This window comes from Fontibacillus forbon (assembly GCF_046559655.1).
Lineage (GTDB): Bacteria > Bacillota > Bacilli > Paenibacillales > Paenibacillaceae > Fontibacillus.
Genome location: NZ_JBKGFV010000003.1, coordinates 344,669 through 402,339 on the forward strand (window position 1 = coordinate 344,669; position 57,671 = coordinate 402,339).

Here is a 57,671-nt window from a genome sequence, read left to right on the forward strand (position 1 = left end):
GCACTTGGATGCTTTATTTTGACGGGTACAATGTAATTCCTATGGCGATCGGAGGCGCGATCATCGGCTTTATCCTGGCCCTGGTTGTCAGCTTTTCGCCTAAAGCCGCGCCTTATCTGGTTCCGATTTACGCCATTGCGGAAGGGATGTTCCTGGGGGCTATTTCCGCGCAATATGAATCGCTTCTGAATGGCATCACCCTGCAAGCCGCCTTATTGACGATGGGCGTATTCCTGGCTTTGCTGATCGCATACAAGACGAGACTGATTAAAGCTACGGAGAATTTCAAGCTTGGCGTCATTGCCGCCACCGGGGGCATTGCGCTCGTTTACTTGCTGAGCTTTATTTTAGGATTGTTCGGCATTCGCATGCCGTACCTGCATGACAGTTCGCTGATCGGCATAGGTATTTCGGTCGTGATCGTCATCGTGGCTGCGCTGAACCTGGTGCTCGATTTCGACTTCATCGAGAGCGGAGCTGAACAGGGCGCCCCGAAATACATGGAATGGTATGGCGCGTTCGGGCTGATGGTTACGCTGGTATGGCTGTACCTGGAAATGGTCCGGTTGCTTGCCAAAATCGCAAGCCGCGACTGATCCGGTAACCGTACCCTGCAACCGCAAGGGAACAACAAGTAAAGGCTGACGGGAATGAAACTTCCCGCCAGCCTTTTTGTATCTGTCTTAGCGTATTTCTTTTACCGAAGCCACTTCGTAAGTTATGATCTCGCTGCCCAGAATCGGGGATTCCTTCTTCGCTTCCTCCGGTGAACCGGATTCGGGACGCTGGTGTGCGGCCTTGAAAGCATCGCTGTTTTTCCACGAGCTAAAGTCCTCCATCGATTCCCAGTAGGTGTTGACGTTCAGTTCATCGTAATCGCTCAGGTTCTGGGTGAGCAGTACCTCCACTTTAATGATGCCTTTTGACGAGTCTAACGGGCCCGGCGCGGTAAAGCGGGGAGCCATGGCTGCAGCCATTCCTTTTTTGACCTTGATCCGGTTGGTTACTACGATCATCATGAACAACTCCTTTCAATGGGGCGTTAATATGCCTTAATATCGGCTTGAACGGCCTATATCCTGATTCATGACTAGTATAGTGCTTTTGCGGAGGGAATAAAAGTTTGCCGGTCGGTTCGGTTCACGCCGATGAGCATAATATGGTATCCATTACTTGCTTGTGTTCATATTAAAAATTTGGGACAATAGAGCAGATTGGTTGAATTTAAGGGCAGTATGCAATTTACTTTTTATAGTTTTTCAAAAGAAAGAGGCAGGAACATGAATAAACCATCCATTTATGGATTGACCTTAGATCAGCTTGGAGCTTGGCTGGATGACCACGGCCACAAGAAATCGCGCGCCTTGCAGGTGTGGGACGGCTTGTACCGCCAGCGGGTAACCGAATTTGGAGCCATGAGCGAAGTGAAGCCGGAGGTTGCGGCTTTGCTGGAGGAGCATTTTTCCATACAAACGCTGGCGGTGCATACGAAGCAGGAATCGGCTGACGGTACCGTTAAGTTTTTGTTTAAGCTGGAAGACGGCAATCTGATCGAGACCGTATTGATGCGGCATAAGTTTGGCTTGTCGGTTTGCGTGACGACGCAGGTGGGCTGCAATATCGGCTGCAGCTTCTGCGCCAGCGGACTGCTAAAGAAGAGCCGGGATTTGACGTCCGGAGAAATTACGGAGCAGATTATGAAAGTCCAACTTTTCCTGGACGAGGCTGGTCAAGGAGATTTGGTCAGCCATATCGTGGTTATGGGCATCGGCGAGCCGTTTGACAATTTCACGCATCTGATAAGCTTCTTGCGGACCGTCATGGATGCGAAGGGGCTTGCGATCGGGCCAAGGCATATCACCGTATCGACCAGCGGACTGGCCGACAAGATCCGGGAATTCGCGGATCTCAATCTCCGTGTCAATCTGGCCGTATCGCTGCACGCGCCGAATGATGAGCTGCGCACGCGGATTATGATGATTAACCGCGGCATTCCGATTGAGAAGTTGATGGAGGCCATCGACTACTATCTGGACAAGACGAACCAGCGGATCACGCTGGAGTATATTTTGCTGCGGGAAGTCAATGACCAGCGGGAGCATGCGCTGGAGCTTTCCGAGTTAATCGGAGACCGGAGACCGTACGTGAATGTGAACCTGATTCCGTACAATCCCGTCGACGAACACAGTCAATACCAACGGAGCGATCAGGAGGCCGTGCTGGCATTCTACGATACGCTCAAAAAACAAAACGTCAGCGTCAGCGTCCGGCTGGAGCACGGAACCGACATTGACGCCGCTTGCGGCCAACTCAGAAGCAAGCAAATCAAACGGATGGAGAAAACGCCATCGTAATCGCAATAGCACCCAGGCTGCCTCGGAAATGAACGTTTCCGAGGCAGTTTTTTGTGGCCGGGCTCTATTTGAGGCTGGTGGGAGTTCAATTAACTGTAAAACCTACAGTTAATTTTTGGGATTTGCGGGGATGCGTGATAATTAACTGGAAAACCTCCATCTAATTCCCGGGTTATAGCATAAATCGTCTCGATTTCGCGAAATTAACTGTAGTTTTTCCAGCTAAATAGTGCAAATGAGCCGGATTGGCTAAATTAACTGGAGGTTATACAGTTAATTACGCTGTTCAAGTAACTTGTACACCAGCAGGAGTAACTTTAGAGCACTCAACAGATTGAACGAGTTGATATTGTAACTGTATCGTTGAAACGTAAATAACTAGAATATCGGCAAGAGTAACTATAGAATACCGGCAAGAGTAACTTGTACACCAGCAGGAGTAACTTTGAGGATCCGGCAACTGAATGAGTATATAGCAACTTTGTCGTTGAGGTAACTATGCAACTAGAGCTTCTAGCACCCGAGAGGTAGAAGGATAGAGGATGGCCTAAGAGCGGGAACAGGCATGGGTTACATGGGCGTTCTATCATCTTCGTCTACTAGGTGTAGGGGCATTAGACAGGGCAAAATTAGGCTCAACAATCCATCTGGAATGTGAAATGATGTACGTACATCAAAAATATCTAAAATTCAATCATGAAAGCGTTGACACTTCCGTTTCGGGTTGTTATTATAAAACCATCAAAGAGGTGTTAGGCGAGCCGGGACTTCACTTCGTGCACGGAGAGCGGCCCGCGAGCAATCTCTTAATAGCCAAGAAAAATAGAATGGCAGAGGATAGAGTATGGAACAAGAGAGACGATTGACGATTAAAGAATTGGCCAAGCAAATCGGGGTTTCCGTCGCCACGCTGGACCGGGTATTGAACAACCGGGGAAACGTGAAGCGGCAAACCTACGAGAAGGTCATGGAAAAGATCAAAGAATTGAACTATATGCCCAACAAATCGGCGAGCTTCTTGTCGCGGATGAATGATTACTCCATGGCGATTGTGTTCCCGGAACTTCCGGAATATTTCTGGAAGCAGGTTGAGAAAGGCGTTCAGATCGCAATCGATGAATTCCGCGACTACGGTCTCAACGTCAGTATCATCCGCTCCGAGAAATACGATCTGGATCTCCAAAAGAAGATCGTGCAGCAGTTGATCGACTCGGGGAAGTTTGACGCGATTGCGCTATCGCCGAACGATCCGCAGGAAATGGCCGATCTGATCGACCGCGGCGTGGATCAAGGCATTACCTTCTGTACCTTCAACAGCGACTCGCCGCTCAGCAAGAGATTGTTCTATGTAGGTTGCGACTACCGGATTGCCGGCCGCCTTGCGGCGGATGCGTTGTGCAAGTTTCTCGGAGGCAAGACCAGGGTCGGCCTCGTGATGTCCTACACCAATTTTCAGATGCAGCAGAAGGTGACGGGGTTCCGCGAGGTGGTTGCGGAATACGATCAGATTGAAATGATCGGCCCGCTCAAGTTAAGCCAGGAGGATTATGAATCTCCCGAGGCTTTTGCCGATTATTTCCGGCAAGTGGACGGTATTTACGTGTCCAGCGCCCGGCTCGACGTCGTCGCCAAACACTTGGAGGAGCTCAAGCCGGAGAATCGTCCGGTCCTGATCGGTCACGATATGACGGAAGAAACCTATCAATATATGAAGAAAGGGATCGTCACCGCGACGATCTGCCAGGACCCGGTGAATCAAGGGTATCTGACGGTCAAGTCGATGTTTGACCATCTCGTTACCGGCGACAAGGTCGGGTTGAAAGAAAACATCACCAAGCTGGAACTGGTGACCAGGGAAAACGCGCGTTATTACATCTAAACGGCTAATTCGTAATAACGCTGTTTTTTATCCCAAAAATGATGTACGTACATCATTTTATGATTGGTAAGATGAGTGGATTTGATGTCGGCATAACTGCCTACCGTTTTTTACAGGCATCAGGACAAAACGGCAGTGCATGCAAATAAACAACTCAGTAGGGGGAAAGGTCATGTTCAAAAATGTAAGGGCTCTCATGATGGCAATGGTGGCATTGGTTGTATTGTTATCGGCATGTGCTCCAAAAACGGAGTCGGGTTCCGGCAATTCGGGCAATTCCGGCAAAGATGGAGACAAGGTTGTCATTCAATGGTGGGATTCGATGACCAGTGAAGCCACCCAAGGCGCATTGAAAGAGATCATCGCCGATTACGAGGCTGCTCACCCGAACGTAAAAATCGAACGCACGTATATTTCTTTTGCGGATATAAAAAACAAATTGCTGCTCGGATCGGTCGGCAATCAAATGCCGGACATCGTCTGGCTGGACAACCCCGATCATCAGGCTTTTGCCGCTGCGGGCATTCTGGCGGACTTGACCGAACCGATCAAGGAATGGGGACAAGCGGATAAATATTACGAAGGTCCTTGGTCCTCGACTATGTATGAAGGCAAGAACTATGGCGTACCGATCGGAAGCAACAACTTGGCGCTTTATTACAACAAAGATATGTTTGAAGCCAAAGGCTTGACGCCTCCAACGAACTGGGAAGAACTGAAAGAAGCCGCCAAACAACTGACTACGAATGATGTGTACGGCTTTTCGATGACCGCGGTGAAAACCGAAGAAGGCACTTTTCAGTTCCTTCCTCTGATGTACCAATCCGGTTCCGATATTACGAACTTCAACAGCGAGGGTACGATCGAGGCGGCTACGCTGCTCCAGGATATGGTGAAGAACGGCTATATGTCCAAGGAAGTCATCAACCAGAAACAATCCGATACCGTAGTGCAGTTCTCTACAGGCAAAGTGGCAATGATGATCAACGGTACCTGGCAGATTCCGCTCCTGAAAAAAGAAGGCAAAGTAAACTGGGGCGTTGTCCAATTGCCGGAGAACAAGCAAGGCGGCACCATTCTTGGCGGGGAAAACTGGGCGATTACGAACGCATCCAAAAACAAGGATATCGCATTCGATATTATCAAATTCGCCAATGAGCCTGAACGTTTGAAAGCGTTTGATCAGGCGGCCGGGCGTCTCCCAAGCCGTTCCGACCTGCTGCAGGACCCGTTCTGGCAGGATGACAAAGATCTGAAAGTGTTTGCCGATGCGATGGAAGTCGCCAAAGCGAGAGCCTACGGACCGGAATATCCGAAAATGTCCGAGGCGATTCAAATCATGATTCAACAAGTTATTACCGGAAGCAAGACGCCGGAGCAAGCGGTGAAAGAAGCCGGCGACAAAATTGAGCCGCTCCTGAAAAAATAACAGCATTTGAATAGTTCCGCGGGATACGCGGGATAGAGATGGAATCTTATCCCTGCGTATCCCTCATACCAACAGAAATAGGGGGAGAGGTTATGTCCCACAAGTCAGGAGCAAGCGGGAGTTATACGCTGTCCCGTAAAGCGAAATGGTTTTCATCGTGGAACAGTTATTTGTTTGTATTGCCGGCACTAGTGTTTATGGTTGTCTTCATTGGGTTTCCGTTAATTTACAACCTGATTATGAGCTTTCAAAACGTCAATGTGTACAACTTGAGCGGAAAACACGATTTTATCGGTTTCTCCAATTACATTAAATCCTTGAAAGATCCCGTATTCTATACAGCATTGCAAAACTCCGTAGTATTTACGGTGTTGAGCTTGTTCTTTCAATTTACGATCGGCTTTGCGCTCGCACTGTTCTTTAATTTGAAATTTCCGGGACGCAATTTGTTCCGTTCCTTAATGCTGCTGGCCTGGATGCTGCCGGTGGTGATTAGCGGCACCGTGTTTCAGTGGATGATGTCCGGGGATTTCGGGGTCATCAATTATTTTCTGCAAACGTTAGGGATCATCGATCAGCCCGTAAACTGGTTGAGTGAAGGAAGCACCGCTTTGCTGGGTACGGTTGTAGCGAACATCTGGATCGGGATTCCGTTCAACATGATCATTCTGTTATCCGGCCTGCAAGGCTTGCCCGATCACCTGTACGAAGCGGCCAAGCTGGACGGGGCTAACCGGCTGGTACAATTCCGGCATATTACCCTCCCGCTGATGCGCCCGACGATTCTCGTTCTGCTGATTCTGGGCATTATCAACACGTTCAAAGTGTTCGACCTGATTTTCATCATGACCTCGGGCGGACCGGTGACATCTTCGACCGTGCTGCCGATTTACGCGTATCAGATGTCCTTCACGACGCTTGAATTCAGCCAGGGCGCTTCGGTGTCGATGATCATGTTCTTGATCCTGATCGTTATTTCCATCGTGTACCTGAGAATGTCCAGCAAAGAGGAGGTCCACTAAATGACTAAGACAAAATGGCGTTCCGCCGGTGGAACCTTGATCGGCATTCTGATTATGATCGTCTTTCTTTTCCCGGTGTATTGGATGGTTAAAACCTCGGTTACGCCGGTTACGGAGCTTTATCACAATCCGCCTCATATTTTGCCGGTCGCGGCTACGTTCGAATCGTATATCAACAACTTTGTCCGCAACCAGGACATGATCGGCTATATCGGAAACAGCTTTATTATCGCCGCGGGAACCATGATTCTGTCGCTGCTCCTGTCGGTTCCGGCAGCCTACGCTTTGGCACGGCTCTCTATCAAGGGGAAAGCGCTGATTATGATTTCGGTGCTGTCGATTCAGATGCTGCCGGGAATTATGATGGCGATGCCGCTGTATATCATGTTTTCCAAGGTCCAGCTGATCGACAATTTTGCCGGACTGATCTTCGCGGACCTGATCCACTCGCTGCCGTTTGCCATCATTACGCTCCGTCCGTTTTTCCTGGCTTTGCCGGGCGGCTTGGAGGAAGCGGCGAAAATCGACGGCTGCAACAAGTTCACCTCCTTCACCAAAATCATCCTGCCGCTGGTAAAACCGGGCCTGATGACGGTCGGGGCCTTCTGCTTCCTGTTCGGCTGGGGAGATTTTATTTTCGCCCTGACGCTGACCTCCAGCAACGAAGTTCGCCCGCTGACGCTCGGGTTGTACCGCTTTATCGGGCAGTACGGCACCGAATGGAACAACCTGATGGCAGTGGCTACGCTGGCGGCTTTGCCGATCATCATCATCTTTGTATCCATGCAAAAATACGTGGTCGGCGGGGTTACGGCCGGGGCCATGAAGGATTAAAGGTGGAATTGCACCGCCTGCCTATGAAAGGGGAGAGAGCATGAAGCCTTTGGTATATATTGCGCGGGATTTGCCTGAGCAAGCGGCGGAGTTCCTGGAACAACATTGCGAGTGCCGTTATTGGCAAGGTCCGGGAGACATTACCGGCGCCAAGCTGGCGGAGGAAGTCGGAGATGCCGAGGGGCTGCTGGTGACGGGAACGCCAATTGATGAAAAGGTGCTCGCCGCAGGCTCGAAGCTAAGAGTAGTCGCCAATTTGTCGGCGGGATACAACAACCTGGATTTACAGGCTTTAAAAGAGCGGGGAATCGTGGCCACCCATACTCCTTATGTTTTGGATGATACGGTAGCCGACCTTGCGATGGCGTTAATCCTGTCGTCCGCTCGCAGAGTGACCGAGCTCGACCGCTTGGTGAAAGCAGGACAATGGAAAAAAGGCATGGACGCGGAACTGTACGGGCTGGACGTGCATCACAAACGGCTCGGTATCATCGGCATGGGCCGGATCGGCGAGGCGGTAGCCCGCCGGGCGAGCCTCGGTTTTGAGATGGATGTGGCTTATTACAACCGTCGGCGCAAGCCGGAAGCCGAGGAGCGGCTTGGCTTGACCTACTGCGGGCTGGAGGAATTGCTAGGTACATCGGACTTCGTGCTTTTATTGACCCCGTTGACGCCGGAAACCCGGCATTTGATGGACGAGGCGCTGTTCAGGCTCATGAAGCGAAATGCCATCTTTATTAATGTATCCCGTGGGGAAACGGTTCGGGAAGAAGCGCTCGCTAAAGCGTTGGAGGAAAAATGGATCGCAGGCGCAGGTCTGGATGTCTATGAGCAGGAGCCGGTGTCGCCGGGTCATCCGCTCCTTCGGATGGACAATGTGGTGACCCTGCCGCATATCGGGTCGGCCACGGCCGAAACCCGGATCAATATGGCGATGTCCGCGGCCAAAAATCTGGTGAACGCGTTGACCGGCCAATCGCCGCTCGATATCGTGCCGGAGCTTAGGCAGTATTTTTTATAAATATATATAGACAGGTGGAGGAACAGGGATGAAATTTACTGATGGGTATTGGCACGTAAGACCGGGAGTCACGCTCAACTATCCGGTGGAGGTTCGGAGCGTCCGTACGTCGCCGGAGCAACTGACGGTACTGGCTTCCTGCAAAAAAATCATCACGCGGGGCGATACGCTGAATACCGCGATCCTGACCGTCAACTACACTTCCCCCATGCCGGACGTTATCGCGGTGGAACTGGTCCATCACAGCGGCAAGCTGCCGAAAGGGCCGGTATTCGAGAAGCATGTCGACGAAGGGGCACAGGTATCGGTCGAAAACGGTGAGGAGATCGCTACTCTGACCAGCGGAAGGCTCAGTGTTCAAGTCAACAAAAACGAAGGCTGGAGCACGCATTTCATTTACGACGGCAAGCGGTTGACGGGCAGCGGCTACAAAAGCCCGGGACATATGAAAATGCCCGATCAATCCACCTACATCCGGGAACAGCTGGATTTGGGTGTAGGCGAATATATTTACGGGCTCGGCGAACGGTTTACGCCGTTCGTAAAAAACGGGCAGGTCGTCGATCTGTGGAACGAAGACGGCGGAACGTGCAGCGAGCAGGCTTACAAGAACGTACCGTTCTATCTCTCCAACTATGGCTATGGCGTATTCGTCGACCATCCGGAGCGCGTCTCCTATGAAGTAGCTTCGGAAGTCGTGTCCAAGGTGCAGTTCAGCGTACCTGGCGAAACGTTAAAATATTATATCATCGGCGGTTCCAACCTGAAGGAAGTGCTGAACAACTATACCAAGCTGACCGGAAAACCGGCGCTGCCGCCGGCCTGGTCCTATGGCCTTTGGCTGACGACCTCGTTTACGACCAGCTATGACGAGGGCACGGTAAACAGCTTCATCGACGGCATGATCGAGCGCGACATTCCGCTGCACGTGTTCCACTTCGACTGCTTCTGGATGAAAGAGTTCCATTGGTGCGATTTTCAGTGGGACAAGGATGTATTCCCGGATCCTCAAGAAATGTTGAACCGCTTGAAAAGCAAGGGCCTGAACATCTCCGTTTGGATCAACTCCTACATCGCGCAGCAGTCGTACTTGTTCGATGAAGGCAAGGAAAACGGCTACCTGGTGAAAACGAAGGACGGCGACGTCTGGCAATGGGACCGCTGGCAGGGCGGCATGGGCCTTGTCGACTTTACGAATCCGGCGGCGGTGCGCTGGTATCAGGACAAGCTGAGAGCGCTCATCGATATGGGCGTCGATTGCTTCAAGACCGATTTCGGAGAGCGCATTCCGACGGACGTGGTTTATTTCGACGGCTCGGACCCGGTCAAGATGCACAACTATTACACGCATTTGTACAACAAAGCGGTGTTTGAAGTGCTGGAAGAGACGAAGGGGAAAAATGAAGCGATGGTATTCGCCCGCTCGGCGACGGCGGGAGGCCAGCAGTACCCGGTCCATTGGGGCGGCGATTGCTCGGCCACTTACAACTCGATGGCCGAAACGCTGCGCGGCGGTCTGTCGCTAGGTCTGTCGGGCTTCAGCTTCTGGAGCCACGACATCGGCGGCTTCGAGAGCACGGCCACCCCGGACCTGTACAAGCGCTGGTCCGCCTTCGGCCTGCTGTCCTCGCACAGCCGCCTGCACGGCAGCCAGTCCTACCGGGTGCCATGGCTATTCGACGATGAAGCGAGCGACGTGCTGCGCCACTTCACGAAGCTGAAATCCACGCTGATGCCGTATCTGTACGGCACCAGCGTGGAGGCGACCCGGACGGGCGTGCCGGTCATGCGCGCCATGGTCCTGGAGTTTCCGGGCGACGCAGCCTGCGAAACGCTGGACCGCCAGTACATGCTGGGCGACTCGCTTCTCGTCGCTCCGATCTTCAACGACGAAGGCACGGCCAAGTATTATTTGCCGGAAGGCCGGTGGGCCAACTTCTTGAGCGGTGAAGTCGCAGAAGGCGGCCGCTGGGTACAGGAGCGCCATGATTACTTCAGCCTGCCGCTGATGGTCCGCCCGGGCAGCCTGATCGCGGTGGGCGCGAACGATCTGCGGCCGGACTACGATTACGCCGACGGCGTGGCCTTGCATCTGTTCGAGCTCGGCGACGGACAGGCGGCATCCGCTTCCGTATGCAACGCCAAAGGCGAGCATGAATTGGAAGTGAAGGTAGCCCGTCAGGGAGGCAAGCTGACGGTCACCGCCGAAGGAGCGGATAAGCCATGGAAGCTGGTGCTGCGCGGCATCGCTCAAGTTTCGTCGGCCGACGGCGGGACGGCCTCGGAAGGAGCGATGGGCGTGACGATCGCCGCGGATCGTGGCGTCCGTGAGCTGAGCATCGAGCTGTAAGCTTGGCTGATTAAGGGTGCGAATAGGATAGCGTAAATAAAGACAGGGTTGCTTTGCAGGTTAAAAGCACCCTGTCTTTTTGGATTAAGTCGCTCCAGCAGCTAAAATAACTGGAAAACCTACATCTATTTTTCGGCCAGACGGCCAAAATCTTAGATTAACTGGAAAACCTCCATCTATTTTCAGGGTTTTAGCAGCTATCAGGCCAATTTCGCGAAATTAACTGGAGGTTTTCCAGCTAAATGCTGCAGAAGAGACGGATCGTCTGAATTAACTGGAGGTTTTCCAGTTAATTGCGCAGTCTCAAGTAACTTTGAACCCGGAAGGAGTAACTTTGAGCACCAAGCAGATTGAACGATAAAAAAGTGACTGTGCCGCGAGGTAAGTGGCATTCTAAGCGACTTAAGTGGTGGTAAGTTAGGAATGAGGAGCGGGGGGAATAAGGCATAAGGCAGGAGCAGTAGCAGAAGCAAGAGGTAGCAAGAAGAAGCAAGAAGAAGCAAGAAGAAGCAAGAAGAAGCAAGAAGAAGCAAGAAGGCCGGACTGAAGACGGCCGAAATAGACAGAATTACGCCCCGATAAGCGGATTTTTTCCCTACCCAGATTGGCGGGGGGAAGGTACAATCTTTGTAAACGCTTTACGTAAAGGGAGGAAGAACGAATGAAGCTGCATTTTACCGGAATTGCTGCCGAGGCGGGACTATTGCCCGGAATCGGGGAGTTAGCGAAGGAGCTGTCGTTCATCGAAGCCGCAGACGGGCAGCCGGTGCAGGTGGGGCTGTCGGACGGAGGGCTGGAAGTCGGGCTGGAGGACGGAGCAGCGTACATACATTATGAGCGGAAGCATCAGTTTTATCGCGGTCTAGGACTGCTCGTGCAGTATGGCCGGAACGGGAGAGCTTTTCATATCAAGGAAGAGCAGCAGTTCGATACGATCGGGCCGATGTTTGATCTGTCCCGCAACGGCGTGTTGACGGTGGACAGCTTCAAATTCATGCTGCGAAAAATGGCCCTGATGGGGTTGAATTCGGTCATGCTCTATATGGAGGATACTTACGAGATCGAGGGCGAACCTTACTTCGGATATATGCGGGGACGCTATTCGCCGGCCGAGCTGCGGGAGATCGACGATTATGCGGATCAGTTCGGCATCGAGGCGTTTCCGAGCATTCAGACACTGGCGCATCTGGAGGAATTCCTTAAATGGGAGCCGGTATCGGGATATAAAGATACGAAGGGGGCCCTCCTGGTTGGCGATGAAGCGGTGGAGGCGCTGATCGGAAACATGCTGGAGGCGGTCAGTGCCCCGTTCCGGAGCCGCAAGATTCATATCGGGATGGACGAGGCGGAGGAACTGGGCCGGGGCAAATATTTGGACCGGAACGGTTACCGGAGCCGGTTCGATATTATGACGGGTCATCTGGAAAGGGTGCTTGAGGCCGCGCGAAACCTCGGGTTAAAGCCAATGATGTGGAGCGATATGTTCCTCAAATTCGCCTCCGCCGACGGCAGCGAGCATTATGACGCCGACACGCCGATTCCGGAGGAGATGGCCCGTCGCATTCCGAAGGATGTCGACATGGTGTACTGGGATTATGCCCATCAGGAGCAGGAGGATTATGAAAAGCTGATCGCCAAGCATCGCCCGCTCGGCTGTAACCTTGTTTTTGCGGGCGCGGTGTGGGTGTTTAATACGTTCGGCGTTAATTACGGCCTTTCGCTGAATGCGACCGATGCCGCCCTCCAGGTTTGCAAACGGGAAGGCATCAAGGAAGTATACGCGACGATGTGGGGCGATGACGGAATGGAGAGCAGCCCGTTCGGGGCGTTGTTGGGTCTGCAGTTTTATGCGGAATACGCCTACACGGCGGGCAAACCGGCTTGGGAACAGGTGGCCGAGCGCGTTAAGTTCTGCACCGGGATTGAGGCGGAAACGTTCTTGAAGCTGAAGGACCTGGACGAGACGCCGGGGGCGGAGCCGGACAACCGGAAGCAGAGCAATCCTTCGAAATTCCTGCTGTACCAGGACGTGCTGCTGGGCCTTTTCGATAAACAGATCGAAGGGCTGGAGATGTCCGCCCACTATGCGAAGCTGGAGCAGGACATCCAAAGCCGCCGCACGAAGGACGCGGAGCTGGATTACATCTTTGAGGTGCCGGAGAAGCTGTGCGCGGTGTTGAAGATAAAAAGCGAGATCGGTATCGACCTGAAGCGGGCTTATGATGCGGGGGATTGTGCGGCACTGAGAGCGATCGCCGGGGACGTGCTGCCGTCAATCGCCGAGGCCGTAAAGGCGCTACGGGCCGCGCACCGGAGTCAGTGGCTGCGCATGTTCAAACCATTCGGCTGGGAGGTGCTCGACATCCGCTACGGCGGGGTCTTGACCCGGCTGGATACGGCTTCTCTCCGGCTGCTTGATTACGTGGAAGGGCGTATTAGCGTGATTGAGGAACTGGAGCAGGAGCGGCTGGTGTACAGCTCGGTCAATCGCTTCAATCACAAAGGAGCCGGCTGGTGCAGCTACTATTACCGCATGGCTTCACCGAACGTGTTTTTTCATGTTTTGAACCCTTTTTGAGAAGCGAAAGACCGGGCCGTTCAGTGAACGGGCCCGGTCTTCTTCTTTCATTGAATAATCGGAAATTATGTATTAAGCTGCGTAACCGTTCGGAGGGAATGGATTGTTGAGCTGATAAGTAGTCGAACTGGAGTATCCCCATACCAGCCACTGAATGGCATATACCGGAGGAAGAAAAATATTAAACAGGACATAGGCTCCGTTCTTTCCGAAAGCGTTCAACAATTTGACTTGCCAGATAATCGAGAATACGATATTGGCGACCGGCACGCAGTACATAAGCACCCACCAGCCGCTTTCTTTGATCAGTCGAAGCTGCAGGATGTTCATCAGGATCGGAACGAAAGCAAACCAGGCAATATGGTCCAGTCCGGCCTTCTTCGCCAGCGAAAAATAGGCGCCCGCAAACAAGACATACATCGCGATTACGAGCAAAAATGCAAACCACATACAATTAACCTCCCTCAAATGGATAAAATAAGTTCCTTATACAATTCTATATAAATAACAAAGCTCCTTTCTTCAAGTACAACTTTTATCCGGTACCTTTATTTTTCTGCGGATACCGAGGCCCGATTCTAGAGAAGTTCCTTCCGCTTCTTCAAATACAGGTACAAGACCAGGCTGGCCAATGAGCAAATCACGGCACAAAAGCCGATAAAGGCATAGCCTGCCTGCAGTCCCCGAAGCAATCCGATCTCCGGGCCTTGGCTCGTTATAAAGAGCTGCTTGATGCCGCCGGTGATTGCCCCGATTAAGTAATTACCGAGGACGCTACCTACCCCTATCATCGTGACAATGAAGCTGATGGCGGTATCGCTATTTCCGCGGTAGCGGTCGGCGATCAAGGCCATAACGGTCGGGTAGACGGGGGCGATGCCGACGCCGGCAATGGCGAATAAGGCCGCGCCCGGTTCCCCCGCCAGGATGGCCGCAAAGGTGCAGATCCCGGTAAATCCGGCAAATATAATCAGGGAAAGCGTATATCCGATCTTATCCGTAATGGGCCCTGCGACAAGCCGGGCAAAGGTGAAACAGAGAAAGAATGCGGATAGCATTCCGGACGCCGTGCCGGTGTCCCAGCGGTAAGCTTTTTCCAGGAAGTTGACCAGCCAGCCGCCGACCGCCATTTCCGAGATGACTCCGAACGAGAGAATAGCCACCAACAGCCAGATTACCGGGTCGCGCATGAAGGATTTGACCGGGATCCGGTCTTCTTCGGCTACGCTTTTAACAGGAAACCGTCCCAGCAGGGCCGGGATCATAGGAATGAGCGATAGCAGCAAAATGACCAAGTACATGCCTCTCCAATCCAGCGTATGTTCTCCGATGGTTAGCGTCATCAGTCCGGTGGCCAGCATGGGCGCGACGATGGAGCTGAGTCCGTAGAAAAAATGGGCGAGATTCATCATGGTTCCCATGTTTTTTACGAAAATCTGCGCCGCCAGCACCGCGAGGGCGATTTCCAGCATGCCGTTGCCGATGTACATAAGGAAATAGGAACCGGACAAAGCCGGATACGTGCTGGAGAAAAACATCAATACTCCCGTAAAAGCCATGAGGCCGAAGGAGAGGACGCTGACCCATCTGACGCCCCATTTTCGCACGAGAAAAGCGGTAAAAGAGCAGGCGAGCAAATAACCGAGCGAATTCAGCGACAGCAGGGTTCCGATTTGCATCTCATCCAAATGAAAATCGGTCTGGATGCGCGGAATGGCGGGACCTTTTACATTTTCGGAAAATCCGAAGATAAAGAAGCCGATAAATACGGTCAGCATCGGGAAAAGAACTCGGATACTGCGTTTGGTTTTTGCCTGAACAGGCTGCGAATTTGTCATGTGTCCTCCATGAAGCGGATTGATTTTCGGTTCGGGGTCCGGGGTTCCTACACGGTGCCGAACAGGGAAAATCGTAACACAAACTTTAGGAAAGCGGCCATATAACTTTTAGACAAAAATGATGCCCAAAAAAGGGAGAACCCCCTTTTCCGGCGGTCCGGCAAAGAGGGTCCGGCTGGTTGCGGGCGGTTAGGCCCGCTCCAACATCTAGCGGTTAATATCGCACTTGTTCATAATGAACGAAATTTGATTTTCCAACCGGTGGATGCGTTCCTGTGTTTCTTGATCCCCGGCGCCTTGTCCCCGCAATTCGGCAAGCTCCTGTTTAAGCTGATGGAGATCGTCTCCGGCACTTGCGCAGTCGTAGTCGCTTTCCAGATTGTCAAGCATGGTCGGTCCTCCTTGTTTGTCATGTTGCCCTTTCCTATTATGGAGGATTATTCCGGAGTTATTCATCTCTTCAGGACCGGATTAGACCAGCTTTTTACGGATAGCTCCCGAGATCAGGTCGATGACCGTGATCATGACGATAATACCGAGCAGGATGATGCCGACGCGGTCCCAGTTGCGGGAACTGAGAGCGAAAATAAGCGGAGTGCCGATGCCGCCGGCTCCAATGACGCCAAGAATGGTGGCGGACCGGAGGTTGATTTCAAACCGGTAAAGCGTGTAGGACATAAATCCGGGCAGCACTTGGGGCAGCACGGCGAACCTTAAAATCTGGAGCCGGGTCGCTCCGGCGGCGATCAGCGCTTCGGAAGGCCCCGGGTCGATCTGCTCAACCTCGTCGGCAAACAGCTTGCCGAGCATGCCGACGGAGTGCAGGCCGAGCGCCAGCACGCCGGCAAAAGATCCGGGCCCGACCGCTTTGATGAACAGCAGCGCCATCACGATTTCGGGGAAGGTCCGGATCAGGCTGAGCAGCATTTTTCCGGAACCGGAGGTCAAGCGGGAACGGCTCATATTGGCTGCCGACCAGAACGCGAAGGGAAAGCACAGAATCGTGGAGATCAGCGTTCCCAAAATAGAGATGGCCAGCGTATCAAGCAGTCCCCGCAGCAGATCTTCTCCGTCCGGCAAATAGACATAGTCCCAATCCGGCGAGAACAGGCCCGAAGCAATCGCCTTCGTCACTTGCCCGGCCGTCTCCTTGATCCCGCCGAAGGGAATGCCGGCAAAGGCCCAGACATAAACAGCGGCCAGCGCGATATAGATGAACCAGCGGAGCGGACTTTTTTTCGGCTTGGGTGCGATTTCGTTCCATGACTTCGTCATAACAGTCTCTCCCGCAGTTTTGTGCTGATATAGTCGATGATCAAGACGACGGCGAGGGTGAATAGGATAATCATGCACGTCTTGTCATATTCAAAAAATCCGAGCGTCACTTCGTAATAATGGCCTATGCCGCCGGCTCCGACGAGCCCGAGCACCGCTGCCGCACGCACGTTGATTTCGAACGTGTACAAGGTGAACGAAGCGAAATGAGCCTGGATTTGCGGGACTACGCCATAAACGATGATCTGTACGAGATTTGCCCCGGCGGCGGTCATCGCTTCCAACGGACCGGGGTCGATGGCCTCAAGCGCTTCATAAGTAAGCTTGGTGATTAGCCCTAACGAAAAGACGGACAAAGCGAAGATCCCCGGCAACGGGCCGAGTCCGAAGATGGCGACGAAAAGCGCGGCCAGCAGCAGGTCGGGAATCGTCCGGATCAGATTCAACAGAAAGCGGACCGGATAATAGATCCATCTGCTTTTGATGAGATTGGCGGCGCAAAGGAGCGCCACCGGAATCGCCAATAGCGCTCCGATCGTCGTGCCGACGAGAGCCATGCGGATCGTCTCCAGCATCGCTTCCAGAATATTGTCGAGATAGGTCCATCTCGGCGGAAACATATCCCAAAGCAGATCGCGCATATCGGGAAAGCCCCGAACCAGTTCGCTCAGCGTGGAATCCGTCTGCACGGCGCTTCCCCAAATCAGCAGCAGGATAAAAGCCGCGGTCAGATAATGCTTTGTTTTGCCCGGGGGCTTGGGCCGGATCGGCGCACGCCGTCCCTGTTGTTCCGCTTCCGGATTAGCATTCATACGGCGGCATCCTCCAACATTTCTTCCTTGCCGAGCGGCCGTCCGTAAATCTCGGCGAATTTCTCGTCCGTAGCTTCCGACACCGGGCCGTCAAAGACGACTTCTCCGGCTCTTAGGCCGATGATCCGGGTAGCATACTGCCGGGCGAGATCGATGAAGTGCAAATTCACGATCGTCGTAATTCCGGATTCCAGATTGATCCGTTTCAAATCGTCCATGACTTGCTTGGTCGTCAGCGGATCCAGGGAAGCCACCGGTTCATCGGCCAATATGATTTTTGCCTCCTGCGCCAGCACCCGGGCTATGGCGACCCGCTGCTGCTGCCCGCCGGACAATTCGTCGGCGCGGGAGTAAGCCTTCTCGGCAATATTCACCCGGTCCAGCGCCTGGAAGGCCAGTTCTACATCCTGTTTGGGGAACCGGCCCACAACCGTGCGCAGGGTGGAGTGATAGCCGACGCGTCCGGCCAGCACGTTGCGGAGCACGGACGTACGCTTCACAAGATTGAAGCTCTGAAAGATCATGCCGATGTCCCGGCGGATCATGCGCAATTTTTTGCCTTTGGCTGCTGTAATCGATTTGCCGCCGATGATGATTTCGCCTTCGGTAATATCATGAAGCCGGTTCATCGACCGTAAAAGGGTCGACTTGCCGGCACCGGACAATCCGACGATCGCCACGAATTCCCCCTGGCCGATCGTCAGGTTGATATGGTTCAGTCCTTTGGTTCCATTAGCGTATGTTTTGGATACGTTGCGGATTTCGATCACGAGGCATTCCTTCTTTCCAGTGCTGAAAACCCGGCCTTTTGAACGTGTGCTCTGTTAGGAGTTCGTCCAAAAAGCCGGATTTCGGGTCGTTTTTTAAATTGTGTATATACTACTCGGTCTTTACCTTTTCGCCGTATTCACGGACGATATCGAAAAGGCTGTCTTCGGATTTAACATATCCTTCGTGCGTGTAAATTTCGGAAATGATCTTGTGTCCTTCTTCGTCCTTACCGATCTCGATGAAGGCGTTCTGCAGCTTCTCGATCCATTCTTGGCTCATGTCGGAACGGACGCTGATCGTATCGTTCGGAATTTTTTCCGTATAAGTCAGGACTCTTGTATCTTCAAACACGGTCGGATAATCGTTCTTTACGACGTTACGGGCATCCTGGAAAATCGCGGCGGCGTCAACATCGCCGTTCAACACGGCAAGCACGCCTTGGTCATGCCCTTTTACCGTAATCGGTTCTACATCCTTCAGCGGATCGATTCCCGCTTCCAGCAGCTTGCCTGCCGGCCATACATACCCCGCCGAGGAGGTTACGTTTTGATAAGCGATCTTTTTCCCTTTAAGGTCTTCGACTTTTTGAATCGGGGAATCTTTTTTGACGATAATCATCGCTTTATAGAAGTCGACCAGTTCGTCGGTCGGTTCGCCGGTTTCGTCCTTAACGCCAAAACGTTGCGCTTGGAGGATTACTTCGGCGGCGCCTTTCTCTTTGGCGAGTACATAAGCGGTTGGAGGCAGGAAGCCTACGTCGACTTTTTTGGAAGCCATCGCTTCAACAATTACGTTATAGTCGGTTGACACGCTGACTTCTACCGGAATGCCGATCTTGTCGGACAGCAGCTTTTCCAGCGGCTTGGCTTTGGCTTCGAGTGTATCCGCATTTTGGGAAGGGACGAATTGTACAGTCAATTTCTCCGGAGCATATCCGGTATCTTCGGAAGCCTTGTTGTTGCTGGCGTTCTCGGCTTTCGAATTTTCCTGGCCGGCGTTAGCCGCCGCTTTGCCGCCGGTGTTCGATGCGGCTTCATTGGCACCGCAGCCGCTGATTACGGCGATGGATAAGAACAGGGGCATGATCAATTTCGTGATTTTTCTCAAAGGATATGACCTCCACTTTTTTTATTGGACAATTCCAAGCCTTTCTTGTTCCACTATACGAAGCAACTATTAACGTGCCGTCAGCGGAATGAAAAATTTGTGTAAAGTCATGAAATTTAATATAAAACTGCATGTCGGATGCTAGAATTCTAGAATAATGCTTGGAGAAGGAGAGGTTGCTATGGATTCTGGACAAACAAAAACAATTACGGTGCTGGCGACCAGCGATATCCACGGACATCTTCATCCAACCGATTACCGGAGCCAAGGCGAGTGTGACCTCGGTTTTGGAAAGCTGGCGGCACTGATCCGCAAAGAACGGATGCACAGCCCCGAATTGCTGCTGTTGGATAATGGAGATTTGATTCAGGGGTCTCCGCTGTCTTCTTTTGCGATAAAAAACAAAACGGGGGTCCATCCCGCCGTGGCTGCGCTCAACGAACTGAACTATGACGCCGCCGTGCCGGGCAATCATGAATTCAATTACGGGTTCGGGACGCTGCGCAATGTCATGAGGGATTCTGCGTTTCCCTGGTTATCGGCGGGAATAACGGCACAGCGAAGCGGAGAGCCCGCTTTTGGCCAGCCGTATCTTATAAAAATGATAGATGGGGTTAAGGTAGCGGTGTTGGGCTTGACTACGCACTACATTCCAAACTGGGAGAACCCCGCCCATATCCAGGGTTTGCAATTTCACGATGCTCTGGAGACGGCGAAAGCGTGGGTGCCCCGTATCCGGAAGGAAGAGGCGCCGGACGTGCTGGTCGTGTCCTATCACGGCGGATTTGAGGCGGATTTGCAGACCGGCGCTCCAAGCGAAAAACCGACCGGTGAGAATCAGGCCTATACCATCTGTACGGAGATAGCGGGCATCGATGTGCTAGTTACCGGGCACCAGCACCGGCTTCTGGCCGGGGAAGTGCATGGGGTGACGATCATTCAGCCCGGTTGCAACGGCCAGGCGCTGGGAAAAATCAGCATAGATCTCGTTTCGGAGCAAGGCCGTTGGGTCATTACGGAAAAACGGGCGGAATTGCTGAAGCCCGATCGGCTTGTGAAGCCTGATGCGGCCGTGTTGAACCTCAGCCGGGAGTTGGAAGACCGGACACAGGCATGGCTGGATGAGCAAATCGGGCAAAGCGAGGCCGGGATGACGTTAGCCAGCCCTTTAGCGTGCCGGATCGAAGAGCATCCCTTCATCGAATTCACCAATCGTGTACAGATGGATAGCGCGGGGGTGTCGGTGTCCTGCACGGCTTTGCTCAGCGAAGCGTCGAAGGGCTTCGGCGAGGCCATTACTCGGCGGGATGTGCTCACGAATTTTATGTATCCGAATACGCTGACCGTCCTGCGGCTGACCGGACGCGACATCCGGGCGGCCCTGGAACAGACGGCATGTTATTTCGTCATGGATGCCCATGGGAATCCCGCGGTCAACCCGGCGTATCTGGAGCCTAAAGCCCAGCATTACAATTACGACATGTGGGAAGGCATTGAATATACGCTGAACGTTGCCAGACCTCCCGGCTCCCGGGTCACCCGGCTGAAGTATGACGGTGTGGAGCTATCGGATGAAATGGAGCTGGATGTCGTTATGAACAGCTACCGAGCAGGCGGTGGCGGGGACTATGCGATGTTTCGGGGCAAGGAGATCGTCCGGGAGATTTTGAGGGATACCGCTGAACTGGTCGAAGAGTATATTACGGAGCGGGGGAAAATTCCGGCCGAATGCAATCATAACTGGAAAGTGGTAGTAGAGCCGTAATTTGCGGCATCATAAGGATCTTCTCCACCGATGGAAGGATATGTTATCTTAAAGGGGGAGGAGGTCCTGTTTGTGATGATGCCTTTCACCGAGGGAAAAATTCATTATCCCGGCTATCGGCTGGGAATGTCCTATTGCCCTGAAGCCCCGCTATCCGGGGACGGGGACGAGTTGTCCGGTTACCGGTTGGTTTTGGTTTTGGAAGGCGCGGGAATTATGCAGATAGGGGATCTTGCTTATCCGGTCATGGGTTCGGCGATCTACTGTTTTCATGACCGTGAAACCGTGACGCTGCCTTCGACGACCCGGGTCACGGCCAAAGCCCTGTTTTTTCAGCCGAGGGTGCTTAATGAGCGGCTTAACGGTCTGCTTCCCGGCGGAGAGTCAGTCGGTCATGCCCATGCGGAAAAAGAGACCGCCTCCACCGATATGCAGGATTTGTGGGTGCTGGAGCCGTTTTTGGAGCGAAGCAAAGGCTATTATGGCGGCATACCGCTCGATCCATCCGTGGCAAGGCATGCGGATGAACTGCTGAAGGAGATCGACTATAATTTGCATTTTCAACCCGATGCCCATTGGCCTTGCCGTAGCCGTTCCTATTTGTTGGAGCTGTTGTTTTTGATCCGGCGCATCTATCAGCAGACGACGTTTTCACCGGCTATCATTCCCTCCGAGGTTCCGGAGTCGGTAAAGCCGGTGCTTGAATATTTGCATACGCACTATACCGAGAAAATCAGGTTGGAAGATCTGACCTCCAAGTTCCATGTGAACAAAACGACTTTAAATGAGCAGTTTAAAAAGTCTACCGGCTTGTCTCTGATCGCTTACCTGAATAAAATCCGGATGCAGATGGCCGATTCCATGCTTCGCAACACTACGCTCCCTACGGCAGAAATCATGGACCGGATCGGGTTTGCCGACGATGCTCATTTCCTCCGGAATTTCCGCAAATACTCCGGTTATTCCCCTGCGGAATTCCGAAATGCCTATTGCTGGATGTTGAATAAGAACAGTTGACGGACTTCCCCGTCAGTTATGAGAGGCGCCTCTAACGGAGGCGTCTTTTTTACTGCCGATTTGCAGGAAGACGCTGCGGATTAGCAATACACGGCGAAATTCGGAATTGATAAGATTTTATCGAACAGAAAAAAGAAAAGGGAGCTGGTCTCATGAAATGTTTCAAAGTGATGCTCTGCGCAGTGCTGCTCTTCCTTGTCGGGGGGCCGCAGATGGGTTTGGCGAAAGTGCAGAAAGATCGTACATCCTCGGCGAGCATGAGCGTTAATTTTTACAGCGAGTCCCTGCAAAAGGAAATGCATATGAGCGTTTATTTGCCGCCGCATTACAATGCGCAGGATGAATACCCTGTTCTGTATGTACTCCATTCTTACACGGTAAACGAAAGCCAGTGGTTCAATACCCTGAAGATTACCGAAACCGCGGACGCTCTCATCTCCAGCGGAAAGATCGAGCCGATGATCATCGTCGCGCCGCGGATCAATAACAGCTTTGGCGTCAATTCCTCCGACGTTTCCGGGTATTCGGCCGCGAGCGGCAAACCGGAAGATGCCGGAGTGCTGCACACGGGCAAGTATGAGGACTATATTTCCAAAGACGTCGTCGAATTCGTCGACACTCACTTTAATACCATAAAATCACGCCAGGCCCGCTATCTGGGAGGAACCTCCATGGGCGGCTTTGCGGCGCTTCATATCGGGTTCAAGCATCCTGAAGTCTACGGTAAGGTAGGCGGGCACTCGCCGGCGCTGTTTGTCGGCGACATGTGGGAGCCGCTGGAGAAGTTGGTCTTCCCGAACGCGGACGCCAGAGCGAATAACGATCCGCTTGCGCTAGCAGCCAGCCGGAAGTTGAATAAATTGAGCATTTATCTGGATTATGGCGACCAGGATGACTTTAAGGCCGCGATCGATAAACTGGAAGGCATCCTGAAGGGTGCAAAGACGAAATCCTACGAATTGCATGTCGCTCCGGGCGGCCGTCATGATGATGCCTATTGGAGCAGTCAGTTGGAAAACTATTTGTTATTCTACGGGGGCTTAGACCGGGATTAAGCTTCAGGTTGTTGTTGTAATTCCCCTTCTACTCCGGATAAAATGGAGTCAAGGCGCGCACGGGAATCCGTGCGCGCTTTATTAAGGGGGCGCATGAAGGATGGATACCTTTTCTTCTATAATATCTGCATTATTCTTTGTACTAGGCATATCTGCATTGTTATCCATCGTAATTACAAGCTGGAGAAACGGGATTTCGCCTACGCCGACTTCGGTGCCGGTACGGCATGCGGCTATGGCGGAGCTTAGGCGGATCGGCGGCATTACGAATATCGTCGAGGCCGGATCGGGATGGGGGACGCTTGCTTTACAGGCAGCTAAAATCAATCCGTCCTGGAACATCGTCGGTATCGAAAATTCGCACATACCGTTGGCGGTTTCCCGCCTGACGGCTCGCTGGAGTTCCGTCCGCAATGTCTCTTTTATAAGAGGCGATTTATACAAATATCCCTATGGGAAGGCGGATGCGGTCATCTGTTATTTATTCCCCGGGGCCATGAAGCGGCTTGACCCGCTTTTTCGCGAAGAATTGACTGCGGGGACTTCTGTTATCAGCATTTGCTTTGCGCTTCCGGGGTGGACGCCCGACCGGATCGTTACTTGCCGGGATATGTACCGGACGAAAATTTATATTTACAAAAAATAGCGATATTGCAAAAATCGACAAAAATGTTTCTCATGGAACAATTTTCACGACTTTTTTACAGGTTGTGATTTTTTTTTACGTTTTTCTAGTTTTCGGCAAGGATATCCGCATATATAATAGATTTACTTCCGCTGCGGATTGAGGATTACCAGGCAGGCCCGGTATGGAAGAACGCTGGCAACATTAGGGAAGGTGGGTAACAAAAATGCGGAACAGAAGTATCGGAACCAAGATCAGCCTGATCGTCGTCAATATCCTGTTGGCATTCGCAGTGGTAACAGCAATAGTAGCGGTGGATCAAATGAAAAAGGGCATTGAATCGTTCGCTACGGCCAAAGCAAAGAGCGATTTGGAGCTGGCCCGTCAGTGGTTGGATTCGCAATATCCGGGTGATTGGGAGATCCGGGAAGGGCAATTGTTTAAGGGCGATACCAAAATGAACGATAATGAGGAAGTCGTGGACCAAATCGGACAGGCCACCGAAGATACGGTTACGATTTTTCAACAAAATAAGCGGGTTGCTACCAACGTGATGGACGGAGGGCAACGGGCGTTAGGAACGACGGTTTCCGATAAGGTGGCCGAGGTCGTACTGAAACAAGGGGAAAAGTATTACGGCAAAGCCGTGGTATTAGGCAAAAACTATCAAGCGGCTTACGAGCCGATTAAAAATTCGGGCGGCGAAACCATAGGGATTTTCTATGTCGGGGCATCCCAACATTTGATCCAGAGCATTCAGCAGGACTTCATGACGACATTTGCCATCGTGTTTGTCATGGCCATGCTTGTGGCTTGCGTCGTTGTCGTTTGGTACATCAAGCGCATGCAAAGACGGCTCATGGCGGTGACGCAGGCAATGGAATTGGCGGGAACGGGCGATTTTACCGCCATCATCCAGGATAAGTCGGGAGATGAAATAGGCCGATTGGGCGGCAGCTTCAACAAGATGGGGGAGAGCCTCAAGGCGTTGATCCGGCAGGGATTGCTGGCCTCCGAGAAGGTTGCGGCCTCCACGGAACGGCTAAAAGCGGTTGCCGAGAAAACGACGGAGGAGTCTTTCCGGATTGCGGAATCGATGGAACAGGTGACTGAAGGGGCAGACAATCAGACCCAAAGTACGTCTGAAAATGCCAGAGCGGTGGAGGAAATATCGGTCGGAGTCCAGAATATTGCCGAGCACGCGCTCGAGGTTTCCGAATCGGCAGTTCGTTCCAAAGGGCAGGCCGATACCGGAGCAAGCCATGTCCGCCAAACTTTGCAACAAATGGATTCGATATCTCTTTCGGTTCAGGAAACGGACCGGACCATCCAACGGCTGGACGAGAAGTCGCGGGAAATCGAAGAGATCCTGGGTCTGATTCGGGAGATATCGGCGCAGACCAATCTGCTGGCCCTGAATGCTTCTATTGAAGCGGCGCGCGCCGGGGACCAGGGACGCGGGTTTGCGATAGTCGCTTCGGAGGTAAGGAAGCTGGCGGAACAATCCGAGACTTCATCCCACCGGATTTCGGAAGTCATCCGCGAGATCGGGGAAGACGTGAAAATATCGCTCGGAGCCATGGAAACGGTGATGCAGAAAGTAACCGGTGGATTGGAACTGGCGAGGGAGACGGACCGCAGCTTTGCCGGAATCGTCGAAAGCAACGGCCGAATCGCGGAGCAGATGGAACACCTGGCCGCCACCTCCGAGCAAATGTCTGCCGGGATTGAGGAGATTACCGCCTCGGTAACGGTCATCTCGGAAATTGCCCGTGTGACCAGTTCGAATTCCCGGCAAGTTACGCAGTCCGCTTCCACCCAGTTGGATGCCATCCGGGAATTGAACGATTCGGCGGTTTTATTGTCGGAAGTGTCGGGCGAACTGCATCAGGCGCTCGCCAAATTCAAAATTAATGGTTAACTTCGCTCAAAGGCCTCATACAAAGCCCCGTCTTACGGGGCTTTTTTATGCCGTTTTTGCCGGAGAAAACCGTTCAATCAGGGCATCGCGGCTCATCACGAGACGCAGCGGAACCAGCTTCTCGGCGTGCGGTCCGATGCGGTTCCCGTTTCGCGGGTGAAACACCGTGAGCAATAATCTTAAGTAATAAGTGGTCAAGGAACGAAAGGTACCTTGTTTAAGAGGATATGTTTCAAAACCCATTCCGTGGGTAATACCTCTGTGCAGTAAGGTGATGCCCTGCAGCGCTTTCACCTGACTGAGTTGGGGAAGAGTCCTCATCTCGGCGCAGATTTGCCGCATCGACCCTCGAGCCAGCCGGGCGACACGCAGCGCGACCTGATTGTCGTCGTAAGTGCGCAGCATCTCCAGAATGAGACGGTTATCCAGATGCAATTCCCCGATCCAGTCGCCCGTATGGATCCAGGTACCGTCCTGGCAAGAGATGCTTGGCCCGTGATACTTGTTCACGTACATTTTACATATGCCGTATTCACCGGAATAAAGGGAACGAGCCCGGCTGAATCGCTCAAACCATTGTTCCCATCCCATCCAGGCCCATTGAATAACTCTTTTTAATTTTGTGGTTTCGGCCGCTTTCATCGTGCGTCCTCGCTTTCATTTACATATCGGGTGTCGTCTTCAGTATATCGGTTGCCTGGAGCCGTGAAACCGGGCGGAGGTCCAGTTATGTTCCTGGACCTGGAAACAATTTTGTAAAAACAAGGGAATCGATGCGGTTTTGTAGTAAAATGAGTAAAAACCATCAAACCGGTAATGGAGGAAAGGGATGAAGGATTTTAAAGATCGGGTTAATTCCATCAAGGACAGACAAAATCAGCTTGCCCGGGAATACCAGGACCTCATGGCGGAGTTCGAAGCAAATGATGCCCTGCGGGAGAATGAAACATTACGACGGGAGCATGAGGCGGTTCAGCAGCGGGTAGCCGCTTTGGAAGCCCGGCTGCAGCTGCTGGAAAAGGAAAACGGCTCGCTGCGCCACGCGCTATCCGAGCAGATTCTGGACGAAAAGCTCAGTCTGATCAAAGCGTCGCGGCAGAAGCTGGAGACTTATTTTACGGCCATGGGGCAAGGGCATATGAATTCGCTTGATGCCGTGGAACATGGTGCAAGGCAGCGTATCCATCAATTGTATGAACAAGCGGACAGATTCCTTGGGGCCGACAAGGAAGTCATTACCGCCAAGCTGGGACAGTTTCAGGACGAACTGAATCACCGGATTGCGGCTCATCGCCAGCGCGTACTGACCGAGGATCGGACCATCCGGAGCGACGCGGCTCAAGGCTATGAACAACTGGCTTCGGAAGGCGTCAGCGAAGAGACGATGCAGCGGCGCATGAAGCAGAATCGGATCGAGATGAAAATCGGCCTGAACTGGTTTAACAAGCTGGGGATTTTTCTCATCATCCTGGCGGTAGGCGCGGCATTCCAATATTCCTATTCCACCTGGTTCAACGGCTATATGAAGGGCGCCGCTTTTTTCCTGTTAGGGGCGCTTATGCTGGCCGGCGGAGAGTGGCTGTTCCGCAAAAACAAGACGGTTTTCGCCATGGGGATTTTGGGCGGCGGCATCTCGGTCTTGTACGGGTCGGTGTTCTACAGCTATTTCTTGCTTGAAATTATCGGCTTGGCTATAGGAATGATTCTTTCCATTATAATTACGGCCACGGCCGTATTGTTATCGCTCAGGTATGAATCCCGGACGATCTGCTCCTTCGGCCTGGTAGGCGGCTATCTTCCGTTCTTTTCCTATATGGTTGCATTCGGTCTGGAGGGAAGCGCCGTTTACGTGGCGATGGGGTATTTGTTCCTGCTGAATGCGTTGATCCTGTTGATTTCGTTCCGGAAAAATTGGGTGGTCGTGAATTACATAAGTTTTCTGTTCAATATGTTTTCCATGCTGGTGCTCGTCTCAATTGCGGAGCATACGGCGGTCGGCATGCTATATGCCGTCGTTACTTTTATCATGTATCTGGGAATTACCCTTTACGTTCCGTTTAAGAATAAAACCAAACTGACCTGGTGGGATTTTGCTTTACTGGTCCTGAATACGGTCATTAACTGCGTGACGTTGTACAGCTTGCTGTTATCCGCGGATTGGGATGATTTCAGCGGTTTGCTTGCGCTCCTGTTCTGCGCAACCTACTTTGCGCTTGCCCGGTTGTCCCGGAGACACGTGCATCAGGAAAAGGAGACCCGCCTGTTCTTCTATGGCACTTCCCTGACCTTTTCGCTGTTGGTCATTCCGTTCCAATTCGGCATCCATTATATGTCGTTGGCATGGCTGATCGAAGGCATGGTGCTCACGATACTGGGCCATCTTTACCGTTACCGGCAGCTGGAGCGCATCGGCTGGGGCATTGTGGGGCTATGTCTGGGCATATTCCTGTTTGTCGATAGTTTCCTTAGTTTGTTCGATACGGATTCTTTGGATTATTCATGGAAGTACACTTTCGTTTCGCTCGGGCTGATCGTGCTTACCCTGTTTTACGCCTTCCGCCTGCAGGACGACGGAGACGCGCGGCGGTATAGACCGGGGGACAGATCTCTTCTCTCCGTATTTAAATATGTGGCGCTAGTTAACTTCTGGTTATATCTGGTCTATGAGACAGGACGAATTTATAAGCGGATCATGCCTGAGGGTTCGGAGTTGTACGATTTCTATAAAATCTTGCTGATCGCCGCCATCACCCTCATTTTGGCATATGCCATTACCAAAGTGGCAGTCCTTTATGACACGTTCGTGAAGCATTACGTCCGCATCTTGTACGGGTTCGGCTATCTCGCGTGCCTGGCGGTGACTTTGACGGTTCCGTCGCTGCATGCGGACGGCGCGTACAATTCCGCGGAGAACTATGTGGCGCTGATGATTCTCATCGGATTCAATCTGCTCGTCTTTTTCAGCGGGCGCGATCTGATCATCAGCATTCTGGAGCCGTATCCGGGCCAGCGGGAATGGTACCCGATCATCGCGGGCGTCTACCTGTTCGGCATCATGACCGCCATTTTGGGCGTTCAACTCCGGCTCGGCCACATCGGCTGGCTGTTCAGCGCCGTATATCTGTTGCTCGCGATCGGTTATATCACTTATGGATTCCGGTACAAATATTTGTTGATCCGGCGGATCGGCCTGGGCTTGACCTTGTTTTCGACCGGCAAAATGCTGCTGTTCGATTTGCAACTGATGACGACCGGCAGCAAGATCGCTGCATACTTTTGCTTTGGCATCGTCTTGTTGGGGATTTCTTATATTTATCAGAAGGTATCCAACAAATTAGGAGCGGCAGAGGAGGCGGCTTCCACGGCGGATTCCCAGGGTTAAGCACAAAGGAGCGCCTCACTTTATGACTATTTTCAAGAAATTTAACTATCGGCTTTTACCCGGCTCCCTCTTTTTGCTGACGTGTGCCATTATGGCGGCAGGGTGTTCGACGCAAGAGATGGCAGGGAACGCTCCGGTTTCCGAACCGCCTCCCTTATCGAGCCCCGCCCCGGCGGCCCCGGTCAAGGTTCCGGCACAACAGGCTGCCGCAAGTACCGCAGAGACCGCCGTAACCGGCCGCTACCTCATTTCGGGCTACAGTCCGGCTAACGCCGGGGTTGCCGAAATCACCGTTTCGCCGGAAGAACCGGGGAGATATCACCTCAGCGTGTCTGTTGTCAGGGGATATTCGCACCATATCGGGTCGATGGAATCGGATTTTGAATGGGATGGGGAGCTGGGAAAGTTCAGGCTGACGGATGAAGGGTACGAGGATGTCGCATTGGAGCTTGCCGAAAATTCGTTGACCGTGGACTATGAGGGAAAACAATTCGGAGGCGCGAATGCCGAGCCGAAAGGGACCTATTATTTATCCAATACCGGTGCGGAGGATGCCCCGTTTCTGACCGAATTATATGACCTTACCGGATTGGGCGAAGTTTACCGGCACGGGGTCTCGGATGTATACAGCTATGAACTGGATGAAGGCCGGCTTTTGTTGCTTGTGCGATCAGGTAATAACGAAGACCGAAGCGAGATTGCGGAGGAACGCCTGGCGTTGTATAATGCTTCGTCCCGAAGCTTGAAGGCGTTGGGCGAGGCATCCGGCCATAACGAGACTGACAATAGGGAACTGCTCCAGAGCTTGGGAGCCGATGAGCATCTCATTTATCAGGTGCTATACAAAACGTACAACGACCGGCTGATCACCTTGGAAATGGAGAAGTTCGACGAGGGGCAACCGGGATTCCACGATTCGGACGATTATAGATTAAGCGGGCAAGAGGCCTTCTATATCGCAACCGGAGTGAAGAACACGACGCGATGGGAGAATAATACGAGGGATGAGAACGATATCGGTTCCACATTTATCGCTGAAGTGGACTCGATGAGGGAAGAGACGGTGACCATTCGCTTCGACGAGCTCGTACGTAACCCTGAGGGTATGGAAGAAATCGTGAATACGGATCGGCTGGAGGTAGACCTTGCCTCCGGTAAAGTCGATTGGCTAACCCCATAAAATGAATGTGCCCCGGAATCCGGTGCGGCTTGATGAAGTGCAATAGCCGCGTCGGGTTCCGGGGTTTTGCGTGCTGTGACGCGTTTTTAATATGTAACTTAGTAAGCCTGCGCATCGTTTAGTAAAAAGTAGAAGCAAATGTACAATGAGGCGGATGACGCTTCCTTGAATGGATACTTTGTGTATAATAAGGCCAACACATGGACAACAAATCGCCGCGGGATGAGGCCGGTATGCAAGCAGGCGCCGCAAGAATCACGCGGGACGGAAAGAAGGTAGTGTAACCGGATGACGACGCTGCTCATCGTGGAGGATGACATTAGTTTAAATAAAGGAATCGCGCTCACCCTGGCTCAAGACGGAATCATGATTGAACAAGCCTACGATTTGGCGACTGCGGAGCAGCGGTTTGCCGAAGGGGGCATCGATCTGATCGTGCTGGATGTCAATCTGCCTGACGGCAACGGGCTCGATTTTTGCGAAAAAATCAGGGCTACCTCCCGGGTGCCGGTCATATTTTTGACGGCGAACGATATGGAATCCGACATCGTCCTGGGCTTCGAGCTGGGCGGGGATGACTATATCACGAAGCCGTTCAGCCTGATGGTGCTGCGCTCGCGGGTAATGGCCGTGCTGCGCCGGAGCCGTGCGCTGCATGAAGACAAGCTGACGATCGGCCCGCTTAGCCTTGATTTCGGGAAAATGGAGTTCCGCAAGTCAGGCGTTAGCCTGCCGCTCAGCAAAACGGAGCAGAAACTGCTGAAAGTGCTCGTATCCAACCGGGGCCAAATTTTGACGAGAGAGCAGTTGATGGATCAGGTATGGGATCGGGAAGCGGAGTTCGTGGATGAGAATGCCCTGACGGTCACGGTGAAAAGACTTCGCTCCAAAATCGAGGACGAGCCCTCCTCGCCTGTTTACATAAAAACCGTCTACGGACTGGGGTATCTTTGGACCCGGACTGAAGGAGTTTCTCATGCGGACTAACCGTGAACGCCGCCGGGCCTTCCTATATGCGGTCTATGGCGGCACTTTTGCTCTGTTGACGGCGGTTTATATCGGAATCGTAACGTATGTTACCGGATTCGATACGGCAATGGGCTGGGCTTCGGCCTTGTTCGTGCTTGCGTTGCTGCTCCTGGGCGGAGCCCTGATATGGACGATGCAGGCGGAAGCCTCCATTACCGCCGAGGTGCTCAATGAGATTGTCGACCGGGCCATCAGCGGCCAGCCGCGTCAAACCGGGTATACGGAGAGCGCGGTGTCCTCCCTGGAGCATAAAGTGACCCGTTATTTTGAAATGTCGAGCACGCATAAACAAAAGCTGGACGCGGAAAAAAGCAGCATCAAAGCACTGATCTCCGACATCTCCCACCAGACGAAAACCCCTTTATCCAACATTATTTTGTACAGCGGGCTATTGGAGGAAACCCCCGGCCTTAGCGTGGAGGCACGCCAGCATGTCGCAAGCATCCGGGACCAGTCGGCGAAGCTGGATTGGCTGATCCAGTCCCTGGTCAACATGTCGCGGCTGGAAAACGGCATCATCGCGATCCGGTCGGACTTGCATCCGGTGATCGGAACGGTAACGAAAGCCGTCTCGCAAGTTTATGCCGGTGCGGAGCAAAAAGGGATCGACGTCCGCATCCATTGCGATCCCGGGACGATGGCCAGGCATGATCCGAAATGGACCGCGGAGGCGCTCGTTAATCTGCTGGAGAACGCGGTGAAATACAGCAAACCGGCCGGAGGAAGCATCGATATTACGGCCCGGGCGAACGAAATGTTTACCCGGATCGATATCGCCGATACCGGCATCGGTATCGCGGAGAGCGAGTGGAATGATATTTTTAAACGCTTCTACCGCAGCAAGGAAACGTCGCAGTATGAGGGTGTCGGCATCGGGCTGTACCTGACCCGCGAAATTCTCACGTCCCAGGGCGGATACATTAAAGTGTCCTCCGTGCCCGGCACGGGATCGGTGTTTTCGGTGTTCTTGCCGGCGCTTTGAGAGGCGCAATATGTCCATTCCGTTATTTTTCAGACACCGGGGTGTCAGATTGGTTTGCTACATTAAGTCTGTACCGTCAGGTATGGACTTTTATGTTCTTGAATAGCAAAGATACGTCTCTGAAGGAGGACAGGACATGTCCATTTTGCAAATCGATCAGTTAAAAAAATACTACGGCAGCGGGGAGTCGGCAGTCAAAGCGTTGGACGGCATCACACTTTCCGTGAACCGGGGGGAATTCGTCGCCATCGTCGGAACGAGCGGAAGCGGCAAAAGCACGCTTCTGCACATGATGGGCGGGTTGGACCGGGCGACGGAAGGCAAGGTCTACGTCGACGGAAATGATATTTTCGGCATGAATGACGAGCATCTCACGATTTTTCGGCGCCGGTCGGTCGGGTTTGTTTTTCAAAACTATAATCTGATCCCGATCCTGAACGCTTATGAAAATATCGTGCTGCCGATCGAACTGGACGGAACCCCGGTGGATAAGGAGCATGTCGACCGGATTATCGGCGCGCTTGGGCTGAAGGACAAGGTTCGTAATTTGCCGTCCAATCTGTCGGGCGGACAGCAGCAGCGGGTGGCGATCGCCCGGGCGCTGGCGACGAAGCCGTCCATCGTGCTGGCGGACGAGCCTACCGGCAACCTGGATAGCAAGACTAGCCAAGAAGTGATGATTCTGCTCAAACAGTTAAGCGAAAAGTTCGATCAGACCATCGTGATGATTACCCATAACGAGGAAATCGCCCAGACGGCGGACCGGATCATCCGGATCGAGGACGGAAAAATCCTGGCCCGCCCCGAACCGCTACGCGGAGCCGGGAGGTAGGCCATGAACATTGCGACCAATCATGGAAAAGCCGTTACCCGGCTGGCCAAGCGGAGCCTTCGGACCAATCGGATGCGTAACCTGATCATTATCTGTGCCGTCGTATTGACGACTTTGTTGATTACGTCGGTGTTCACGATGGGCTTTAGCATTAACCGGTCCATGGAGCAGACGCAGATGAGGACGGCGGGGAGCGACTTCCACGGCAGTTTTAAATACCTGAGCCCGGAAGAAGCCGACAAACTGGAACGGCATCCTTCCATTAAAAAATACGGGAAAGCCGTGCTCATCGGGTATGCCGTGAATGACGAATTTCGTGATTCAAAGATGGAGATCAACCAGATTGACGAGAGTCTGGCCAAACATAGCTTTATCCGGTTAGAGGAAGGGAAACTGCCCGAGGGCGAAAATGAAATCGTCCTGAACACCTGGGCGCTTGATTTGCTCGGCGTACCGCATCAATTGGGGGCCAAGGTCGATCTGGATATGGATATCAACGGCGAGCAGGTATCGCGTACCTTTGAATTGTCCGGATATTATGAGGCGGATCAGTATCTTGCCATGTCGGGGCTGGTTTTTTTATCGGAAGCCTTTGTCCGGGAGAACCTCTCGCATATCGATCCGGAGCAAACGAAGCAGACCGGAACCTATGTAAACACAACGCGGCTGGATGTCATGTTCAATAACTCCTACGGGATTGAAGACAAAATCAAGAAAGTGATGGCGGACACCGGAATCAAGGCGGACTACGGAGTGAACTGGGCGTACTCCAGCGTGGGGATTTTCGAGGATCCCATGAATGTACTGCCATATGCCGGGCTAATTCTGATCATCATGCTGAGCGGATATTTGCTCATCTACAATATTTTTCATATTTCGGTGGTCCGGGACATTAAGTTTTACGGCCTGCTGAAAACGATCGGAACGACGCCAAGGCAGTTGAGGAAAATCATTACGATGCAGGCGAACCGGTTGTTTTTGATCGCGCTGCCGATCGGACTTGCTTTGGGCTACGGGGTCGGCCTTTGGCTGATGCCGATGATGAAGACCTTCTCCTCCTTGGAGGAGGAAAGCGTACATTCGATAAGTCCGCTAATTTTCATAGGCGCTGCGCTATTCTCCTATCTTACCGTTCGGATCGCTGCCAGCAAGCCCGGCCGCACCGCCTCGCGCATCTCGCCCGTCGAAGCCGTAAGATTTACCGGACTGAGCGGCGCGGGCCGAAAAAAGACGAAGCGCTCGACGCAAGGGGCCAAGCTGTCCCGCATGGCTTTGGCCAACCTGCTCCGGCATAAAAAGAAGCTGATTCTGATGCTGGCGTCTTTATCGTTAAGCCTGATCTTGTTCAGCATTATTTACACCGTGATTTCATCGTTTGATGTGAATAAGTACCTGAGTACGTTTATTTCTGGAGATATCGTCGTGAAGGAAATGCCGGATCGAAGCCAACGGTACTCGGAAGGGGGAACCGCCGCGCTTACGGAAGATGTCGTAAAATCGCTGGGGACTATCGATGGGGTAGAGAGCGCGGATAAGGTTTACTTTCAAGGCGACCAGTTAAAAATGAACGAAACCATTCGAAAGACGCTAGAACCGCTTGCTGTCGATGAGGATCCCAATACTCCCATATTCACCTCCATACTGGACAGGGGGATTATTGATCTTCAGGTTCATGGGATCGGCCCCGGCTGGTACGACGTCATCCAAAAAAACGATATCGTTATGGGCAGTTTTGATCGCGAGAAATTCGCCACCGGAAATTATGTACTGATTTCGGAAGCGTTGCTGGACGGAGGCGACGACTTGTATGCGGTCTATTATCGGCCCGGCGACCGGATCAAGCTGGACAGCATGGGCAAAAGCTATGAAGTTATGGCGGTACTCAAGTCGGATGCGCTTTATGCGGCAGGAACCCAGTCGTATAACGTTGCGGGCTTTAAAGTATATTTCCCGGCGGAGGAGTTTGCCCGTTCGGTAGAAAATCCCGGCATCATGTCGGCCACCCTTCATGTCGATCCCGCCAAACTGGAACAGGTGATGAGAACGGTCCAGGGCATGGTCGATTCCAATCCGGATTTGATGATGAAGTCCCGGGAAGACTACAAAAAAGAGATGGACGGCTTCATCCGAATCTTCCAGACGATCGGTTACGGACTCAGTCTCATCATCGCGCTGATCGGCATTTTGAATTACATTAACACGGTAATCACCGGCATCATTTCGCGACGCAATGAATTCGCCATTCTGGAAAGCGTCGGGATGACCCGCAAGCAATTGAAAAAAACGCTGGTCTACGAAGGCCTGTACGGGGTACTGTTCGTCGGCCTGATCGGCGGCACGGCCGGGTTGTATCTTACTTACCGAATTGCCAAGAGCATTTCGGAGAATATGGCCTTCACGGTGTTCCACATGTCCGTATGGCCGATCGCCTCCGCGGTTCCGCTGCTGGTGGCGATTTCGCTGGCTGTGACCCTTGCGGCGTACCGCTGGCTATCCAAGGCCTCGATTGTCGAGCGGCTGCGGGAGGCGGAGTGAGCGGGAGTTGGTATAATAATGTACTAAAGATTAATAGTAAAAACCTCCAAATATGATTTGGAGGTTTTCGTCATTTAAGAGTTCTTTTACAAAATAAATAAAAAGCCAGCTTTATAAGCTGGCTCAAGAAAAATACTTATCCGATTAAGCTCCGCCATGTTGAACAAAACTAGTGAAGATGGGTTCCAGAATCAAAGTAGAACCAGGGACAATGAATACGAACGACAAAATCATGCTCGCCAAGATCAAGGCTACTTTTCTTTTCATAGGACCGCACACACCTTTTTAATTAGATTTTTGTACATTTCACTGACTTCGCATGATGCTTCATTTCTAAATTGTTCAAACAATCCAACATATTTAATAATAATGTCTTCTTTGTTTATTTTAACTGAATATTCCAATCCTTGCATCGTAATTTTAAATCCGTTTATGTAATCACAATTACGTAAGTAGTAAAGAGCTAACTCGTATAAAAACCCCGCAAAGTGATCGGGAATAACCTGATCTTCGTACATATCATTTGTCTGCGGTTCATACGCCTTAATCTCTGATTTAAACAGTTGTAGAATGGAATCGGCATTAAAGTTGAACCGGTTTGCGGCGTATAGAATATTTAATAGAGCTGAAAGGATTTCATTAGGCCTTTTTTCAACATAAGCTACATAATCCGAAAGCACCTCTAAATTTCCGTTCAGAAGATTGTTTGAGTAAGTATTGGCTTGAGCCCATTCAATAAATAAGCGCATCCAGTATTTTGTTGCTTCGTCCGTTTCTTTTACCCAGCTTAAGTCGGCATATTCGTTAGTGTACTGCAAGGCTTGCCCATAATCGCCTCTTCCCTCGGATGCACATGCATCTAGGAGCTTTGCATATGCAATATATACAAAAAGCGGTCTGCTCAATTTATTTTGCTGTTCAAGAAAAAATGTATTCTTTGAGTGTTCTTCGGTAAAATACAATATTCTAGCCTTATGTTCCATTTCCCGGGCGAAGATTTCCACCCGGTCCCATAGACGTAGTGAACGGTACACATTGGCCAAATCTTTAAGAGCATCGAGTTGTAGTATCTCATCTAACCGGTCAACAAACGGCTCAAATTGGCAGGCGGTTTTGAAGTTTTGCATCTGGTCTTTCCCGATCCGGATCGTGAATAGACGGTACTGACACAAGGCTAATCGTTCGGAATGCTGCTTCCGCTCACTATCGGCCACATTCTCATACAGGATTTCTGCGGCGCTGTATTTTTCGGACTGAAATAATTCTTCCGCTACATCAAATAACAAGGGGGAATACATCAAATTATCCAGCAGCAAGTTCACGGTCTCGGTGATACAGTCTAATTTGTCCAGCTCTACGCAATTAAATAGGAGGGGGCGGATTCTGCGCCAGTCAGGATTATTCTCCTCCAAATATTCACGAATGAATTCCGTATAGTAGTGCCCCTTCGGAAATCCCATCACTTCCGTAATTCGATCTAATTGGTTGACGGTCAGCTTGCGTGTGCCATTAAGGATATGACTAACTGTTCCGACGTTAATCCCCAATTCCAATGCAAATTGTCTTATGGTGAGTTCGTGCTGCTTGATGTATGAATTGAGTTCCGTAAGAATCATGGTGGATTTCAACAGAACCACTCCCAAAACTAAATTTTTATATTTATATAGAATACATTGATGAAATAATCTCAATTTATTCCGTTATATTACAAATATAGCTATTTTTTGGACTGTGGTCAATTAGATTGCTTACTAGCTAAACGGTTAAAATGCTATAAAATCCGGCGGGTTGCGGGCTGCCCTATTCCAGGTCATTTGCTCAGACACGAATCAAATCTCGGATATCCTCGAAACTCAAAAGGACAGTCAGGGTGAACTTTCTTGACGTTTTTTCTTAAGGCGTAAAGGCTTTGGAGAAGTAAATTCCTGCAAAAGTGCAGCTTTTCGCGGCTGATCTCTCTTCCTGAATCTGAAATCCTGCAAAAGTGCAGTAATTTTACGCTTAAGGCGGCCAAACGGTGGTTTGGAGGCGAAAATGATGTATATTTGCAGGAATTTAGCACAAACAAATCGCTGTATAGCAGAAATAATGTACATTTGCAGTTTAATAGAATGGGGAAGCCCGTCCGGAGTTCAAGGAACCACGCATAACACGGATAGTGATTTCCCCTGAATTCCCTGTATACTACGCTTAAGGGAGATGGTTACGAAATGAACAGGTTTGAACGGATTAGCGAGCATATTACAATCATGCACGCCGAGCATGAAAGCGACCGGCCGATTCTAGGCTACGTGCAGGGAAGGGACAAGAGCCTGCTGATCGACGCCGGAAATTCCCCGCAGCATGCGGCTCTTTTTCAGGAGCATCTGAGACAGCTAGGATACCGCACTCCGGACTTGGTAGTGCTGACGCATTGGCATTGGGATCATACCTTTGGCCTTCCGGCCTGGAATGTTCCCGTAATCGCCCATACCGGAACCGCCGAGGCGCTTCGCCCTCTCGCCGGCTTGGCTTGGTCCGATTCGGTACTCGAAACGCTGGCGGAGAAGGGTATCATCAGTGATCAGACCATTGAACATATGCATATAGAGTATGATGACATAACGTCCATGCGGGTGATTAAACCGAATATGATGTTCCAAGACCGGCTGGAAATCGATTTGGGCGGAGTAACTTGCGAGGTTCAGCATGTTGGAGGAGACCACGCAGCCGATAGCTGTTTTGTGTACGTTAGGGAAGATAAAGCGTTATTCCTGGGCGATGCGCTGGGTCCATCCGTGTATGGCGGTCCTTATTCGTACACAGCGGGAAATTTTCTTGGACTTCTTGATCGCATGTACCGCTATGATACTGAGATCTATATTGAGTCCCATGGCGTTCCGACCGACAAGGCGGATTTTCACCAGGATATCGGGCGGTGGGAGCAATTTGCCAAATTCGTGGATCGGCATGGAGATCACCCCGAAGCCATCGCCCGCGATATGACGGCATTTCTGGAACAGGAAAGCTTATCGGACGAATTCCGGAAAGCGATGGATTACTTTATGGAAGGGTTACGCCGTCGGCGTTGATAGCATTCATCCCATAAAGCAGCGAAAAACAAAGCGGCCCGCCAACTTTAAAAGATGGCGGGCCGCTGCATGACGTATTAGGTTAGGCGTCCATCGCCGGACTGTTTCTTCTCTTGAACATAACTTACTGCCCCGATTGCTAGGGCGAGAGTGACGATTAGCGATCCGACCCATGGCAGCGACGAGAGTCCCATGTGGTTGATGACGAGACCGCCGATAAAGGCCCCGGCAGCATTTCCCAGGTTTCCGGCCGAATGGCTGGCGGTGGAGGCAAGCGCCGGCGCCGCCTTTGCCAGGTTCATGATCCGCACCTGTAGGCCCGGCATCACGCCGAACGAGACGAAGCCCCAGAAGAAGATTGTGATGATGGCAAGCACGGGACTTTGAATCGTAAAGGTGAAGATGCCCAGAACAACGGCTACCATCAGGTAGAGTCCGAGCAGGGAAGGCATGAGCTTCCAGTCGGCCAGCCGACCGCCTACCATGTTGCCGAGCGTTACGCCAAAACCGAAGATCACCAGTATCCAGGTAACGCTATGCTCGGCAAAGCCGGTTATCTGCTGGAGCAAAGGGGCGATGTAAGTAAACACCGCAAACAGGCTCGTATTGCCAAGCGCTCCGATCAGCAGGAACAGCATCAGCTTGGGGCGGAGAATCGCGCGGATTTGCTGGGCTACTCCCGTCTGCTGTTCCTGGCGCAGATGCGGCACGAACAGCAAAATCCCGCCAAGTGCGATGACGCCCATCACGGCGATGGCGCCGAAGGAGGCCCGCCAGCCGAGCTGCTGTCCGACGAAGGTGCCGAGGGGCACCCCGACGATATTGGCGATCGTCAGCCCGGCCATCATGATGGATACCGCTCCGGCACGTTTTTCCGGTCGGACGAGGCCCGCTGCGATGACCGCGCCGACGCCGAAGAAGGTGCCGTGGGTCAGCGCGGTCAGAATCCGCGCCGCCATCAGTACGGCATAGTTCGGTGCGAACACCGATATTCCGTTGCCGAGGATGAACAGGATCATCAGCAGGCAGAGCAGTTTTTTCTGGGGGATCCGCTGGGTCATTAAGGTCAAAATAGGCGCGCCGATGGCGACGCCCATAGCGTAAGCGGTAATCAGCTGTCCGGCGGCGGAGATGCTGACGTGCAGGTCGTTCGCCACATTCGGCAGCAGCCCCATGATGACGAATTCGGTCATGCCGATGGCGAACGAGCCGACGGTCAATGACAAAAGCGCGATCGGAAAAGGTTCTTTCACGGCAGTTTTTTTGGAAATCGTTTGTGTTGTATTCATGGAGTACACCTTTCAATTTACTGTGAAAAAGTAAGTTCAGCTCCTAATTATTGAGCTTAAGCGGAATAAGATCAAGGGGAAATTTTGGGTGATAACGCTTTAATGGAATAAATCATTTCCGGTTCGATATTAAAAAGGAAAAACAAGGATAAAAATCGAAACATACATATACAGAAGTACCTAGTTTTCATCAAGAGAAGTTGAAGTTGAACGAGGGGGATCTAGTGAAGAGAATCACGGGAGTGACAATAGGCGGAATTATGTTGGCGGGGACCCTCCTGCTAAGCGGATGTACCGGCAATGGGGAAGCGACCGTCCCGACGGAGTTAGAGAAGAAAATTTTCCTGGCCAATAATGAAGGCTACCTGTTGAATGAAGAGGGGAAGTATGAGGAAGCCCTGGAACACCTGGAAAAAGCGATAAATCTCGTATATGAGCAGGACCCGAGTCTGAAGAATCTGGATTCGGAGGTGCAAGGATCGCAGCTGCTGGATTCTCCTTTCAACAATGCGGCCTGGGCCTGGAATGAGCTTGGCGATCACGCTCGGGGATTGGAATTGATCGAGAAGTCCTTGCTTATTTTGCCGAACGATGATGTGGAATACTCCAATAAAGGGAATGCCTTGTACGGCTTATTTAGATACGATGAAGCGCTGGAGAGTTACGACAAAGCCCTGGAACTTAACGAGGAGAACACTAGCGCGTATTACGGAAAAGGCCTGATCCACTATGATCGGGGAGATTATGAGGATGCCCTGAAACAGTTTGATACGTACCTGAAGTATGAACCCTCCGATGCCGACGCCGAAGAATACAGAATATACGCTCTTTTGGCCCTGGATAAGGAGGAAACGGCGGAGAAGCATGCCGACAGCTATTTTAAAAAATATTCCGATCGTTATGACGGGTACAGAGTGAAAGGCGCATTACTTGAGAATACGGCGGAGTATGATGACATTGTCTCCTTTTACAAGGAGGCCGGAGGGAAGTTCCCGCAGCAATGGGAAGCCCGGGAGAAGCTTGGGGAGATTTATTACAGCTACAATAAATATGACGAAGCTCTGGCCCTTTTCGATCGGTTGGCGTTGACTTTCCCGGAGCTGCCGGAGGTCGACGTTTGGAGGATCAAGGTTTACGGCGCGCAGGGGGACCTGAAAAATGCCGAGCAAATCTATCAGGACGGAGCGGATACGGCGGACATACATATGGCTATGGGGGATGCTTACGTGACCAACGGATGGTACACCAAGTCAGTTCCGTATTTTGAGAAGGCCATTAAGGCAGCGCCCCTGGATCAAAACGGGTACGTCAAGAAACTCCAGGCCCTGGATTGGGGCAAAAGATATTACAAATGCGCCGCCTTTGGAGAAACGGCCTTGCAATCGGTGACGCCCGCGTCTTCGGATATTCCGTGGTACACCGGTCAATGCCAGTATGACCTCGGAAATGACGAAGAAGCGATTACCTATTTTCAGCAAGCCGTAGATATTGATCCTGAAGATTACGAGGCCTGGTCTTTTCTTGCGTCTTCACATCTGGCCTTGGGGAATGAAGAACAAGCCGAGAAATTCAGCAAAAAGGCGTTAGAAATCTATTCCGAGGACAGTACGGCGCTTTATGTAAAGGATGCGCTGGAAGATCGAAAAAATCCGCTTGGAGAGCGGATTGGGCAGTTTTTTAAAGACAATTACCTCTACAATAAAGATGCAGACAAAATGGGTACCACGCTCGCCAAACTGGAGAACCCGTCCCTATCCCAACCGGAAATGGCTGCCGTGATCGATAAAGCGAAATCGTCCGAGGATCGGTTTACGTTTATGGTCTACGGTGAATTATACGATCAGTTAGCCGAGTCCGGAGACGAGGATATCATCTATAAGGATATGGGAGACATCCGCTATTTCAAAATCGAAGGTTTCAGCAAGAACACAGATGATCAGTTCATTCAATTCCTGGATGAAATTCCGGAACCGGAAGGCAAGACGCTGATCCTGGATTTGCGCGGCAACGGGGGCGGTTTGACCGACAGTGCCAACAATATGCTGGATGCGCTTCTCCCGGATTTGGTGACCTGCACTTTAATATACAACGACGGATATACGTACAACTATTACTCCGATCCGGAGTTTATTGATTTCAAAAAGATTCATATTTTTGTGGATGAGAACACGGCCAGTGCCGCTGAATTGCTGACCTTGGGACTGAAAACTTACTCGGATAACGTTACGGTCATTGGGCGCCCAACCTTTGGGAAGGGCGTTGGACAGCGGGTATTTGAGGATAAAGAGAATAAAGTGATGGTGTTCGCGGTTAACCACTATTGGAACGTGATGCAGAACAATGTGGCCAACACCCGGATTACCCCGGATATTAAGGTGAAGGGCAGCTCTTTGGAGAGCTTTATGAAGCAGGTAAAATAGTCAAAAAAGCCTGCAATATCCGGATTGGATAAAGAGGGATATATTTAGATGAAGGAAACGTTGAATAACGGTCACTCCGGCCAAAGCAAAAAAAGGGAATCCAAACTGGAAGAGGCGATCGCGGTGTTCTTTTCCTTTTCCTTGGTCTGCGCCGCGGTTATTATGCTTCTGATCGTTCAAGGGGCGTATAGTCAGCAGAATATCTTATCTTTTAGAAAGTCTCCGTTGGAGTGGACGCTCTATACCGTAATTCCCTTAACGGGAATCCTGCTGCTCGGGGTTATTCTTGTGAAGCGCCTGTCCTCCAAGCATATTGACGACGCCAACAAGAACTATCAACATCTTTCGCTGATGAAAATCGTAGGGTTCATGTTTTCGGCGGCCTTGTTCGAAGAACTGCTATTCCGTGGCCTTATTCAGAACGGGCTGCTGTTACTTTTGAAGAAGGAATGGTTGGCGATTCCGGCGACGGCCCTGCTGTTCCTCGCTTTTCATGTGCAATACTACAAAAAACCGCTGATGCTCTTGAACATAACAGTACCCGCTTTGGTATTTGGTTGGGTTTATGCCGAAACCGGCAATATTCTCGTCCCGTTCGTCATCCATTTTCTCTCGAATCTGCTGATGACCCTGTTTTTTAAATATGACTGGTTAAAATTAAAAGCGTGAATTACGGTTGAACCGAAAAGAAGCTTGTTTCCGTTCCGAAAAAGGAGCGGGAATAAGCTTTTTTTTGAAATGTATTCCTATGGAATTAGGAGGGAAAAGCGCGGAAGCCTTTCTGCAGGGGATCAAGCAAATTTACCTGAATGTGAATGAAGAAGCAGGCAAGTTTAAGGACGACCCGCTGGGTTACATCAAACAGGCATCGGTAAACCAATGGGAGGCTTTAACGAATCTATACACCGAATTAAAAGAACTCAGCCCGGGCCAAAGATGGGAACGAATCGGCGGAATGGTAGGGGAGAACACTCTATCTACAGTAGCTAGCGTAATCGGCGGGGGGATCATTGGACAATCGATCAAGAAGGTATTTATTGTAGTCGAGTCGAAGATTGATTTGGACTTCCCAATTGAAGATGTGGATATAACCAAAGATCCTCCGAAGAAGCCTGATATGCAAAAACCCGAGGCGGTCGAACCTCCGAGAACAGGTGAGGTAGCGGATGGGGGGCGAGTGGCTGAGGGGACGGGTGAAGTTACATCAGGTTTAGGAACTGTACAATCAAGGATAAATATTGCGAATGGGAGAACCAGATTTACTCCATTAAGAGATACAGGTGAACCAGTTTCAGCAGGGTTTGATCATATTCTTGAAGGGCATTTTAACAGACCATTAGCTAATAGTAGGTCGATTTTCTCAATTGCGCCGGATAAGTTAAAGGAAATTCTACAGAGTTCAGACGTTGTCAAATCTACTGTTACAGACATCGGTGGGGGTCAGTTCACTAGAACAGTAAATGTTGGAGAGGTTGTTGGTAATTCAGCCTTGAAATATGGTGGTGGAGAAACCACTTGGATAAAAATTTTTACAGACAAAGCAGGTAATTTGATTACAACTTATCCTGTATCAGCACCATGAGGCTTGAGATTTAGGAAAGGATGATAGAAATGCAAGACTTTGAAAAAACATTGGAAGCTTTCATTTGGGAAGATTTTAAAAGTTTAATGAGCAACCCCTTATTATTTAACAGTTATGTCGATTATTTTTTAATTTTGGTTGATTGGATAAAAAAGAATAAGGCGGGGTTGGAATATTCAGTATATTGGAATAGACTTAGCCCAATTTTGGATGTTGATATATATGACTATATTTCAAAAGAGCCGGAGATATTGCTTGATCAAGAATCAAAAAGGATGTTTAATTTAAAGCCAGATACAGTGGATTCTTTTGTAATGAGGTTAAGTGACACACTTTGGGATTTGGTTAAACTTCGTTCAGGAAAAGATTGTCCAAGGTGTAAAGATGATGAGTTGAATTATGTTGTTGCTGAAGTTCTGAAGACAGCGGAGAAAAAATTAATTTTAGAGTGTGATACGTGCGGCCGCACTTTGAATAGTGACGGAACGGAATGGTCTGATGGAGTGGCTATCATTCATCCAGCAAATGAGTCAATTGTAAACAAATATTTAGGTGTGAAATAGGCAAGTTCTATACTAACCTTGATTGGCTTCATGCCTTTCAAGGTTTCTTCTTTTGGAGGGGTGGATGCCGAATGAACCCATCATTCAACCAATAACACATATAACCCATGTAATACCCTTATAAAGATTTCTCCATTTCGGTTGTACGCACATCAAATGCTTTAATTTTATACCCTAAATAACGCTATCCGATACATCTAGCAGGTTGATTATGGTCAGATACCACCATGATTAAATCGACCTCCGTCAAAATTGTGAGTCTGAATAAGCTTTTTTGTTAGAAGCATGGATCATACTAAATTTGGAAGATAGATACCTTAGCTATTGTATGATGAAATGGGTCATTCTAGTAAAATACCCAGTTGGATACTGTAATTTGGAATAATTTAACTATTGAAATCAAGGAGGATAATATTATGAAAAAGGTACTATCCATGCTTACGGCAATTCTTGTTTTGGTTACGATTCTCCCGTCCAGTTCGTTCGGGGCGGCGGTTCAAATGCCGCTGCGGGTGGAAGTGGATGGAGAGCGCATTTATTTTCCCGACGCCCAGCCATTTGCGGACAAAAACCAGCGGGTACAAGTGCCGGTACGTTTTGTAAGCGAAGCCTTAGGGGCGGATGTGGACTGGAAGTCAGCCACAAAATCGGTGACGGTGGTTTTGGATTCCGACTCCATAATTTTGACCTTGGATAAAAAAGCGTACACCGTTAATGGACAAAAGAAACAAATGGATACGGTTGCTCTTCGCAAAGAAAGCAGAACATTCGTCCCCCTGCGCTTTGTGAGCGAAGGACTCGGCGCTACGGTGGAATGGGATGCCACGATTAATACGGTGTTGATTACAACGGCTAACGGAAACTCTTCGAATACTTCGGAAGAAGGGACAGATCAGGAAGCAAAGCAAATACGCTCAAGCGTGTAGCCCAGGATTATGTCAGGGTAGAAAAGGAAACGGAACAAAAAATCCAAGACGCCATGCAGCAGACCTTCCAAGCTACAAGGGTCGATTTGTTGGCAGGGAACCCAGCGGGTCAGACCAAACGCGCCAAGCTGGTTAGTGGGACCAAGGAGCCGGAGGAGCTTAACGAACTGGTAACGAATGAAATAAACTTGAATATGCTCCTTCGTCAGTATCTTGATGAAATCGGATATGAACTCTTTCCCGGAGAAGTATCCTTGGAAGTGACGATGGATGAGCATGTCCTCAAATTTTGGGAGTTCGCGCTCTCAAAAGGTTATGATCCTCGTCCTTTGAATATTTGGAATATCGGGACCGTTCCGAAGCGTATCGGCAGCTGGAAGAGAGGACTAGCGGTTTAAAGGAGGGAATCCGGGACTACAAGGAGCATATGCTTGATGGATTCGAACTGCTGGCATTCGGCCGAGGGTTTTATCTCGGGCTGGAGAACAGCGTCAACAATACGGCCGAGGGTTTTGCGCAAATTGTTTCGCACCCGCTTGACAGCGCGGAAGCCCTTCTGCAGAGGATCAAGCAGGTTTATCTGAATCTGAATGAAGAAACGGGCAAGTTTAAGGATGACCCGCTGGTTACATTAAACAGGCATCGGTAAACCAATGGGAGGCTTTAACGAATCTATATACGGAATTAAAGGAACTCAGCCCGGGCCAAAGATGGGAGCGAATCGGCGGGGGGATCATTGGACAATCGATCAAGAAGGTATTTATTGTAGTCGAGTCGAAAATTGATTTGGACTTCCCTGTTAAAGATGTGGATATACCCAAAGATCCTCCGAAGAAACCTGATGTGCAAAAAACCGAAGCGGTCGAACCCCTCGAGAACAGGTGAGGTAGCGGATGGGGGGAGAGTGGCTGAGGGGGCGGGTAAAGGTAGTTCGAGTTTAGTGGGGATAAATTAACTAAACCAAGTAATTCTCCAAATCCGAATACTGCTCCAAGGGGAAATCCAGCAAGAATTCGGCCACAGGATGATTTAGAAACTGTAAGAGGACGTACACGAGAGAATGAAGCTGCAAAAATTATAGCGGAATATGGATATGACATCGAGCAAAGCCCTAAGCTACCTGGACAGACTAAAAATCCAGATTATTTAATAGAAGGCAACGTATTTGACTGTTTTTTACCGAAGGGATCGAAGACAAAGCAAGAAAGTAACCCCTTCCAGGGGTAGCCCGGAATCATGGCTGGCGAAACCGCGCCTTTAGGCGCAGCCAGTACAATGCCCCTTATAGGGGCGATATCAAGCCACCCGTTGAACGGGTGGTTCTGTGACTTGGAGGGAGGAAATCCCGATGAAAGCAAAACGAAAACGGCTGGCATTGCTGGAACGCTGGTGCTGCTGGGTTTGCTGTGCTTCTGCGTGGCAGCGTATGCTGCTCCGTCCGGAGATGTGTCCGGAGCCATTGAAAGCACCTGGAACGATGCCTCGGCCCAGATCAAATCCGTCGTCAATAAAGTGGTGTTTCCGGCCATCGACCTGATCATGGCGGTGTTTTTCTTCGTCAAGCTGGGGACGGCCTATTTTGATTACCGGAAGCACGGACAGTTTGAGTGGGCGGCGCCCGCTATCCTGTTCGCATGCCTCGTATTTATGCTGACGGCGCCTCTGTACATTTGGGGATTTTGGGGATGTAGCAAAAAACAGATCGAATTCTTATAGTCAAGGATTCGGTCTGTTTTAATTAGGATTTCAAATCCGTATTATGCTCATAGTCTCATATGTTTTCTTCAAGCCATGCATGAACTATCTTTACATCCTCTTTTTGCATAAAAGGATGATCACTATTTTGAGAGATTTCCAACTTGCAATCATGTGATTTCGCAAAGTCCTTAACAATTTCCAGAGATTGCATACTGTCTTTTCTGCCGTAAAGGATTGAAGTTGGAATATTCCATTTTTTAACCGGATGTTCCTTTACAAACTTATAATAATCCCAACGCAGCAAATCAACAGAGGTTACAATCTCTTTTTGTATGCGTAGTTGTTCTTCTGTCACATCAAACCAATTAAACATCTGTTTAATTAGATATTCCATGTTTAATACAGGTGATTGGAACAGACAATTGACAAAATTACTATTTGTGTAAGCATTCAAACTGAAATACGCTCCCAAACTGCACCCAAACAAAGAAACATGATCCCAATTTGAAAAGGCATAGTCTCCAATTAGAGTAAGGTCATTAATGCCATTCCAAATGTCACAACGATAACTACTGTCCTTTCGTTCCCCGTGTTCAGGCAAATCGAAACTTAGCGTTTGATATCCTTTTTTCACAGCGATTTCAGCAAAATCTCTAGCATGTTCTTTGCATGACATTTTGCCATGAACATGGACATATACCTTGTCTGATCTATCACCCCAAATAATGGATGGGATGTTGCCAATTTTTATATTTTGAATTTTCATAGATACCTCCGACTGTTGAGGCATTACCCTCCATAGATTTCTGATTGTTAAGTTGCATGATCTTTTTAATAGTGGTTTTTCCAGGGCCTGCCGCGACATAATGCCAATTTCAATTTCCGCCATGTCCAGCCAGCTCCCATGTTTTGGCGTATGATGCCATTCAAACCGATTCGCAATACGGTGAGCTTCCTCCGGTGAAAATGCCTTATAGAGCGAGGCAGTCGAATGCGTATTGAGATTGTCGGTGATCAGGACCACTTTCTTGGCATGCGGGTATAGGACATCCGATGTATACTTGAGCACCTGGGCGAAATCTACAGCTGTCCGGGTTGTGGTGACGATGGTTTCACGTTTGCCCGCAAGCGGTTCAAAGATCATAAAGACATCGGCAACGCCGTTACGCTCATACTCCGAATCCACTTTTTCAGGCTGACCCGACGCACAGGAAATTCGGGTTTCTTTGATCAGTTGCTTATTGGTTTCATCGATGCAAACAACCGGACGCTTGGGATCATAGGGACGCTGATAGACATCCAGTACATCCTCCATTTTGGCTACAAATTCTGCACTGGCTTCTGGAATGCACCATTCCTTGACGAGCCACGGTTTAATCTCGTTTTTTTCATAATTTCGCAAACGGTGCTGTCGGTTATATAATTTGACCACCTCCAGCCGAATGAGTTCATCCGCGATGGCTTGTATCGTCCAGCGCGAACGCCCATCCGGTGGCGCGGAGCAGGCGATGGCACAAATTCTCGCTTCGATCTCACCCGTTACCTTACGATGATGGTTTTCTTGTTTCTTTCTCTTCCTCTGTCAGTGTAACGATATATCGCGGCATCGGTATAACCTCCGTTTATATTTGGATAATTATACCACCAACACGCAGAACTCTCACTACATTTTTCCGCCGGATGGAGCAATAGTGTAATTATACCAATAATCGACCTCAGTCAAGAAATTCGACACTTCAAGCTTATTCGAACTCACATTATGAGTCTGAATAAGCTTTTTTGTTAGAAGCATGGATCATACTAAATTTGGAAGATAGATACCTTAGCCATTGTATAAAATGGGTCATTCTAGTAAAATACCCAGTTAGATACTGTAATTTGGAAGAATTTATCTATTGAAATCAAGGAGGATAATATTATGAAAAAGGTATTATCCATGCTTACGGCAATTCTTGTTTTGGTTACGATTCTCCCGGCCAGTTCGTTCGGGGCGGCAGTCCAAATGCCGCTACGGGTGGAAGTGGATGGAGAGCGTATTTATTTTCCCGACGCCCAGCCATTTGCGGACAAAAACCAGCGGGTACAAGTGCCGGTACGTTTTGTAAGCGAAGCCTTAGGGGCGGATGTGGATTGGAAATCAGCCACAAAAACAGTCACAGTGGTACTGGATTCCGACTCCATTATCCTGACTCTGGATAAAAAAGCGTATACCGTAAATGGACAAAAGAAGCAAATGGATACGGCAGCTCTCCGCAAAGAAAGCAGAACGTTCGTCCCGCTGCGCTTTGTGAGCGAAGGGCTCGGCGCTACTGTGGAATGGGACGCCGTGATCAATACGGTGCTGATTACAACGGCTAGCGGAAACTCTTCAAACACTCCGGAAGAAGGGACAGATCCAAAGGATACGACTTCCAATCCTGACGCGCCGACAAATCCTACCCAACCAACCGATCCGGCCAACCCAACAAATCCAACCAACCCAACGAATCCGAACAACCCGAACAACCCGGCAAGTCCAACCAATCCTGGTGGAACAGGTGAGGATGAAGTTCAAGAAGATGTGATTCATGGATTTAAGGTTTACTATAATACGGGGTCGCAATTGAGAATCGATGAGCCCTCTGCAGGTAAGGATGCCAAATTAGAGTCAGGGAGCTTTGTATTAGGGTTAAGAATTACATTCCTGGCGGTTGGTAACGATTATGGAAAACAAGTCGAGGAGATGGAGGCCGTTCTAAGACAACAAGTAGATCCCAAAACGGTAGACAGCATAATGGCTTACGTTAAAAAGAAAAAGGTGAGTGAAGATGTATTAGAGATTAAAGTCTTTGAAGACGATACCTATGAATTATGGGTAATGTCCAAAGAAAATTCAGATGTTAGTGTGAAAATTTATATGAAGTAAGCCCCTACGGTTGAATGTAGCAAAGAGTTCTTTTTTGTGAGCAGCAGAAGGAAAGAAAGGAGAAATATTGTGAATCAGAAAGTGGACCCTGACCGGATACAGGCTCTATCCGCCGAGATGCTTCGTTTGGGCCGAAGGATGGGTGAAAGCGGAGCAAGTCTCACTAAGGAAATTTCTAACTTGATTAGCGATATTAGGCGGGCGTATCCGGAAGACTACGTTCAATCGGCTGCCTCTGAGGTGGACAGGTTAAACATTGAAATTCAACAACTGATCTATTCGATTGATATTGAGCTAGGAAGCAAAGCGAATACGCTTAAGCGTGTAGCCCAGGATTATGTCAGGGTAGAAAAAGAAACGGAGCAAAAAATCAAAAACGCCATACAGCAGACAACATTCCAAACGACAACAGTAGGTATGCGGGCGGGTAATCCAGCGGACCTAACCAAGCGGGTCAAGCTGGTCAGCGAGACCAAGGAGCCGGAGGAACTCGACGAACTGGTAAAGAATGAAATAAACCTGAATATGCTCCTTCGTCAGTATCTTGATGAAATCGGGTATGAGCTCTTTCCCGGTGAAGTGTCCGTGGAAGTGACGATGGATGAACATGTCCTCGAATTTTGGGGGTTTGCGCTCTCAAAAGGATATGACCCCCGTACCTTTGAATATTTGGAATATCGGGATCGTTCCGAAGCGTATCGGCAGTTGGAAGAGAGGACTAGTGGTTTAAAACAGGGGATCCAAGACTACAAGGAGCATATGCTTGATGGATTTGAGCTGCTGGCATTCGGCCGAGGGTTTTATCTCGGACTGGAGAATAGCGTCAATAACACGGCTGAGGGTATTGCGCAAATCGTTTCACACCCACTGGAAAGCGCGGAAGCCCTTCTGCAAGACAAGAATTCACAGATTATAAGTTTAGTGCAATCTTTGGAGGTAAATAGATTATGGCTATTAGCGCATTAATTCTTGATCCACAAAATGATTACGAAAAGAACTTTTTCATTCCAGTTGCTACGGAAGAGTTCTTTAGAGAGTGTTGGTTACCAGCGATTGAATTATTAGGATTACAATGGACAGACCTCTTCGCGACAGGTGTTGATGTAGAGGAGGAAGATGTACCACATATCATTGAGGAACTAATACTTATAAAAGTATGGGCGGCTAAATCTTTAAATGAGGAACAAAAAGCTAAGATATTTGAAAGGATTGCAGGACTCCAAGATAAACTACCACTTGCATATCAGCGTAAGGATGCAGTTGTTTTTATAGGGTAAACTGAATTAAATTCATAATAGTTTGGTGGGGCTACCCAGTAACGAATAAACCCATCATTCAACCAATAACACATATAACCCATGTAATACCCGTATAAAGATTTCTTCATTTCGGTTGTACGCGCATCAAATGCTTTAGTTTTATAACCTAAATAACGCTATTCCGTTACACTGAACAGGTCGATTATGGTCAGATACCACCATAATTGATCTGTTTTTTGTTATCTTCGTTTTCTTGCGTTTTTTCAATTTTACTCGCAACTGTAGAATACGCCGCCACGATAGGGAAGATGAAATAACAGTAAATCGCATCTTTTAGGGTAGATACCGTCACTATTAAGAGTAGGCGGGAACGAATCGGCGGAATGGTGGGGGAAAACACTCTATCTACAGTGGCTAGCGTAATCGGCGGGGGGATCATTGGACAATCGATCAAGAAGGTATTTATTGTAGTCGAGTCGAAAATTGATTTGGACTTCCCTGTTAAAGATCTGGATATACCAAAAGATCCCTCAAAGAATCCTGATGTGCAAAAGCCTGAAGCGGTCGAACCTCCGAGAACAGGTGAGGGGACGGGTAATGTTCCACCAAGAGTTCCATATTCTAAAGAGGTTGAAATAGCTGATAAACAGGGAAACCCTTTAGGAGAGTTTGATGAAATAGATTTAGTGAATAAAGTCTTTCATGAAGATAAAAGCGCTGAAGGATTATCGGTTATTAGCCCTAAAACAGGTAAACCATTCCAAACCGCTGAGAAATGGGCCCAAAAACAAATTTATGCAAAAACAAAGGAAAGAATACTAAATCTTCAAAAAGTTGATCATACCAGACCGACGATAAATGGAAGTGTCGAGATACCTACACTTGATGAAATAAAAGATGTTAGAAGGTTTAATTTTAGAATGAATGCAGATACACCAGAGTTGAGAGAAGCTGTGCAGAAAGTTATTGAAAAACTCAAAGAAGAATTCCCGGATTATACTATTACTGCTGAGTTTGGAAAAGGAGGAAGTTGATTGTGGCTGTTTCAGCAATAATTCTCGAACCACAAAACGAATTTGAACAACATTTTAGTATTCCAATAGCTACACAAAATTTCTTTGAAAGATACTGGATACCTGCAATTGAGTCAATAAATACAGAGTGGATTGTGGGTATTAGGTATGGAATAGATGTCACAAAAGAAGATGCTGTTTGTTTGATACATGAACTTAGTTTACTTAAAGACTGGGCACAAAGAAACTTACAGGGTGATGTGCAAGAACAAATACTATCAAGAATTGTTCTTCTTGAAACTAAGCTTCCTACTGCTTTTCAACGAGGAGATGCTGTGGTTTTTATTGGGTGAATAGAGTAATACATTGATTTCATACCTTTCAAGTTTTTTCTTTGAGGGGGATACCCAGTGCCGAATGAACCCATCATTCAACCAATAACACATCTAACCCATGTAATACCCGTATAAAGATTTCTCCATATTGGTTGTACGCACATCAAATGCTTTAATTTTATAACCTGAATAACGCTATTCCGTTACATTGAACGGGTTGATTATGGTCAGATACCACCATAATTAACCTGTTTTTTGTTATCTTCGTTTTCTTACGTTTTTTTTCAAATTTACTCACAACTGTAGAATGCGCCGCCCTGATAGGGAGGATGAAATGTAGCAATAAATTGCATCTTTTAGGGTAGATACCGTCACTATTAAGAGTAGGACGACTAAAACGAAATTTTTTTCATATCGTCCGCAACTTAATTGAACCTTTCAGCGATTGTTACAGCGAAGAAAGAACTCTGCTGACGAGCAGTTAACATATAAAAGGCAGGGAACGTATAAGGCTAGCCACCTGCCCGCTGTTAAACTGCGGCGGATACTGAACGAGTGTTGCAAGCTAGTGGGCTTCATCAAGCCATTATATAGGCGGTGGCGGCATGGAGAAAATGGAAATCTACAATGGCTACGTCGAACAGGAAGACAGTTATTACAAGAAACTCGAAACGTTGGAACAATGCCAACATGCAATATTTGACCATATCTACCGATATGGCAATATTTTTGACAAGCTGGTGGCAGAAGAAGTATTGCTTGCTGTCCATCAATTGGAAGACAAAGTACGTATGGAACTCTTACATTTGAAATTGGCAAAAGTATTTTTGGCTTTTGAACTGAAATAAATTGTGACTTTCAAGGCAAGGAATAGAGAGGCTTGCGTCCCACTGCGAACCGATAAGGTTAACGCTTGAACTGAGGTTGCCCCTATTCTTTACCTACGTCACGACAGAATCCGTAATCAGAGGTGAAGTCTTTTGAGTCATTACAAGCAGTATCACATCTATGTCGGCTTAGACTTACATAAAGCCCATCATACCGCCGTTATCATCAATTGTTGGAACGAGCGGCTTGGTGAAATTCAGATTGAAAACAAACCGTCTGCCTTCGACGAATTGATGAAGTTCGTCAAGAAGCACACGACAAAAGGCTTGACCCCTATTTACGGGTTGGAAGATACGGGCGGCAACGGCAGAGCGTTAGCCGTACACCGTGTCGAGAAGAAGCAAATTGTTAAGGAAGTCAATTCAGCATTGTCTTACAATGAACGAATGAGCCATGCCACGACCCAAAAGAGTGACAGTTGGGATGCATTCTGCATCGCTAAGGTACTCCTTGCAAGGCTCGATGAACTGCCGGATACGAATCCACAGGACTTGTACTGGACATTAGGTCAATTGGTAGCAAGGCGGAATGCCCTCGTTAAACATGCCAGTGGCTTGAAGAATCAGATGCACCAACAACTAAGATCGAGTAAGTCATCTATTTACGGAAAAATCTAACTACAGGAGAAATAAAAGTGTATATCCCCAATAAGAAATTAGCAAAAGCGTTGGATAGCGCGGAAAATTATGAAACATATATTGCAAGTATGAATAATGATGAACTTATTGCAATCATAACTAACTTAGAGAATTTTGATGAAGTTACTACTACATTAACAGAACTCTCCATAAGGGATGAGAAAATAGTAGGGCTTTACTGTCTTGAAATACTTGAAAATGATTTGGGGATGAGTTTCTTCAAGCGATTGCCTTTAATTTGCTTTATGGAATCGACCAAAAAAGAGCAAAAGAAATTATTGAACTAAAATCACCAAATTCAACCAAGGCATTGTTAGGAGCAATAATGGACAATTTATCAACCGATAGTTTACAACCATTTGGAGAGTCCCTTTCATCTGAGTTTCTCAATGCGATTGTAAGAAGATATTTAGAGTTAAGTGATGTTGATAAGGCACGAATTCATGAGAACTATGAATGGTTCAAAGAATCTTTTGAAGACAAACTCTGTATTATATAACCAGTGTCGCTAAGTGTAATAACGCCATTAATCGACCTTAGTCAAGAAATTGGACACATCAAGCTTATTCGAACTCAAATTATGAGTTTGAATAAGCTTTTTTTTGTTATATGCATAGACCATGAAAAATTTGTAATATAGATACCTTAGCCATTGTATAAAATGGGTCATTCTAGTAAAATACCCAGTTAGATACTGTATTTTGGAAGAATTTATCTATTGAAATCAAGGAGGATAATATTATGAAAAAGGTACTATCCATGCTTACGGCAATTCTTGTTTTGGCTACGATTCTCCCGGCCAGTTCGTTCGGGGCGGCAGTCCAAATGCCGCTACGGGTGGAAGTGGATGGAGAGCGTATTTATTTTCCCGACGCCCAGCCATTTGCGGACAAAAATCAGCGGGTACAAGTGCCGGTGCGCTTTGTAAGCGAAGCTTTAGGTGCGGATGTGGACTGGAAGTCAGCCACAAAAACAGTGACGGTGGTTTTGAATTCCGACTCCATTATTTTGACCTTGGATAAAAAAGCGTACACCGTTAATGGACAAAAGAAACAAATGGATACGGCCGCTCTCCGTAAAGAAAGCAGAACGTTCGTCCCCCTGCGCTTTGTGAGTGAAGGACTCGGCGCTACGGTGGAATGGGATGCGGCAATCAATACGGTGTTGATTACAACGGATAACGGAAACTCTTCGAATACTTCGGAAGAAGGGACAGATCCAAAGAGTTCGACTGCCGACCCGGATGCGCCTGAAAATCCGACAAAACCAACAGATCCGGCTAACCCTGAAAATCCAACTAACCCAACCAATCCAGGCGGAACATCCTCAGGTGAGGATGAGATTCAAGAAGATGTGATTCATGGGTTTAAGGTTTACTATAATACGGGGTCGCAATTGAGAATTGATGAGCCATCTGCAGGTAAAAATGCCAAATTAGAGTCCGGGAGCTTTGTACTAGGGTTGAGAATTACATTCCTGGCAGTTGGTAATGATTATGGAAAACAAGTCGAGGAGATGGAAGCTGTTCTAAGACAACAAGTAGATTCCAAAACGGTAGACGGCATAATGGCTTACGTTAAAAAGAAAAAGGTAAGTGAAGATATTCTCGAATCTAAGGTATTTAAGGATGACACCTATGAATTTTGGGTGGGTTCTCAAGAGAATGCCGATGTAAGTGTAAAGATATATCTGAGGTAGGTGCAGTATGAAAAAAGGCAGTGTGCTGATTATAATATTTATGTTCTTGTTCGGACTACTTCCTTCTTCAAATGTATCGGCTGAGAAAGCAGCGGATGACAAAATTATAAAACTCTTAACTGAGTTAAAGGCGGCGGGTTCGGCAGCACCGGATGAAGTATTGAAAAGATCGAACCAAGACATGGTAGATATATATGGCATTAAAAATTATTTCCTAGAGCGCACTAGTAAGGGATATTTCAATCAAGAAGGTATTATTCAAAAAAGAATTCAGGAAGGATTAAACAATAAGTCTATTGAATTTTACGGATTTGAAATCGTGTATGGAAAGAGTCACGATGATTATTTTCCCGATATAAATATGTATCGTTATTCCGGGTATTCAAGGAATGGGGACCCTATCTCAACAAAAGACTTTCCATGGGACGCCGGGTGGAGCGGAAAGCAAATTCATAACTTTAATTTGATCTCAACTCCTTGGGAAAAGATTTCTAACGTTTATGGAAATGATTTCGACCACTTCAAAATGAAAAACGTCCCAGATAATCTGAAAGAGTACCTTCCCGACGGCACATTCGAAAAATTAATTCAGGCCGGATTGGATCGCGAGTATGGCGGGAGAAAATACAGCGATGGACTCATGTATCACAAAAACACGGATCGTGCGAACTTAGTTGTGTATACCAAAGGCAAAAAACCAAACAATGGTAAAGGCAAATGGATCGATTACGTTCACGTCATTCAGCCTCCGACTTATCTGTCCCAAGGCTACGGCCGCATCTACATAAAAGGCAAAAATGGCGGAACGACATATCTTGGAATTCCGATCGCCGCTTTCTCTGCCCTGGATAAAGGACCCGATCTGTCCGCCGAGTTCGAAACCCTTCCTTCCGCAGAGATGGCAGAAGAAGGAGTGTTGGTAAGTGTCCGGATAAGGTCGGATTTTAAAGAGCCGATCACAGCCCCCTACGAATGGATCATCACCCGAAAAAGCGACGGCAAGCGATTAACGGCAGCGGACGGCCTGACATTCACGGGGTACGCACTCGCAGAGAAAGGGAATCTCACTATTCCCGCGGGCGGAAAAAGGTTATTAATTGCCTCATTTATTATGCCTGAGAGCGATATAAGGGTTCAGTTTAAAATCAATAAAGACGGCGACTCGCCGAAGGAAGATTATTTAGCCAATAATGTTCTGGATTCGGATCCGGATGCGATCAAGCTAACGGTTCCGCAGTCCTTGCCTTATGATGCCCTGTCGATCAAGTACAGGGAGGACCTTCCATCAAATACAGCAACTTTGCAGCTTCCTCAAGGAAAGTGGAAGGAGGGTGCCAATGCAGAGGGGCGGTTAAATGTAGTAGAGGATCCGAGGGATTTATACCGGAATTTTAGTGCTACCCCCAACCCGGACATCAATGAACCGGGGGAATCCTTTACCCGTTCCCCGATCGCCAGATACACGATTATGCGGGAGGATTTCGGGGACAATCCTGCTAAGGGATCCTACCTCAAGTGGGAAGACCCTGGAACCCCGTTGATGAGGAACGGAGAAATCTCTTACTACGGCTCTGTGAGCAGGCCGTACACTTATGAAGTAACCAGAAAAACCTGCAATGGCAAGGATAAGGATGGCAAAGATATTTGCACCACGTATACTGAGACCATTACGGACACAGCCACTGCGAATTTCACTACCGGAGAGCTCCCTTCCATTTTCAAAATGTACGTCTATAACGGAATGAAAGAGGTCCCTCCACCTACGGATTTCAAGAAAGAGATCGAACAAAACA

Annotated in this window: 50 protein-coding genes and 1 pseudogene (2 of these 51 running past the window's edge); 39 read left to right on the plus strand and 12 right to left on the minus strand. The window is 49.5% G+C overall.

The window, feature by feature from the left end; genetic code table 11:
* Nucleotides 1-596 carry the 3' portion of a Bax inhibitor-1/YccA family protein gene (locus ACLB09_RS13685; protein WP_410770391.1) on the plus strand. 148 nt of this gene lie to the left of the window's left edge, so the window shows 596 of its 744 coding nt (coding positions 149-744); the start codon falls outside the window, past its left edge; its stop codon occupies nt 594-596.
* 87 nt (nt 597-683) lie between these two features.
* Here ACLB09_RS13685 and ACLB09_RS13690 read toward each other — a convergent pair whose 3' ends face one another.
* Nucleotides 684-1,016: a heme oxygenase gene (locus ACLB09_RS13690; RefSeq protein WP_410770770.1), complete on the minus strand. Its 333-nt coding sequence runs from the start codon at nt 1,014-1,016 to the stop codon at nt 684-686.
* Between the two features lie 264 nt (nt 1,017-1,280).
* Between ACLB09_RS13690 and rlmN the strand changes: the two genes are divergently transcribed.
* The 8 genes from rlmN (at nt 1,281) to ACLB09_RS13730 (ending at nt 13,467) form a co-directional block, all read left to right on the plus strand.
* Nucleotides 1,281-2,354 (plus strand): dual-specificity RNA methyltransferase RlmN, encoded by a 1,074-nt coding sequence (gene rlmN, locus ACLB09_RS13695; protein WP_410770392.1) that lies wholly within the window; start codon nt 1,281-1,283, stop codon nt 2,352-2,354.
* Nucleotides 2,355-3,198: 844 nt separating this feature from the next.
* A complete protein-coding gene (locus ACLB09_RS13700; RefSeq protein WP_410770393.1) occupies nt 3,199-4,233 on the plus strand; it encodes a LacI family DNA-binding transcriptional regulator in 1,035 nt (344 codons plus the stop codon).
* Nucleotides 4,234-4,405: 172 nt separating this feature from the next.
* Nucleotides 4,406-5,662 carry a sugar ABC transporter substrate-binding protein gene (locus ACLB09_RS13705; protein WP_410770394.1) on the plus strand — a complete coding sequence of 419 codons (1,257 nt, stop codon included), beginning with the start codon at nt 4,406-4,408 and terminating at the stop codon, nt 5,660-5,662.
* Between the two features lie 92 nt (nt 5,663-5,754).
* Nucleotides 5,755-6,684, plus strand: coding sequence for a carbohydrate ABC transporter permease (locus ACLB09_RS13710; RefSeq protein ID WP_410770395.1), 930 nt, complete (start codon nt 5,755-5,757; stop codon nt 6,682-6,684).
* Nucleotides 6,685-7,518 carry a carbohydrate ABC transporter permease gene (locus ACLB09_RS13715; RefSeq protein ID WP_211023132.1) on the plus strand — a complete coding sequence of 278 codons (834 nt, stop codon included), beginning with the start codon at nt 6,685-6,687 and terminating at the stop codon, nt 7,516-7,518.
* Nucleotides 7,519-7,558: 40 nt separating this feature from the next.
* Complete coding sequence (locus tag ACLB09_RS13720; protein WP_410770396.1) at nt 7,559-8,539, plus strand: 2-hydroxyacid dehydrogenase; 981 nt, start codon at nt 7,559-7,561, stop codon at nt 8,537-8,539.
* A gap of 28 nt (nt 8,540-8,567) precedes the next feature.
* The gene (gene yicI, locus ACLB09_RS13725; protein WP_410770397.1) at nt 8,568-10,889 is read left to right on the plus strand and encodes an alpha-xylosidase; all 2,322 of its coding nucleotides are present in this window, start codon (nt 8,568-8,570) and stop codon (nt 10,887-10,889) included.
* Between the two features lie 661 nt (nt 10,890-11,550).
* The gene (locus tag ACLB09_RS13730; protein ID WP_410770398.1) at nt 11,551-13,467 is read left to right on the plus strand and encodes a beta-N-acetylhexosaminidase; all 1,917 of its coding nucleotides are present in this window, start codon (nt 11,551-11,553) and stop codon (nt 13,465-13,467) included.
* 72 nt (nt 13,468-13,539) lie between these two features.
* Here the strand turns inward: ACLB09_RS13730 and ACLB09_RS13735 are convergent, their stop codons facing one another.
* From ACLB09_RS13735 to ACLB09_RS13765, 7 genes are all read right to left on the minus strand, one after another.
* Nucleotides 13,540-13,917 (minus strand): DUF5684 domain-containing protein, encoded by a 378-nt coding sequence (locus tag ACLB09_RS13735; protein WP_410770399.1) that lies wholly within the window; start codon nt 13,915-13,917, stop codon nt 13,540-13,542.
* A gap of 128 nt (nt 13,918-14,045) precedes the next feature.
* Nucleotides 14,046-15,305, minus strand: a complete 1,260-nt coding sequence (locus tag ACLB09_RS13740) for an MFS transporter (RefSeq protein WP_410770400.1) — start codon at nt 15,303-15,305, stop codon at nt 14,046-14,048.
* 207 nt (nt 15,306-15,512) lie between these two features.
* Entirely contained in the window at nt 15,513-15,695 is a 183-nt protein-coding gene (locus ACLB09_RS13745) for a DUF2524 domain-containing protein (protein WP_410770401.1), read from the minus strand.
* Nucleotides 15,696-15,776: 81 nt separating this feature from the next.
* The gene (phnE, locus tag ACLB09_RS13750; protein WP_410770402.1) at nt 15,777-16,580 is read right to left on the minus strand and encodes a phosphonate ABC transporter, permease protein PhnE; all 804 of its coding nucleotides are present in this window, start codon (nt 16,578-16,580) and stop codon (nt 15,777-15,779) included.
* Nucleotides 16,577-17,392 carry a phosphonate ABC transporter, permease protein PhnE gene (phnE, locus tag ACLB09_RS13755; RefSeq protein ID WP_410770403.1) on the minus strand — a complete coding sequence of 272 codons (816 nt, stop codon included), beginning with the start codon at nt 17,390-17,392 and terminating at the stop codon, nt 16,577-16,579. The genes phnE (ACLB09_RS13750) and phnE (ACLB09_RS13755) overlap by 4 nt, the downstream gene beginning before the upstream one ends.
* Nucleotides 17,389-18,162, minus strand: a complete 774-nt coding sequence (gene phnC, locus ACLB09_RS13760) for a phosphonate ABC transporter ATP-binding protein (RefSeq protein ID WP_410770404.1) — start codon at nt 18,160-18,162, stop codon at nt 17,389-17,391. Before phnC ends, phnE (ACLB09_RS13755) begins: the two co-directional genes overlap by 4 nt.
* A 109-nt stretch (nt 18,163-18,271) precedes the next feature.
* Complete coding sequence (locus ACLB09_RS13765) at nt 18,272-19,246, minus strand: phosphate/phosphite/phosphonate ABC transporter substrate-binding protein (protein ID WP_410770771.1); 975 nt, start codon at nt 19,244-19,246, stop codon at nt 18,272-18,274.
* Between the two features lie 205 nt (nt 19,247-19,451).
* On the opposite strand from ACLB09_RS13765, the gene ACLB09_RS13770 reads away from it, so the two are divergent.
* From ACLB09_RS13770 to ACLB09_RS13790, 5 genes are all read left to right on the plus strand, one after another.
* Nucleotides 19,452-21,035 (plus strand): bifunctional metallophosphatase/5'-nucleotidase, encoded by a 1,584-nt coding sequence (locus ACLB09_RS13770; RefSeq protein WP_410770405.1) that lies wholly within the window; start codon nt 19,452-19,454, stop codon nt 21,033-21,035.
* A 75-nt stretch (nt 21,036-21,110) separates the two neighbouring features.
* Nucleotides 21,111-22,052, plus strand: coding sequence for a helix-turn-helix domain-containing protein (locus tag ACLB09_RS13775; RefSeq protein ID WP_410770772.1), 942 nt, complete (start codon nt 21,111-21,113; stop codon nt 22,050-22,052).
* A gap of 152 nt (nt 22,053-22,204) precedes the next feature.
* Entirely contained in the window at nt 22,205-23,107 is a 903-nt protein-coding gene (locus tag ACLB09_RS13780) for an alpha/beta hydrolase (protein ID WP_410770406.1), read from the plus strand.
* Nucleotides 23,108-23,207: 100 nt separating this feature from the next.
* Nucleotides 23,208-23,753 (plus strand): class I SAM-dependent methyltransferase, encoded by a 546-nt coding sequence (locus ACLB09_RS13785; RefSeq protein WP_410770407.1) that lies wholly within the window; start codon nt 23,208-23,210, stop codon nt 23,751-23,753.
* 205 nt (nt 23,754-23,958) lie between these two features.
* A complete protein-coding gene (locus tag ACLB09_RS13790; protein ID WP_410770408.1) occupies nt 23,959-25,653 on the plus strand; it encodes a methyl-accepting chemotaxis protein in 1,695 nt (564 codons plus the stop codon).
* Nucleotides 25,654-25,698: 45 nt separating this feature from the next.
* Here ACLB09_RS13790 and ACLB09_RS13795 read toward each other — a convergent pair whose 3' ends face one another.
* On the minus strand, nt 25,699-26,295 hold the full coding sequence (locus ACLB09_RS13795; RefSeq protein ID WP_410770409.1) for a YkoP family protein: 597 nt from the start codon (nt 26,293-26,295) through the stop codon (nt 25,699-25,701).
* 187 nt (nt 26,296-26,482) lie between these two features.
* On the opposite strand from ACLB09_RS13795, the gene ACLB09_RS13800 reads away from it, so the two are divergent.
* The 6 genes from ACLB09_RS13800 to ACLB09_RS13825 all read left to right on the plus strand — a co-directional run bounded on the left by ACLB09_RS13800 (nt 26,483) and on the right by ACLB09_RS13825 (nt 35,593).
* Nucleotides 26,483-29,035, plus strand: coding sequence for a DUF2339 domain-containing protein (locus ACLB09_RS13800; protein WP_410770410.1), 2,553 nt, complete (start codon nt 26,483-26,485; stop codon nt 29,033-29,035).
* 22 nt (nt 29,036-29,057) lie between these two features.
* Complete coding sequence (locus ACLB09_RS13805) at nt 29,058-30,215, plus strand: hypothetical protein (RefSeq protein ID WP_410770411.1); 1,158 nt, start codon at nt 29,058-29,060, stop codon at nt 30,213-30,215.
* Nucleotides 30,216-30,503: 288 nt separating this feature from the next.
* Nucleotides 30,504-31,202: a response regulator transcription factor gene (locus tag ACLB09_RS13810; protein WP_410770412.1), complete on the plus strand. Its 699-nt coding sequence runs from the start codon at nt 30,504-30,506 to the stop codon at nt 31,200-31,202.
* A complete protein-coding gene (locus ACLB09_RS13815; RefSeq protein ID WP_410770413.1) occupies nt 31,192-32,226 on the plus strand; it encodes a sensor histidine kinase in 1,035 nt (344 codons plus the stop codon). Before ACLB09_RS13810 ends, ACLB09_RS13815 begins: the two co-directional genes overlap by 11 nt.
* Nucleotides 32,227-32,362: 136 nt before the next feature.
* On the plus strand, nt 32,363-33,058 hold the full coding sequence (locus ACLB09_RS13820) for an ABC transporter ATP-binding protein (RefSeq protein WP_410770414.1): 696 nt from the start codon (nt 32,363-32,365) through the stop codon (nt 33,056-33,058).
* Between the two features lie 3 nt (nt 33,059-33,061).
* On the plus strand, nt 33,062-35,593 hold the full coding sequence (locus ACLB09_RS13825; RefSeq protein ID WP_410770415.1) for an ABC transporter permease: 2,532 nt from the start codon (nt 33,062-33,064) through the stop codon (nt 35,591-35,593).
* Between the two features lie 263 nt (nt 35,594-35,856).
* Here the strand turns inward: ACLB09_RS13825 and ACLB09_RS13830 are convergent, their stop codons facing one another.
* Entirely contained in the window at nt 35,857-37,230 is a 1,374-nt protein-coding gene (locus ACLB09_RS13830; RefSeq protein ID WP_410770773.1) for a helix-turn-helix domain-containing protein, read from the minus strand.
* A gap of 573 nt (nt 37,231-37,803) precedes the next feature.
* Here ACLB09_RS13830 and ACLB09_RS13835 point away from each other — a divergent pair.
* The gene (locus ACLB09_RS13835) at nt 37,804-38,664 is read left to right on the plus strand and encodes an MBL fold metallo-hydrolase (RefSeq protein ID WP_410770416.1); all 861 of its coding nucleotides are present in this window, start codon (nt 37,804-37,806) and stop codon (nt 38,662-38,664) included.
* A 77-nt stretch (nt 38,665-38,741) separates the two neighbouring features.
* Here the strand turns inward: ACLB09_RS13835 and ACLB09_RS13840 are convergent, their stop codons facing one another.
* Nucleotides 38,742-39,953, minus strand: coding sequence for an MFS transporter (locus ACLB09_RS13840; RefSeq protein ID WP_410770417.1), 1,212 nt, complete (start codon nt 39,951-39,953; stop codon nt 38,742-38,744).
* 224 nt (nt 39,954-40,177) lie between these two features.
* Here ACLB09_RS13840 and ACLB09_RS13845 point away from each other — a divergent pair, with 224 nt between their 5' ends.
* From ACLB09_RS13845 to ACLB09_RS13880, 8 genes are all read left to right on the plus strand, one after another.
* Nucleotides 40,178-42,373, plus strand: a complete 2,196-nt coding sequence (locus ACLB09_RS13845; RefSeq protein WP_410770418.1) for a tetratricopeptide repeat protein — start codon at nt 40,178-40,180, stop codon at nt 42,371-42,373.
* Between the two features lie 48 nt (nt 42,374-42,421).
* Entirely contained in the window at nt 42,422-43,042 is a 621-nt protein-coding gene (locus tag ACLB09_RS13850) for a CPBP family intramembrane glutamic endopeptidase (protein WP_410770419.1), read from the plus strand.
* A gap of 7 nt (nt 43,043-43,049) precedes the next feature.
* Nucleotides 43,050-43,955: a hypothetical protein gene (locus tag ACLB09_RS13855; RefSeq protein WP_410770420.1), complete on the plus strand. Its 906-nt coding sequence runs from the start codon at nt 43,050-43,052 to the stop codon at nt 43,953-43,955.
* Between the two features lie 29 nt (nt 43,956-43,984).
* On the plus strand, nt 43,985-44,518 hold the full coding sequence (locus ACLB09_RS13860) for a hypothetical protein (RefSeq protein WP_410770421.1): 534 nt from the start codon (nt 43,985-43,987) through the stop codon (nt 44,516-44,518).
* A gap of 416 nt (nt 44,519-44,934) precedes the next feature.
* Nucleotides 44,935-45,444, plus strand: a complete 510-nt coding sequence (locus ACLB09_RS13865; RefSeq protein ID WP_410770422.1) for a copper amine oxidase N-terminal domain-containing protein — start codon at nt 44,935-44,937, stop codon at nt 45,442-45,444.
* A gap of 89 nt (nt 45,445-45,533) precedes the next feature.
* Nucleotides 45,534-45,842 (plus strand): hypothetical protein, encoded by a 309-nt coding sequence (locus ACLB09_RS13870; protein ID WP_410770423.1) that lies wholly within the window; start codon nt 45,534-45,536, stop codon nt 45,840-45,842.
* A 29-nt stretch (nt 45,843-45,871) separates the two neighbouring features.
* Nucleotides 45,872-46,093 (plus strand): hypothetical protein, encoded by a 222-nt coding sequence (locus ACLB09_RS13875; protein WP_410770424.1) that lies wholly within the window; start codon nt 45,872-45,874, stop codon nt 46,091-46,093.
* 587 nt (nt 46,094-46,680) lie between these two features.
* Nucleotides 46,681-47,160 carry a DUF3852 domain-containing protein gene (locus ACLB09_RS13880; protein WP_461729000.1) on the plus strand — a complete coding sequence of 160 codons (480 nt, stop codon included), beginning with the start codon at nt 46,681-46,683 and terminating at the stop codon, nt 47,158-47,160.
* Nucleotides 47,161-47,215: 55 nt separating this feature from the next.
* Here ACLB09_RS13880 and ACLB09_RS13885 read toward each other — a convergent pair.
* Nucleotides 47,216-48,700 (minus strand): annotated as a pseudogene (locus tag ACLB09_RS13885) (IS630 family transposase); the annotation flags it as partial.
* Nucleotides 48,701-49,060: 360 nt separating this feature from the next.
* On the opposite strand from ACLB09_RS13885, the gene ACLB09_RS13890 reads away from it, so the two are divergent.
* The 10 genes from ACLB09_RS13890 to ACLB09_RS13935 form a co-directional block, all read left to right on the plus strand.
* Nucleotides 49,061-50,047: a copper amine oxidase N-terminal domain-containing protein gene (locus ACLB09_RS13890; protein WP_410770425.1), complete on the plus strand. Its 987-nt coding sequence runs from the start codon at nt 49,061-49,063 to the stop codon at nt 50,045-50,047.
* A 69-nt stretch (nt 50,048-50,116) separates the two neighbouring features.
* On the plus strand, nt 50,117-51,013 hold the full coding sequence (locus tag ACLB09_RS13895; RefSeq protein ID WP_410770426.1) for a hypothetical protein: 897 nt from the start codon (nt 50,117-50,119) through the stop codon (nt 51,011-51,013).
* Entirely contained in the window at nt 50,995-51,324 is a 330-nt protein-coding gene (locus tag ACLB09_RS13900; RefSeq protein ID WP_410770427.1) for a hypothetical protein, read from the plus strand. Before ACLB09_RS13895 ends, ACLB09_RS13900 begins: the two co-directional genes overlap by 19 nt.
* Before the next feature lie 365 nt (nt 51,325-51,689).
* On the plus strand, nt 51,690-52,340 hold the full coding sequence (locus ACLB09_RS13905; RefSeq protein WP_410770428.1) for a hypothetical protein: 651 nt from the start codon (nt 51,690-51,692) through the stop codon (nt 52,338-52,340).
* Between the two features lie 2 nt (nt 52,341-52,342).
* The gene (locus tag ACLB09_RS13910; protein ID WP_410770429.1) at nt 52,343-52,672 is read left to right on the plus strand and encodes a hypothetical protein; all 330 of its coding nucleotides are present in this window, start codon (nt 52,343-52,345) and stop codon (nt 52,670-52,672) included.
* A 587-nt stretch (nt 52,673-53,259) separates the two neighbouring features.
* On the plus strand, nt 53,260-53,502 hold the full coding sequence (locus ACLB09_RS13915) for a hypothetical protein (protein WP_410770430.1): 243 nt from the start codon (nt 53,260-53,262) through the stop codon (nt 53,500-53,502).
* A 132-nt stretch (nt 53,503-53,634) separates the two neighbouring features.
* On the plus strand, nt 53,635-54,159 hold the full coding sequence (locus ACLB09_RS13920) for an IS110 family transposase (RefSeq protein ID WP_410770431.1): 525 nt from the start codon (nt 53,635-53,637) through the stop codon (nt 54,157-54,159).
* Between the two features lie 17 nt (nt 54,160-54,176).
* Nucleotides 54,177-54,467, plus strand: coding sequence for a hypothetical protein (locus tag ACLB09_RS13925; RefSeq protein ID WP_410770432.1), 291 nt, complete (start codon nt 54,177-54,179; stop codon nt 54,465-54,467).
* 454 nt (nt 54,468-54,921) lie between these two features.
* Nucleotides 54,922-55,878, plus strand: a complete 957-nt coding sequence (locus tag ACLB09_RS13930) for a copper amine oxidase N-terminal domain-containing protein (RefSeq protein ID WP_410770433.1) — start codon at nt 54,922-54,924, stop codon at nt 55,876-55,878.
* Nucleotides 55,879-56,404: 526 nt separating this feature from the next.
* Nucleotides 56,405-57,671, plus strand: partial view of a hypothetical protein gene (locus tag ACLB09_RS13935; RefSeq protein WP_410770434.1) — the 5' portion only. 1,019 nt of this gene lie beyond the right edge of the window; only the first 1,267 of its 2,286 coding nucleotides appear in the window; its start codon is at nt 56,405-56,407; its stop codon lies beyond the right edge, outside the window.

What these genes read in the sequence shown, in the direction of transcription:
- ACLB09_RS13690 (WP_410770770.1), bottom strand. Translation starts at nt 1,016, where the DNA reads ATGATCGTAGTAACCAACCGGATCAAGGTCAAAAAAGGAATGGCTGCA.
- rlmN (WP_410770392.1), top strand. Translation starts at nt 1,281, where the DNA reads ATGAATAAACCATCCATTTATGGATTGACCTTAGATCAGCTTGGAGCT.
- ACLB09_RS13700 (WP_410770393.1), top strand. Translation starts at nt 3,199, where the DNA reads ATGGAACAAGAGAGACGATTGACGATTAAAGAATTGGCCAAGCAAATC.
- ACLB09_RS13705 (WP_410770394.1), top strand. Translation starts at nt 4,406, where the DNA reads ATGTTCAAAAATGTAAGGGCTCTCATGATGGCAATGGTGGCATTGGTT.
- ACLB09_RS13710 (WP_410770395.1), top strand. Translation starts at nt 5,755, where the DNA reads ATGTCCCACAAGTCAGGAGCAAGCGGGAGTTATACGCTGTCCCGTAAA.
- ACLB09_RS13715 (WP_211023132.1), top strand. Translation starts at nt 6,685, where the DNA reads ATGACTAAGACAAAATGGCGTTCCGCCGGTGGAACCTTGATCGGCATT.
- ACLB09_RS13720 (WP_410770396.1), top strand. Translation starts at nt 7,559, where the DNA reads ATGAAGCCTTTGGTATATATTGCGCGGGATTTGCCTGAGCAAGCGGCG.
- yicI (WP_410770397.1), top strand. Translation starts at nt 8,568, where the DNA reads ATGAAATTTACTGATGGGTATTGGCACGTAAGACCGGGAGTCACGCTC.
- ACLB09_RS13730 (WP_410770398.1), top strand. Translation starts at nt 11,551, where the DNA reads ATGAAGCTGCATTTTACCGGAATTGCTGCCGAGGCGGGACTATTGCCC.
- ACLB09_RS13735 (WP_410770399.1), bottom strand. Translation starts at nt 13,917, where the DNA reads ATGTGGTTTGCATTTTTGCTCGTAATCGCGATGTATGTCTTGTTTGCG.
- ACLB09_RS13740 (WP_410770400.1), bottom strand. Translation starts at nt 15,305, where the DNA reads ATGACAAATTCGCAGCCTGTTCAGGCAAAAACCAAACGCAGTATCCGA.
- ACLB09_RS13745 (WP_410770401.1), bottom strand. Translation starts at nt 15,695, where the DNA reads ATGCTTGACAATCTGGAAAGCGACTACGACTGCGCAAGTGCCGGAGAC.
- phnE (WP_410770402.1), bottom strand. Translation starts at nt 16,580, where the DNA reads ATGACGAAGTCATGGAACGAAATCGCACCCAAGCCGAAAAAAAGTCCG.
- phnE (WP_410770403.1), bottom strand. Translation starts at nt 17,392, where the DNA reads ATGAATGCTAATCCGGAAGCGGAACAACAGGGACGGCGTGCGCCGATC.
- ACLB09_RS13765 (WP_410770771.1), bottom strand. Translation starts at nt 19,246, where the DNA reads ATGCCCCTGTTCTTATCCATCGCCGTAATCAGCGGCTGCGGTGCCAAT.
- ACLB09_RS13770 (WP_410770405.1), top strand. Translation starts at nt 19,452, where the DNA reads ATGGATTCTGGACAAACAAAAACAATTACGGTGCTGGCGACCAGCGAT.
- ACLB09_RS13775 (WP_410770772.1), top strand. Translation starts at nt 21,111, where the DNA reads ATGATGCCTTTCACCGAGGGAAAAATTCATTATCCCGGCTATCGGCTG.
- ACLB09_RS13780 (WP_410770406.1), top strand. Translation starts at nt 22,205, where the DNA reads ATGAAATGTTTCAAAGTGATGCTCTGCGCAGTGCTGCTCTTCCTTGTC.
- ACLB09_RS13785 (WP_410770407.1), top strand. Translation starts at nt 23,208, where the DNA reads ATGGATACCTTTTCTTCTATAATATCTGCATTATTCTTTGTACTAGGC.
- ACLB09_RS13790 (WP_410770408.1), top strand. Translation starts at nt 23,959, where the DNA reads ATGCGGAACAGAAGTATCGGAACCAAGATCAGCCTGATCGTCGTCAAT.
- ACLB09_RS13795 (WP_410770409.1), bottom strand. Translation starts at nt 26,295, where the DNA reads ATGAAAGCGGCCGAAACCACAAAATTAAAAAGAGTTATTCAATGGGCC.
- ACLB09_RS13800 (WP_410770410.1), top strand. Translation starts at nt 26,483, where the DNA reads ATGAAGGATTTTAAAGATCGGGTTAATTCCATCAAGGACAGACAAAAT.
- ACLB09_RS13805 (WP_410770411.1), top strand. Translation starts at nt 29,058, where the DNA reads ATGACTATTTTCAAGAAATTTAACTATCGGCTTTTACCCGGCTCCCTC.
- ACLB09_RS13810 (WP_410770412.1), top strand. Translation starts at nt 30,504, where the DNA reads ATGACGACGCTGCTCATCGTGGAGGATGACATTAGTTTAAATAAAGGA.
- ACLB09_RS13815 (WP_410770413.1), top strand. Translation starts at nt 31,192, where the DNA reads ATGCGGACTAACCGTGAACGCCGCCGGGCCTTCCTATATGCGGTCTAT.
- ACLB09_RS13820 (WP_410770414.1), top strand. Translation starts at nt 32,363, where the DNA reads ATGTCCATTTTGCAAATCGATCAGTTAAAAAAATACTACGGCAGCGGG.
- ACLB09_RS13825 (WP_410770415.1), top strand. Translation starts at nt 33,062, where the DNA reads ATGAACATTGCGACCAATCATGGAAAAGCCGTTACCCGGCTGGCCAAG.
- ACLB09_RS13835 (WP_410770416.1), top strand. Translation starts at nt 37,804, where the DNA reads ATGAACAGGTTTGAACGGATTAGCGAGCATATTACAATCATGCACGCC.
- ACLB09_RS13840 (WP_410770417.1), bottom strand. Translation starts at nt 39,953, where the DNA reads ATGAATACAACACAAACGATTTCCAAAAAAACTGCCGTGAAAGAACCT.
- ACLB09_RS13850 (WP_410770419.1), top strand. Translation starts at nt 42,422, where the DNA reads ATGAAGGAAACGTTGAATAACGGTCACTCCGGCCAAAGCAAAAAAAGG.
- ACLB09_RS13860 (WP_410770421.1), top strand. Translation starts at nt 43,985, where the DNA reads ATGCAAGACTTTGAAAAAACATTGGAAGCTTTCATTTGGGAAGATTTT.
- ACLB09_RS13865 (WP_410770422.1), top strand. Translation starts at nt 44,935, where the DNA reads ATGAAAAAGGTACTATCCATGCTTACGGCAATTCTTGTTTTGGTTACG.
- ACLB09_RS13875 (WP_410770424.1), top strand. Translation starts at nt 45,872, where the DNA reads ATGCTTGATGGATTCGAACTGCTGGCATTCGGCCGAGGGTTTTATCTC.
- ACLB09_RS13880 (WP_461729000.1), top strand. Translation starts at nt 46,681, where the DNA reads ATGGCTGGCGAAACCGCGCCTTTAGGCGCAGCCAGTACAATGCCCCTT.
- ACLB09_RS13890 (WP_410770425.1), top strand. Translation starts at nt 49,061, where the DNA reads ATGAAAAAGGTATTATCCATGCTTACGGCAATTCTTGTTTTGGTTACG.
- ACLB09_RS13900 (WP_410770427.1), top strand. Translation starts at nt 50,995, where the DNA reads ATGGCTATTAGCGCATTAATTCTTGATCCACAAAATGATTACGAAAAG.
- ACLB09_RS13905 (WP_410770428.1), top strand. Translation starts at nt 51,690, where the DNA reads ATGGTGGGGGAAAACACTCTATCTACAGTGGCTAGCGTAATCGGCGGG.
- ACLB09_RS13915 (WP_410770430.1), top strand. Translation starts at nt 53,260, where the DNA reads ATGGAGAAAATGGAAATCTACAATGGCTACGTCGAACAGGAAGACAGT.
- ACLB09_RS13930 (WP_410770433.1), top strand. Translation starts at nt 54,922, where the DNA reads ATGAAAAAGGTACTATCCATGCTTACGGCAATTCTTGTTTTGGCTACG.